At 45.3% G+C, this 57671-nt stretch carries 52 protein-coding genes (1 of these 52 running past the window's edge); 21 read left to right on the top strand and 31 right to left on the bottom strand.

Annotated features, from left to right (window positions below; translation table 11 throughout):
- Positions 1-585 (top strand): transposase (locus Q8W40_RS13885; protein ID WP_305397981.1); only part of this gene is annotated, 585 nt, incomplete at its 5' end.
- Positions 586-607: 22 nt separating this feature from the next.
- On the opposite strand, the gene Q8W40_RS13890 is transcribed toward Q8W40_RS13885, so the two are convergent.
- The 11 genes from Q8W40_RS13890 to Q8W40_RS13940 all read right to left on the bottom strand — a co-directional run bounded on the left by Q8W40_RS13890 (position 608) and on the right by Q8W40_RS13940 (position 14221).
- Positions 608-1672, bottom strand: coding sequence for a hypothetical protein (locus Q8W40_RS13890; RefSeq protein WP_305397982.1), 1065 nt, complete (start codon positions 1670-1672; stop codon positions 608-610).
- A gap of 149 nt (positions 1673-1821) precedes the next feature.
- Positions 1822-2208, bottom strand: coding sequence for an NUDIX hydrolase (locus tag Q8W40_RS13895; RefSeq protein ID WP_305397984.1), 387 nt, complete (start codon positions 2206-2208; stop codon positions 1822-1824).
- Between the two features lie 145 nt (positions 2209-2353).
- Positions 2354-3337, bottom strand: a complete 984-nt coding sequence (locus Q8W40_RS13900; protein ID WP_305397986.1) for a hypothetical protein — start codon at positions 3335-3337, stop codon at positions 2354-2356.
- A 395-nt stretch (positions 3338-3732) separates the two neighbouring features.
- Complete coding sequence (locus Q8W40_RS13905) at positions 3733-4491, bottom strand: maleate cis-trans isomerase family protein (RefSeq protein ID WP_305397988.1); 759 nt, start codon at positions 4489-4491, stop codon at positions 3733-3735.
- Positions 4488-5546, bottom strand: coding sequence for a carbon-nitrogen hydrolase family protein (locus Q8W40_RS13910; RefSeq protein ID WP_305397990.1), 1059 nt, complete (start codon positions 5544-5546; stop codon positions 4488-4490). Before Q8W40_RS13910 ends, Q8W40_RS13905 begins: the two co-directional genes overlap by 4 nt.
- Positions 5547-5555: 9 nt before the next feature.
- Complete coding sequence (locus Q8W40_RS13915) at positions 5556-6470, bottom strand: fumarylacetoacetate hydrolase family protein (protein WP_305397992.1); 915 nt, start codon at positions 6468-6470, stop codon at positions 5556-5558.
- Between the two features lie 75 nt (positions 6471-6545).
- Complete coding sequence (locus Q8W40_RS13920; protein WP_305397994.1) at positions 6546-7676, bottom strand: cupin domain-containing protein; 1131 nt, start codon at positions 7674-7676, stop codon at positions 6546-6548.
- Between the two features lie 27 nt (positions 7677-7703).
- On the bottom strand, positions 7704-10034 hold the full coding sequence (locus Q8W40_RS13925) for a bifunctional salicylyl-CoA 5-hydroxylase/oxidoreductase (protein ID WP_305397996.1): 2331 nt from the start codon (positions 10032-10034) through the stop codon (positions 7704-7706).
- The gene (locus Q8W40_RS13930) at positions 10031-10558 is read right to left on the bottom strand and encodes an acyl-CoA thioesterase (RefSeq protein ID WP_305397998.1); all 528 of its coding nucleotides are present in this window, start codon (positions 10556-10558) and stop codon (positions 10031-10033) included. The genes Q8W40_RS13925 and Q8W40_RS13930 overlap by 4 nt, the downstream gene beginning before the upstream one ends.
- Positions 10559-10570: 12 nt before the next feature.
- On the bottom strand, positions 10571-12034 hold the full coding sequence (locus tag Q8W40_RS13935; RefSeq protein WP_305398000.1) for an indolepyruvate oxidoreductase subunit beta family protein: 1464 nt from the start codon (positions 12032-12034) through the stop codon (positions 10571-10573).
- 9 nt (positions 12035-12043) lie between these two features.
- The gene (locus Q8W40_RS13940; RefSeq protein ID WP_305398002.1) at positions 12044-14221 is read right to left on the bottom strand and encodes an indolepyruvate ferredoxin oxidoreductase subunit alpha; all 2178 of its coding nucleotides are present in this window, start codon (positions 14219-14221) and stop codon (positions 12044-12046) included.
- On the opposite strand from Q8W40_RS13940, the gene Q8W40_RS13945 reads away from it, so the two are divergent.
- Positions 14220-14366, top strand: a complete 147-nt coding sequence (locus Q8W40_RS13945) for a hypothetical protein (RefSeq protein ID WP_305398004.1) — start codon at positions 14220-14222, stop codon at positions 14364-14366. The genes Q8W40_RS13940 and Q8W40_RS13945 overlap by 2 nt on opposite strands.
- Positions 14367-14600: 234 nt before the next feature.
- Here Q8W40_RS13945 and Q8W40_RS13950 read toward each other — a convergent pair whose 3' ends face one another.
- The gene (locus Q8W40_RS13950) at positions 14601-16250 is read right to left on the bottom strand and encodes a phytoene desaturase family protein (protein ID WP_305398005.1); all 1650 of its coding nucleotides are present in this window, start codon (positions 16248-16250) and stop codon (positions 14601-14603) included.
- A gap of 77 nt (positions 16251-16327) precedes the next feature.
- Entirely contained in the window at positions 16328-17113 is a 786-nt protein-coding gene (locus Q8W40_RS13955) for a cyclase family protein (protein ID WP_305398006.1), read from the bottom strand.
- A gap of 440 nt (positions 17114-17553) precedes the next feature.
- Between Q8W40_RS13955 and Q8W40_RS13960 the strand changes: the two genes are divergently transcribed.
- Both Q8W40_RS13960 and Q8W40_RS13965 read left to right on the top strand, forming a co-directional pair.
- Positions 17554-19062: a catalase gene (locus Q8W40_RS13960; protein WP_305398008.1), complete on the top strand. Its 1509-nt coding sequence runs from the start codon at positions 17554-17556 to the stop codon at positions 19060-19062.
- Positions 19063-19288: 226 nt separating this feature from the next.
- On the top strand, positions 19289-19756 hold the full coding sequence (locus tag Q8W40_RS13965; protein ID WP_305398010.1) for an ankyrin repeat domain-containing protein: 468 nt from the start codon (positions 19289-19291) through the stop codon (positions 19754-19756).
- A gap of 127 nt (positions 19757-19883) precedes the next feature.
- On the opposite strand, the gene Q8W40_RS13970 is transcribed toward Q8W40_RS13965, so the two are convergent.
- From Q8W40_RS13970 to Q8W40_RS13995, 6 genes are all read right to left on the bottom strand, one after another.
- Positions 19884-20990, bottom strand: a complete 1107-nt coding sequence (locus Q8W40_RS13970; RefSeq protein ID WP_305398011.1) for a GGDEF domain-containing protein — start codon at positions 20988-20990, stop codon at positions 19884-19886.
- Positions 20991-21177: 187 nt separating this feature from the next.
- Complete coding sequence (locus Q8W40_RS13975; RefSeq protein WP_305398012.1) at positions 21178-21975, bottom strand: FadR/GntR family transcriptional regulator; 798 nt, start codon at positions 21973-21975, stop codon at positions 21178-21180.
- A complete protein-coding gene (locus tag Q8W40_RS13980) occupies positions 21944-22894 on the bottom strand; it encodes an ABC transporter ATP-binding protein (protein WP_305398014.1) in 951 nt (316 codons plus the stop codon). The genes Q8W40_RS13975 and Q8W40_RS13980 overlap by 32 nt, the downstream gene beginning before the upstream one ends.
- Positions 22891-23700 carry an oligopeptide/dipeptide ABC transporter ATP-binding protein gene (locus tag Q8W40_RS13985; RefSeq protein WP_305398016.1) on the bottom strand — a complete coding sequence of 270 codons (810 nt, stop codon included), beginning with the start codon at positions 23698-23700 and terminating at the stop codon, positions 22891-22893. The genes Q8W40_RS13980 and Q8W40_RS13985 overlap by 4 nt, the downstream gene beginning before the upstream one ends.
- Positions 23697-24644 (bottom strand): ABC transporter permease, encoded by a 948-nt coding sequence (locus Q8W40_RS13990; RefSeq protein ID WP_305398018.1) that lies wholly within the window; start codon positions 24642-24644, stop codon positions 23697-23699. Before Q8W40_RS13990 ends, Q8W40_RS13985 begins: the two co-directional genes overlap by 4 nt.
- Before the next feature lie 152 nt (positions 24645-24796).
- A complete protein-coding gene (locus Q8W40_RS13995) occupies positions 24797-26362 on the bottom strand; it encodes an ABC transporter substrate-binding protein (RefSeq protein ID WP_305398020.1) in 1566 nt (521 codons plus the stop codon).
- A gap of 157 nt (positions 26363-26519) precedes the next feature.
- Between Q8W40_RS13995 and Q8W40_RS14000 the strand changes: the two genes are divergently transcribed.
- The 5 genes from Q8W40_RS14000 to Q8W40_RS14020 all read left to right on the top strand — a co-directional run bounded on the left by Q8W40_RS14000 (position 26520) and on the right by Q8W40_RS14020 (position 34153).
- Positions 26520-27179, top strand: coding sequence for a DUF1028 domain-containing protein (locus Q8W40_RS14000; protein WP_305398023.1), 660 nt, complete (start codon positions 26520-26522; stop codon positions 27177-27179).
- The gene (locus Q8W40_RS14005; protein WP_305398024.1) at positions 27176-28396 is read left to right on the top strand and encodes a M20 family metallo-hydrolase; all 1221 of its coding nucleotides are present in this window, start codon (positions 27176-27178) and stop codon (positions 28394-28396) included. Before Q8W40_RS14000 ends, Q8W40_RS14005 begins: the two co-directional genes overlap by 4 nt.
- A 298-nt stretch (positions 28397-28694) precedes the next feature.
- Positions 28695-30266 carry a hypothetical protein gene (locus tag Q8W40_RS14010; protein WP_305398025.1) on the top strand — a complete coding sequence of 524 codons (1572 nt, stop codon included), beginning with the start codon at positions 28695-28697 and terminating at the stop codon, positions 30264-30266.
- A 607-nt stretch (positions 30267-30873) separates the two neighbouring features.
- A complete protein-coding gene (locus Q8W40_RS14015) occupies positions 30874-32376 on the top strand; it encodes a DUF1800 domain-containing protein (protein ID WP_305398027.1) in 1503 nt (500 codons plus the stop codon).
- Positions 32377-32380: 4 nt separating this feature from the next.
- Positions 32381-34153 carry a DUF1501 domain-containing protein gene (locus Q8W40_RS14020; RefSeq protein WP_305398029.1) on the top strand — a complete coding sequence of 591 codons (1773 nt, stop codon included), beginning with the start codon at positions 32381-32383 and terminating at the stop codon, positions 34151-34153.
- 13 nt (positions 34154-34166) lie between these two features.
- Here Q8W40_RS14020 and Q8W40_RS14025 read toward each other — a convergent pair whose 3' ends face one another.
- The 4 genes from Q8W40_RS14025 to Q8W40_RS14040 form a co-directional block, all read right to left on the bottom strand.
- Positions 34167-34874, bottom strand: a complete 708-nt coding sequence (locus tag Q8W40_RS14025) for an SDR family oxidoreductase (RefSeq protein WP_305398030.1) — start codon at positions 34872-34874, stop codon at positions 34167-34169.
- Between the two features lies 1 nt (position 34875).
- A complete protein-coding gene (locus tag Q8W40_RS14030) occupies positions 34876-36426 on the bottom strand; it encodes a cryptochrome/photolyase family protein (RefSeq protein WP_305398032.1) in 1551 nt (516 codons plus the stop codon).
- Between the two features lie 212 nt (positions 36427-36638).
- Positions 36639-37319 carry a hypothetical protein gene (locus Q8W40_RS14035; RefSeq protein ID WP_305398033.1) on the bottom strand — a complete coding sequence of 227 codons (681 nt, stop codon included), beginning with the start codon at positions 37317-37319 and terminating at the stop codon, positions 36639-36641.
- Positions 37320-37415: 96 nt separating this feature from the next.
- Entirely contained in the window at positions 37416-37865 is a 450-nt protein-coding gene (locus Q8W40_RS14040) for a c-type cytochrome (protein ID WP_305398034.1), read from the bottom strand.
- A gap of 140 nt (positions 37866-38005) precedes the next feature.
- Between Q8W40_RS14040 and Q8W40_RS14045 the strand changes: the two genes are divergently transcribed.
- The 3 genes from Q8W40_RS14045 (at position 38006) to Q8W40_RS14055 (ending at position 39649) form a co-directional block, all read left to right on the top strand.
- Positions 38006-38629 (top strand): cytochrome b/b6 domain-containing protein, encoded by a 624-nt coding sequence (locus tag Q8W40_RS14045; protein ID WP_305398036.1) that lies wholly within the window; start codon positions 38006-38008, stop codon positions 38627-38629.
- A gap of 9 nt (positions 38630-38638) precedes the next feature.
- Positions 38639-39076 carry a MarR family winged helix-turn-helix transcriptional regulator gene (locus tag Q8W40_RS14050; RefSeq protein WP_305398037.1) on the top strand — a complete coding sequence of 146 codons (438 nt, stop codon included), beginning with the start codon at positions 38639-38641 and terminating at the stop codon, positions 39074-39076.
- A gap of 159 nt (positions 39077-39235) precedes the next feature.
- The gene (locus Q8W40_RS14055) at positions 39236-39649 is read left to right on the top strand and encodes a VF530 family DNA-binding protein (RefSeq protein ID WP_305398039.1); all 414 of its coding nucleotides are present in this window, start codon (positions 39236-39238) and stop codon (positions 39647-39649) included.
- Between the two features lie 82 nt (positions 39650-39731).
- Here the strand turns inward: Q8W40_RS14055 and Q8W40_RS14060 are convergent, their stop codons facing one another.
- Both Q8W40_RS14060 and Q8W40_RS14065 read right to left on the bottom strand, forming a co-directional pair.
- Entirely contained in the window at positions 39732-40181 is a 450-nt protein-coding gene (locus Q8W40_RS14060) for an acyl-CoA thioesterase (protein ID WP_305398041.1), read from the bottom strand.
- Between the two features lie 87 nt (positions 40182-40268).
- Positions 40269-40628, bottom strand: coding sequence for a RidA family protein (locus tag Q8W40_RS14065; RefSeq protein ID WP_305398043.1), 360 nt, complete (start codon positions 40626-40628; stop codon positions 40269-40271).
- 430 nt (positions 40629-41058) lie between these two features.
- Between Q8W40_RS14065 and Q8W40_RS14070 the strand changes: the two genes are divergently transcribed.
- The gene (locus Q8W40_RS14070) at positions 41059-42990 is read left to right on the top strand and encodes an acyltransferase family protein (RefSeq protein WP_305398045.1); all 1932 of its coding nucleotides are present in this window, start codon (positions 41059-41061) and stop codon (positions 42988-42990) included.
- Between the two features lie 155 nt (positions 42991-43145).
- Here the strand turns inward: Q8W40_RS14070 and Q8W40_RS14075 are convergent, their stop codons facing one another.
- The 4 genes from Q8W40_RS14075 to Q8W40_RS14090 form a co-directional block, all read right to left on the bottom strand.
- Positions 43146-44690: a glutamate synthase-related protein gene (locus Q8W40_RS14075; protein ID WP_305398047.1), complete on the bottom strand. Its 1545-nt coding sequence runs from the start codon at positions 44688-44690 to the stop codon at positions 43146-43148.
- Between the two features lie 276 nt (positions 44691-44966).
- Entirely contained in the window at positions 44967-45845 is an 879-nt protein-coding gene (locus tag Q8W40_RS14080; RefSeq protein WP_305398049.1) for a LysR family transcriptional regulator, read from the bottom strand.
- 348 nt (positions 45846-46193) lie between these two features.
- The gene (locus Q8W40_RS14085; protein ID WP_305398051.1) at positions 46194-47093 is read right to left on the bottom strand and encodes a zinc-dependent metalloprotease family protein; all 900 of its coding nucleotides are present in this window, start codon (positions 47091-47093) and stop codon (positions 46194-46196) included.
- Positions 47094-47171: 78 nt separating this feature from the next.
- Positions 47172-47855, bottom strand: a complete 684-nt coding sequence (locus Q8W40_RS14090; RefSeq protein WP_305398053.1) for a hypothetical protein — start codon at positions 47853-47855, stop codon at positions 47172-47174.
- Between the two features lie 364 nt (positions 47856-48219).
- Here Q8W40_RS14090 and Q8W40_RS14095 point away from each other — a divergent pair, with 364 nt between their 5' ends.
- Entirely contained in the window at positions 48220-49008 is a 789-nt protein-coding gene (locus Q8W40_RS14095; RefSeq protein ID WP_305398055.1) for a hypothetical protein, read from the top strand.
- Between the two features lie 82 nt (positions 49009-49090).
- Positions 49091-49564 carry a peroxiredoxin gene (locus tag Q8W40_RS14100; RefSeq protein WP_101113009.1) on the top strand — a complete coding sequence of 158 codons (474 nt, stop codon included), beginning with the start codon at positions 49091-49093 and terminating at the stop codon, positions 49562-49564.
- 52 nt (positions 49565-49616) lie between these two features.
- On the opposite strand, the gene Q8W40_RS14105 is transcribed toward Q8W40_RS14100, so the two are convergent.
- Positions 49617-50081, bottom strand: coding sequence for a GNAT family N-acetyltransferase (locus Q8W40_RS14105; RefSeq protein WP_305398058.1), 465 nt, complete (start codon positions 50079-50081; stop codon positions 49617-49619).
- Positions 50082-50086: 5 nt separating this feature from the next.
- Positions 50087-51292, bottom strand: coding sequence for an ROK family protein (locus Q8W40_RS14110; RefSeq protein WP_305398060.1), 1206 nt, complete (start codon positions 51290-51292; stop codon positions 50087-50089).
- A gap of 374 nt (positions 51293-51666) precedes the next feature.
- Here Q8W40_RS14110 and Q8W40_RS14115 point away from each other — a divergent pair, with 374 nt between their 5' ends.
- The 6 genes from Q8W40_RS14115 to Q8W40_RS14140 all read left to right on the top strand — a co-directional run.
- Positions 51667-52938, top strand: a complete 1272-nt coding sequence (locus Q8W40_RS14115) for an ABC transporter substrate-binding protein (protein ID WP_305398062.1) — start codon at positions 51667-51669, stop codon at positions 52936-52938.
- 109 nt (positions 52939-53047) lie between these two features.
- A complete protein-coding gene (locus Q8W40_RS14120) occupies positions 53048-54187 on the top strand; it encodes a Gfo/Idh/MocA family protein (RefSeq protein ID WP_305398064.1) in 1140 nt (379 codons plus the stop codon).
- Positions 54184-55071 (top strand): sugar phosphate isomerase/epimerase family protein, encoded by an 888-nt coding sequence (locus tag Q8W40_RS14125; RefSeq protein ID WP_305398066.1) that lies wholly within the window; start codon positions 54184-54186, stop codon positions 55069-55071. Before Q8W40_RS14120 ends, Q8W40_RS14125 begins: the two co-directional genes overlap by 4 nt.
- Positions 55068-56015, top strand: coding sequence for an ROK family protein (locus Q8W40_RS14130; protein WP_305398067.1), 948 nt, complete (start codon positions 55068-55070; stop codon positions 56013-56015). Before Q8W40_RS14125 ends, Q8W40_RS14130 begins: the two co-directional genes overlap by 4 nt.
- A gap of 114 nt (positions 56016-56129) precedes the next feature.
- Complete coding sequence (locus Q8W40_RS14135) at positions 56130-57281, top strand: ABC transporter ATP-binding protein (protein ID WP_305398069.1); 1152 nt, start codon at positions 56130-56132, stop codon at positions 57279-57281.
- An 11-nt stretch (positions 57282-57292) separates the two neighbouring features.
- Positions 57293-57671 carry the 5' end (the start) of a carbohydrate ABC transporter permease gene (locus Q8W40_RS14140; protein ID WP_305398071.1) on the top strand. Its footprint extends 542 nt past the window's final position, so 379 of the gene's 921 nt are visible here — the first part of the coding sequence; the start codon lies at positions 57293-57295; the stop codon falls past the right edge of the window.

Genomic DNA, 57671 nt, shown 5'->3' on the forward strand with positions numbered 1-57671 from the left:
AACATTCGCCTTATGAGCGACTTAGTTACACGACGTAACCAACTACTCACCATGCAGACCATGGAAAGAAACCGACTTCAAATATTACCAAAGAATATCGCATCCACGATTTCTCCCATTCTTACCGCACTAAAAAATCAGATAGAGAAAGTAGAAGAAAAAATAGAGAAACTGATTGATAGTTGCCCTGAGTATCAAACCAAAAACGCGGTTCTTCAAAGCATGCCAGGCGTTGGAAAAGTCCTGGCTGCCTCCTTAATTAGCAACGTACCTGAGTTAGGTCTTATCACTAATAAACAAGCTTCTTCTCTCATTGGTGTCGCTCCAATAACAAGAGAAAGTGGACGCTTTAAAGGTAAGCGGATGATACAAGGAGGTCGAGCTCAGGTTAGAACCGTTATGTACATGGCGATGATGTCGGCTATCCAATGCAACCCTGTTTTTAAAGCAACTTATAAACGATTACTTGCGGCAGGAAAGCCTAAGAAAGTCGCGATAGTTGCCTGTATGAGAAAGATGGTTGTGACACTTAATTCAATGCTAAGAGACGGTGTAATGTGGGATAAAGATAGCGTCAAAAATTAGCTATTGACTCCATAGTCTCTTGTTATGCGCCTGATGACCAATAAGTTGTGAATATGATGTTAGACACAATACCCGTGGCAATACCAACAACGATGGACAAGATAAAAGAATACAACTTCATCGAGTACTTACCATCGGCTTCTTCTTTAAACTGTTCAGATTTTTTGGTTAGCAGGATATAACTTGGCTTACTCGTATCTGCCGAGGTCTCCGCCCAAACCCCAATAATAACAGAAGCAATAAGAGAAAAGATTGTAAATATGAAAACTGAAAAGAAGAACTTACCCCAATAACCGCTGGTTGAAATTTCGAGCAATTTATCGACTTTCTCCTGTACCGCTACAGATGACCCAAGTAAGGGTTGAAGGTCACTTAAATTACTATTACTTATATGGTCAGCTGAATAGAAGCACGCAGCAATTGAGCATATAAATAGACTTAAGCTAAGTAAAACCGCAATTTTCCCAGAGTGATTTCTTATAAACTTACGAAAAGGGCTTTCTGGCAACAGTATATGTTTGATGTGAGAGCTCAATAAAGACTCAATATCAGCTCCCCAAGATCTAGCTGTATGCTCAATCCTAAACGACATTATGCCTGCAGAGCCAAAGACACGTGAAAGAGGTAAAATTGGAGAGTCGTCTGAACTAAAAATTGCTATATTTCCAGACATCTTCGTCCGAAAGCTTAGTTCTATATTCTGACGTTCAGGATGTTCCCTATCTTTAAATTGAACGATAAACGACCAGCTCAAGTTAACTTGCGTGACAACTAACGGCTTTACTTCTGTATAACTTTTAAAGTCCTCAAGACTGTCAAGCAAGACACTGGAATTGTCATCGAACTGTAGCTGTACGTTGAACTTAATTAATGATGAGTCATTTTGTTGATTTACACGTTGATTAACAAGGTGATAAACATTTTCAATATCATTATGTGCAATTGAAAAAGAGCCACTGTAGGCTTTTTCAATTGTCTGAGGTTTACCTAATAGCCCACCTAAAAATTTGCTAAAATTTTCTGGCTCACAAGGTAAAGCGATCATAAATTTATCGTCTTTAGCCACTTTTTGTAGAACTTCATTCATTTATTCATATTCCTTGAACTTACTTAAGGCGCATAACGCCAGCTTAAACCGCAGACAACGCACAAATCAAGCCGCTGCACTGCGCCTTAAACACTTAAATCACTGCAAACTAAAAGTGCCACGCGTTGTTTGTCGGTTTGAAGCTTTTGTTATGTGTAATTTGCCAAGTGCATCTCTATAAAATCAAGATCTGATTTGTAGAAATCAACTAAAGGAATTTCTTCTAAATCAAACCAATAAAATGTTTGTTGCCTTTCTTTATCAACAGCTATTGGGGTAGAACTCTCATCGGCCAAGAGTAATACGTAGTGAATGTCACCGCCAAACTCATTTCGAGCTTGATGACACCCCAAGATTTTTAGGTTCTTAAGACCCGTCTCTTCCCACAACTCTCGAATAGCAGCTTGCTCACCTGATTCGCCACTATCTACTGCGCCACCTGGAAACTCAAAAACCATTCCTTTATTGTGACGAAATCTTCGTTGAATAAGCACCTTACCGCGTTTTACTACTACAGCCATTGATAAATTTTTCATGCCTCACCCTCAAATTTCGTGACACACATAACGCCCAATTAAGGTGTGAGCCACGCTACCACGCCACTCAATTTGGACATCGTAAACACTGAACTAAACCCGAACTAAAAATGCCAAGCGTGGGGAATCACCCTTAAATTGTTTGTTAGGCATTTACAAGCTCTACGCTCATTTTCTTGATGTTATTCAGTTTTTTGCAATAAGAAACTGACTCTTCTGTGTGCTTACTAATAAGAAAACTTACAGATTCACCAATATACCCCGTTAATAATACCAGAGAGTTAATTATCGTTAGCAAGCGATAAAAATTAGCTTTATCATCAAAATCAGTAACAAATCCATGTACGATAGCGTTTCTATTTAAGTTAATATCATTGCTGTAGCTACCAGTACTTGAATAATAGTCATTTTCAACTACAAATTTAATACTTTCAATGAGTTGAACTACTTCATTAAATTGGTCATGAAATTTAACAGATTTAAAGTCTGATGGTATCCAATCGTAACCATGAAAAACAAATTCATTTATGACCCTCTTTTGCAACTTTTCTAATACATTTATTAAATCTTTAACCCCGACAGACTCGCTACAATTAACTTCAATTCTCATCCCAATATCACGAATCAAACCTTCAATACAAGGGATCAGCGATACTATCGAGACAGAATAGAGACCAAAGTGAAATGCTTCTATCGATTGTTTAATTATTCTTAAGTATTTTTCAGTTAAATTATTATTTTGATAATGACAACAATAAAGCCTAGCAATAAACTCTGTAGGGTACCATTTACCAAATTCATGGCTAATATTTTTACTGTCAGATTTAACAGCATTAGAAAATACATCTAATTCTTCAACGGTAATTAGTGGTGGAACTACAACTGTTACTGTATAAAAGGTTTCACGTAATTTGGCAACATAGCTTGAGTTTTCGGGAAAGCACTCTTTCTTAGGGAAGAAAGCGATTTCTCCTCCTGTTTCAATCCGAAATCCGTTGATCTGTATGTTAGAGTTTATCGTAACCTCACTAACAACAGCATCCAAACCAATAAAATCTTGTAAGTCTTCCTTCGAATGTAGCTTATGTTGCCTTTTGCATTTTCTATATAGCTCTTGAAAATTAGTCAATTTGACACCTCTGATGTAAGCCTGAATGCCTAACAACTTATTAGACCGATACAATCCACCTATCTCTGTAGCTCGTATCCACCTAACATGCTTGTGCTCTGTTCTTAAACTATTTTAAATTCATACGATTATGCCACGAAATTGATTTCATAGGGTTGTGAAGTCTGGAAAATGTCGAGCTAAAACGCGATTGTACAAAAAAGTATCAGCTTGGTTGTATATACAGTAAGAAATGATCGGGTATCACAGCCGTGAGATATACACTGACTAAGGCATAAAAAAGCTGCCTGCCTTGGGGGAGACAGGCAGAAATGTAGTGCTCGGTTAAGGGGATCCGCTTTTCTCGCTCGAGTAGCCTCCCATGTGGAAATCCAGTTTCTTTTAGTCCAAAGTTCTTAATATTTACCTGAAAGCAGTGAACCAAAATCAGGTACGTGGGTGTCAATGCCTAGCTCTTTCATCATTTTGTATGCCGTAGCAATAGATGAAGAAATAACAGGGATACCAATGCGATCTTCAATAGGCTGTATCGAAGGTAAGGAAGGCATCTGTACGCATGCAGAAGCCACCAGCACGTCCACCCCTGAAGTTTGCAGCTTCTTGGTTATCTCAATAGGGGCTCTCGGATTTTGTGTACCTACCTCTAAGTTATTCGATATTTCCAATGAAAGGCTATCAACCACTTCAATCCCCTCACTTTCAATATAGTCAATCACAAGGGCGGTGAGCGGTTTCATGTATGGTGCCAACAGCGATATTCTTTTAGCTCCTAAAGCATGAAGCCCTTCAACCAATGCGCCAGCGCTCGTCACTACAGGGCAGTTAGCCCCATTTTGTGTCGCTACATCATTCAATCGTTTTTCCGATTCGCGGTGGTACCCCCGCCCCATGCTCATTATCGCGACCAAGCAGGCATAGCCCATCACATCCACGTGCGCATCGGACAATTCCAACGCGCACCGCAAGCTGTCGCTGTCCATTTTTTCCAGTTCAGATTTTGTCACGTTCTTCATTCGCATTCGCGAAGAATGAAACGTAAATCGTTCAGGGTGAACACTTTCTCGCGCTCGGAAAATCGCGGGTACTTCCGTTTCCATTGTAATGTTGGAAGACGGAACAATTTGACCAATACGAAAACGTTGTTTTGTCGTCATAAGTCGCGCTCCTTAGCGGCATAGGTTTTATCTATGTTTGTCTCTGCCAAATTATCCAAGGCGACATTATCCGAGGCTTGTTCGTCACCATCGTGAAAATGGGCAGGCTGAATCGGATTGCGATTCACATGAAGTTGGAACACGTCGAATCGATTGTAGTGCCCCGTTATGTCATGCATCTGCCTTGGTTGAATACACTTGTTTAGATCAATCTCCGCATAAACAATACCTTCTTCATCAATGAGGGGTTCACCTAATACGCGTCCGTCGGGGCCAATAAACCCAGTGAACGCACTGCTTTTTCGCTTCAAGAGCACTTCAGATTCTGGGTGCGTCTTTTTAAATGTGTCGATGATTTCCTGTGAAACGATCGAGCAAGACACCGCCGTAAACACTTTACCTTCAAACGAGTGCGCAGAAGATCGGAGCTTTATGGCTTCTGCCATATTGTAATCTGGCGGTGCGACGGGCAATGAAATGTAGTTTGCGACATGCATCAGTTCTCCCTGAGCAAGCAAAGAAAAGCGAGCCAGAGTATTGGTATTCTCTCCACAAGCTAACGCACCAAGCGGGCCAACCGACGTTTTATGCACTTTCAGTTGCGAGCCGTCTCCCGGTGCCCAAGTAAGCTTTTCCGCCCACGTTGGCACGAGTTTTCGGTGCTTCCCTATTATCTCGCCCTCATCGCTGATGATCACAATCGTGTTATAAAGCGTCCCAACGCCCACCGAACTTCGCTCGTTCACACCAATCACCACATTCGCCTTAAAGCGAGCGGCTTGCTGGGCAATTTTCTCGATTTCCGGACCTGGGATCTCAATTGCACATTTGCATAGCTTTTCAAACCAAGGGCTACCTTCTGGCGGCGTCATGATCCAGTTCCAATAGGGGTAACCGGGAATGAAGACTTCAGGAAACGCAATCAATGTCGCGCCCTCTAGCGCCGCCTCTTCAATAAGATCGCATGCTTTATCAACGGTCGCGTCTGTATCGAGAAAAACAGGCGCAGCTTGAATGGCGGCAGCTTTAAATACATTCAGTTCTAATGCTGGCATAACGCCCCCTCACTTTGCCGCAACAACAGAATGTCTGAGGCTGCCTACGTGCTCAAGCTCAGCCTCAATCACATCACCGGGCCAAACCCACTCTTGAGGTTCGCGCCCAGCCCCCACACCTTCTGGCGTTCCCGTTGCAATAATGTCGCCGGGTTCGAGTGTAATCCCTTTGCTGATATCGTTGATGAGTTCATTCACTTTAAAAAGCATATGACGAGTATTCGAATCCTGTTTCGTCTCGCCATTCACCTTTAAACTCAAATTCAAATCCTGTGGATCAGGGATTTCATCTGCCGTCACAATGCACGGACCAAAAGGTGCGAACGTGTCTTGCCCTTTTGAATAAATCCATTGACCCGCACGGCGGCAATCTCTGGCACTCATATCGATAAGCAAGCTATAACCAAACACGTAATCCAGCGCAGACTCTTTAGACACCCCTTTGGCTTTGGTGCCAATAACAACCGCCAGTTCGACTTCCCAATCCAATTGTTGGGTGATTTCGGCATTGTGCTCAATCACATCATTCGGTCCTATCACCGTCGTGGGCGGTTTAGAGAAAATCACCGGCTCCTTTGGCAGTGCTTTATCGGTGTCCAAAGTACGGCTCGATTCAGCAACATGCTCAACGTAGTTCAAACCGATCCCGAAAATGTTTTTCTTAGGACGAGGGATCGGAGCCAGTAATAACGCATTAGCAAGTGGAGTACAGCAATCTGCTGGCCAGTTTTTATCGTGACTTTCGAGCAATTCCGTAGCAACGCGAACGACATTCGGTCCCAGCTCGATAAAAGACTGCATACAACTGGGCAGATCAATATTGTTATGGCTCGCGAGAATGGCAAGATCAATCACTTGGTTATCGACCAATGCCCCCAAGCGCGATTCCGATTGAATGTGTGGGCGAAAAGTAACAAGACGCATAATAAATTCCTTTTTCGAGTGAATATTAGTGTGAATATTCTTTTTGTTTGGACTTTTTAAACTAGCCGTTTGAAACTAACGGTTTGGCACTGCTTGATGCCCATCGTTTTCTGCTAGCGCTTCCTCTCGATACAAGCCCAGTGCTTCAATGGTGGGCAGATCACTGAAGCAAAACAGGCACGCATCTTCCGTATCAGAGGCGTTCACATGTTCATGAAATGCCCACGAAGGCACACAGAAGATGTCTCTTTCCTTCCAATCAAAACGTTTGCCGTTAATGATTGAATGCCCTTTTCCTTTTGCAACATGGTAGATAAAGCTGCCTGTGTGGCGGTGCGCTTTGCCCTTAAATCCGGGTCGTAGCATTTGCATACTCGCGCCCATGGTTTTCATCACATGCCCCCCTGTAACAGGGTTGGTGTAGTGCATTAAAATATCGTCGTAGGGGTTACCATCGGACACCGCCGCCATCTTCGTTAGCGCGTCGTAGGTGGGTTCCCATTGGTATTTAAATAGAGGGGAATAGGGCTTATCCCAACTCACGTTTTGAGGACGTAGTGCTCGCCCAGCCCAAAGCCCAATCGAGTTATCAACGGGCTGCGTGATCGCCTGATTTAAGTCTGGGTGAACCTCATAAAAGCCCGCTTCAAATGCGTTAACCAAAGGAATGTCGAGCCCATCTTGCCAAATGCACGGCGTACCACCTTCTTCAACCCCATGCTCGTGCCATGTACCGTTGGGGGTGAGTACAAAGTCGTTTGCACCAAGAGGCATTTTTTGCCCGTCCACAATGGTGTAAGCGCCGCTGCCTTCCATAATAAACCTGAGAGCAGAAGAAGAATGCGCATGAGCACTGGCTGCCTCGCCGGGGAACATCACTTGTAAGCCTGAATACAACCAACCCACCGCAGCGGCAACGTCTTGGCGACCCGGATTGTTCAAGTAAACAACGCGTCTGCCCGCTTGTTCTGGGGTGACCAACTCCGCCGATTTAAGCACTTTGCTGCGAAGGTCTTCGTAACGCCACAGCACAGGTTCAGACTCCGATTTAGGCTCCCAAGGTTCTATTTTGTTCGCCACCGTCCAAAGTGCCCCAGTATTAAGCGCTTTAAGATCTTTGTAATAAGAAACCAACTCCGGGGTATCGGCGACATTGGCTCGACCGATCACATCTTCAATATAATCATCGTAATTTTCAGTAGACATGGTGTATCTCCTTTAATTGGATAATGTTTACGCTCTCGTATTGAGTAGTTCTGGCTCTAGTACTCTTCGATTTTTCGGCAGAGCCGCTAGATATGGTCGAGGCAAAGGCAGTGGCCAATCCATGCGGTTGCATTCATCTATCAACCAATTGGGGCTGAGCATGAAAGGACGCGCTAACGCACACAAATCGGCCCGACCCGCTGCGATAATGCTGTTGACTTGGTCAGCGTCTGTAATATTGCCAACCGCAATGGTGGGTACGTCGCCTTCATTGCGGATGCGATCCGACATTGGGGTTTGATACATGCGTCCGTACACGGGTTTTTGTTCCGGTGTCACTTCACCGGTAGACACCACGATCATGTCGGCACCCGCTTGTTTAAAGAGACGGGATATTTCTATCGCTTCATCAACTGTTGTGCCGCTTTCCACCCAATCGGTTGCAGAGATACGAACGGAAATCGGTTTGTCTTCTGGCCATGCTTCGCGAACGGCAGCAAACACTTCGATAGGGAAACGAACTCGGTTCGTTAACGCGCCTCCGTAGCGGTCTGAACGGGTATTGCTGATAGGCGAAATAAAGCTCGACAGCAGGTATCCTTGGCTTGCTTGAAGCTCTAACCAATCAAACCCAGCTTGATCGGCTCTTTTGGTGGCGTCCACAAAGTCTTGAATCATGTTAACCATGTCTTCGCCCGTCATTTCTCTTGGCACCGGGCTAACGTTGGGTAAGTAAGGAATAGGAGAAGCAGACGCCGTCATCCAGTTGCCTTCTTTTAGCGGGTGATCCGGTTTTTCCCAGCCGAGTTGAGTGGAACCGCGACGCCCTGCGTGCCCTAATTGAATCCCAATGCATGCCGAGCTGTTTTCGTGAACATAAGCGGTAATGTCTGCCCACTTGCGCTGCTGTTCTTCATTCCAAATCCCAGCGCAGCCTTCTGTAACGCGTCCACTTTTCGACACCGACACCATCTCGGTCATAACAAGCCCAACACCGCCTAGAGCACGGGCACCTAAATGCACCGTATGCATGTCTGAGGGCATTCCATTGTTGGCGCTGTATAAAAGCGTTGGCGACACAACCACTCGGTTCGCTAGTGTAACGCCTCGCACCTTATAGGGAGAAAGTAACGGCACGGCGCTTCCATTGCTAGACACCTCACATTGAGCCTGTTGCAACCATTTTTCGTAGCGATTAATCCACGCAGGATCACGTAGACGGAGGTTTTCATGAGAGATCCGCTGAGAGCGCGTCAGCAAAGAATACGCAAACTGCTGTGGCTCCATGTCTTCATAACGTTCTACGTTTTCAAACCACTCTGTCGAGTTCCTAGCCGCGTTTTGAATCTTCATGACTTCTACGTTTCGGATTTTTTTGTAGTATTCCAAGCCCGATTTAATGTTCGATTTGGACTGCCTTAAACATTGAGTCAGCTCTATGGCATCTTCTAGAGCTAACTTGGTGCCAGAACCAATCGAGAAATGCGCGGTGTGCGCGGCATCCCCCATAAGAACCAGCGGTACGGTTTTCGGCGAGTTTTCATCCGGTTTAATCCAATGTACCCAGTTCTCGCAAATCACTCTAGGGAATTGGATCCAAATGGCAGAACCTCGTAAATGGGATGCATTGGATATCAGTTTGTGGCCGTCCAACCATGGGGAAAACAACTGTTCACAAAATTCGATGCCTTCTTCTTGGCTCATCTTATCGATGCCGGCTCTATGAAACGTTTCGTCGGTGGTTTCGACAATGAACGTCGATCGGTCTTCTTCAAACTGATAAGCATGAACTTGAAACCAACCGTACTTGGTGGGCATAAACAAAAAGGTAAACGCATCGAAGATCTTTTCGGTTCCTAGCCATACAAAGCGGCACTTTCTTACGTCGATGTCTGGCTTAAAATCCGATTCGTATTTAGTTCGAATCGCACTGTTAATGCCATCGGAAGCGATAACCAGATCCGCGTCGTATTCACGAGCGATGTCTTTTTCGTTCTCTACATTGGTTTCAAAAACCAACTCGACCCCGACTTCTTCACAACGGGCTTGCAGAATATTGAGTAATCTTTTCCGCCCAATACCAATAAATCCATGCCCAGAACTGCGAATGGCTTCGCCTTTAAAATGGATATCAATATCGCCCCATTTGCTGAATTCAGATTCAATGGTTTTTGCAGAAACCAAATCGGCTTTTTGTAAGTTCTCTAGCGTCGCATCGGAAAACACGACACCCCAGCCAAAGGTGTCATACGGTCGATTTCTCTCTATCACCACAATCCGATTTTCGGGGTTTTCCAGTTTCATTAGTAAGCCGAAATACAGCCCAGCTGGTCCTCCGCCAATGCAAACAATATTCATAGGGTACTCCTTTGTTTTTTCGTCCCTTCTTTGGAAGAAGAGAGTTCGTTAGTCGTAGAAAGCTCCTGATGAGAAAGCTCTTGAGGAGAAGACGGCTCAAGGGCAGAGGCATTTAGAAAGTATTGGATCGCGATATTCAGTTCTTCAGGAATAGGAATCGAGCAGTGCGTTTCTAAAGAAGTGGTCACTAAGGTTTGTTGAACCTTCATTCTCGGATCGCCGTTCTGCCCGATACAGCGGTATTCAAGGGTGAACGATTTCGTTCCGAGGCGTACCACTTCGAGCTCTAGGTAAACGTCGTCTCCCATCTGGCTCACTGCGGTAAAATCTGCCTCTAAGTGGACAATAGGCATTCCGAATTTGGCGCGCCCAATGTAGCCAGCAAAACCACCTTCGAGTATGGAATCAACCCAGGCTTCTAGCAGGTCATTGAACATGACGAAGTACTGCGGATAGAACACGATACCTGCCGGATCGCAGTCCGAAAATCGTATTTTATAAGGTAAAGAAAACGAACGTTTCATTGTTCCTCCTAATTAATCTAATGAGTACTGGGCTTTAAGGGTGTTCAGTTTGGCGCCATGTTCGTCGGCCAGTGCGGCTTCCCTTAACTCCCTTAAGAGATCTGGTGTTAATTGTTTCGGGTAGCGCTCGGCGACAGACATGACTTGCCGGTAGTTATTCATCCCGCGCTTGTGGGTGTCTCCGTAACCCTTCACCAACCGTTGGCACAAGGCGATTTCTTTGGCTATCGCAGGGTTGGTGAGCGCGGTGCGCTTGATCCGTTCAATCCAATCCAAAATGGCGGCTCGTTCGTTTTTGTAACGCAGGGTGATTCGGCGGCATTTACGCCAATTCGCCAATGAAAACAGCAATAAAAAACCCAATAGCGAGCTGGTTCTCACCACTCGCCCCTCTCGGGTCAGCTTTGTGACCAAGCCTGATAGCATCTTCGAATGCTTTAACCAACGCCCTAAGGAAGCAGGCAATGAATCGCAAATCTCATCCAAACCGGGGTGCATGAACTCTTCGATTTGCAGTAGCTGCGTTTGGGCTGCCCCCACTTCTTCTCTTACCCGTTGAAAACGCGATGCACGTACTTTTAAATCCGCCACTCTCATTACGTCTTCATAGCTAAGCCAAAGCGCCAAGTGTCTCGCAACAACTTCTAGAAGCTGTGGGTGCTCGGTCAAAGACATTTCCTTCAGCAAGTCGACGTATTCTTGCGCGTAGTTCAGATCTTGATAATCCAATAATCGCTCAATGCCACTACTGATCGTCGCTTGGCACTCTTGTGGGAAGGTGCGGCTTAAGGGGTGAAACGAAAGGCGTTGATATGTTGGCTCGGCGTCGGGCTGTTCTGTCGACCCAGTCGATGTTAAAAGACATGCGGCGTTAAACGCATCTAAGCTTTCTTTTACACCAATGCCACCTTGTTTGATGGTGTGTTCAAACGCTTCTCTAGAAAAAGGCAGTACACCCGATTCGCTCAACGCCCCAAACAACACAGAGCTGATCACGCTTTTGTTTTCTGCAGCCACTTTCGCCATATCAAATTTAATTAGGCGTTTAGAGGATTTTTCTGCATGCGCAATCAAAGAGTGGCTGTCGACACGCCCGTCGCCCATATCGGAACGTTCTTGATAGGAATACACGCGGTGTGTTGAAGAAATCAGAACCGTTTGCGCTCTTGTGACTAGCCCACGTTGTATTGCTCGCCCTGCCTCCATGAGTTCCGACGTCAGCACAATGTCGACGTCTTCGGGAATGGGCATTAAAGCCAGTACAGGTACAGCGTTATGCTTTTCCGCGATGTCTCTGGAAAACAGCTCCACGTAGTAAATGGTTGAGCCGGTTCGTTGGGCAACCCCAGGCACGGATGTCGTTTGGGCATAAAACCCATTCGCTTCGGCTAAATGTACGATCCAGTCGGCTAATACGCCTCCCCCTTCTCCGCCCATAGCAAGAATGGCAATTTTAATGGGTTTGTTCAGATTCATACGTCCTCCTTACCCTTCTACGCGGCTAATTTGGCGCTCATAGATATCTTGAAGCCAGTGAATGATTTTGCTTTGAATGCGCTGCCACATGGCTTCTAGTTTCTTAGGGTGGGTAATGATTCGTGCGCGATAAAATGACGGGCAAAGCACAGCAGCGTGGGAAACCTCGCCACATAAGCCGCACCCAACGCAGCTATTGAGCACCGTGGCAACGGGGTCTTGCCTCAATGGATCGGGGTTTGTTTTTATGGAAAGCGATGGGCAGCCAGAAAGGCGAATACACGAATGATCACCAGTACAGGTATCCGAATCTATCCCAAAGCGTTCGCGAGCGTTTCTCACGCCATTGGCAATGTCTTTTCGAACTTGTCGCTTCACCCTTCTCTGCTTATTGAGCATGCATTCACTTTGAGCAACGATGACTTTGGGGCCACCCTCTTTTGTTGTGAGCGCTTCGCGGAGGGTTTTCATCATCTTTTTCAGGTCATAAGTTCGCTCAACGGTTTTTATCCATTTCACGCCAACGCCTTTGGCCGCTTTTTCAATATCGTGCCCAGTACTGCGGCTTTCGTTTTTGGCGACGGACGACAAAATATCTTGCCCGCCAGTTGCCGCGGTATAGCGGTTATCGACCACCAGCGTCACGTGATCGCTTTTGTTAAAAACAGCATTCGCGATACCACTGGTTAATCCGTTGTGCCAAAAACCTCCGTCGCCCATCACGGCAATGGCGCGCTTTTGCGATTCGGTGTGAAAAGCGGAAACGCCGGCACCGCCCAATCCATAACCCATCGTGGTATTACCAAGATTGAAAGGCGGTAAAATGGAAAATAAATGGCAGCCAATGTCGGCGCTCACGTGATGAGTACCAATCTCTTTTTCCAACATTTTTAATGCCGTAAATACTGGCCGCTCTGGGCACCCCGTGCAAAAGCCAGGGGGACGAGGGTTAATCAGGGTATTAAGCGGCTCGGGCTCGACTTCCTTTACTGGGCTTGGCTCACTAATTTCGACGACCGAGATATTGGAGCCGATGTTGTTGCAGTCTGTGTTGTGTGAAATGTCATACTGCCCCAAAAACTGCGAAATGCCTTTGATCAGCGTTTTGGCGTTGTACTCACCCGCTAGGGGCAACACGTCTTTACCATGCAGCTCTGTGGTGATTTCTCTTTGCTTAAAGATACTGGCGATGTTCTGTTCAATAAAATTGGGTTGCCCCTGCTCGATAACCAGAACCGCATCCTTACTTTTGCAGAAGGATTCGAGCTCCTCGTCCACCAACGGGTAGGTCACGTTCAACACGTATAATGGGATGTCGGACTCGCCATAAATGTCGCTCACCCCCAGTTTTTCGAGGGCGCGAATCACATTGTTGTAGCAGCCACCTTGGAGAACTAGACCAATATTCTTCTCTTTGCCGGAAAAGAATTCGTTGAGTTGGTTTTGCTGAATGTATTCCACAGCCGCGGGCCAACGCTTCGTGATCTTTTCTTCTTCGTGTAAAAAGCTCGCTGGAGGTAAGACAATTCGGTCGATGTCTCGATAGGGGTTTTCGATGGCATCTTTAGGCGTGTATTTCGCACGAACGTTATCGGACGTTTCAAACTGGCCGTGTAAATGACAAGATCGAATGCCAATTTGCAACATAACGGGTGTGTTACTGGCTTCTGAAAGCTCGAACCCTGTTTTTACAGCGTTCACAATAGCCGGAATATTGGGGCGCGGATCCAACAACCAGATTTGCGATTTCATGGCAAAGGCATGGCTTCGTTCCTGCATGATGGAAGACCCTTCGCCGTAGTCTTCTCCCACAATGATCAACGCCCCACCTTTAACGCCACCCGAAGCCAAGTTGGCGAGCGCATCACTGGCAACGTTGGTACCCACTGTCGACTTAAATGTGATGGCACCGCGAAGGGGGTAATTAACCGACGCCGATAACGTTGCCGCAGCGGTGGCCTCACTTGCGCTGTTTTCAAATCTCACATCGTATTCCGACAGCACTTCTTGTGCATCGGCTAACACATCCAATAAATGCGATATGGGCGAGCCTTGATAACCCGCTACGTAATTCACACCGGATTCCAAAAGCGCTTTCGTCACGGCGAGTATCCCTTCGCCGCTAAACACTTCCCCTTCCCCTAAACGAAGTTTGCTCATTTCGTTTACAAAAGATCGTTCAGCCATGTCTTCCTCTCACTTCCTTGTTGACTGCATTTTTCAACAGTGTTTGCTGCGTAATGTGCGGTGCGATTTCGGCGTCATTGCCGCAATATTGGCGACAGCACTTTCTGCGCGCGTTGCTGTATTTCTGCTTGCTGTGTCTTATTAGTACAAAGCACCAGAGGCTCAACATCAATCGATAAGAAGGGGTGAAAATCGCTTTCTCGCGAGTAGTGGATAGAGGGTGCAGAGACTGGATAACTTCTTCGTGTATAAGAAGAAATTGAGTTTGGATGTACCGACAAAATCGCGCTGAAAACGAAAAAATCACGCTCTAACGAAACGATAGAAGCGTGATTTAATTGAGGGAAAAATCTCTATTTATGGAAGCAAGAAATCAAGACTAAGAAAAAAAGCGTTTCTTGAGCAGTTGCCGCGCGACCAAATAGCCCGACGTGGCACCTAAGCCGGGGCCTGGGTGGGTGCTCGCACCAATATGCAGCACATTTTTCACCGATGTTTGGTGGCATTTTGCCGAGCCAGTAGGGGCAAACGGTCGTAGCCAGAAAAACTGATCTGGGCTGCACACACCGGAATATGGGTCGCCCCCCACTAAGTTGCAGTTTAACGATTCCAAATCGGCAGGGCTGTAGGATTTACGCCCCACAATCAATGACGAGAATCCCGGCATCACGTTTTCTAGTCGATCTTGTACACGCTGTGCAACCGCTTCGCGAACCGCTTCTGTCCATTGCCCATCTTCGGGTATTGGAATTTGATTGAGTTCATCTCCTTTCAACTTAGACGGCAGTTCTTGCATCTGAACCCACAAGATCCAGCCACCTTCCGGCGCTCGGCTCGGGTCGACAGCAGTTGGCTGACCAATTCCCAGCGTCGGTTTTGCAGGAATGACGCCGTTATTTGCTTGCGTGACCGACAAACACACTTGCTCCATGCTTTCGGTTAAATGGACAAGAGGCACGTTCAACAATTCTGGCTCAGTCCATGGGGGCGGCGCGCTGAGTGCAAAATGCACCTGCATGCCTCCGCGACCGAATTGATAGCCTTTTGCTCGCCTTCTCACCTCTAAAGGAGCCTGTTTTTTGTTTTTCAAAAATCGTCCGTAGAGCTGATCAGGAGCAACGTTGCACACCACATGTTCCTTTGCGGAATAGAGGGTCTGGTTTGCAACAACGCCTTGAGCAACCTCTGTACTTCCTTGAGCCGAAAACGCATTCTTCTTTGTTTGGGTGACCATTTCGTCCACGTTTGCATCATGAATAATGGTTCCACCATACTCTTCGATGACCTGTGTTAAAGCGCGAACGAGGTTATTACTGCCCCCTTTCACTACCGGCATTCCACCTGCGACGACCGCTGCAAACGTGAGTTTTCCAATCAGAGCCGAACTCGCTTCATCTGGCCCTAAACCTGTGTGAAGAACCCAAGGTGCGATCAGCGCACGAGTTTTGTCATGTTGAAACGTTCTTAACGACCATCGACGGCAGCTTTCAAGGGAGTTCGACATAAAAGAAAGCAACCCGTTCGTTCCACGCTTTCGCCACTCGCTAACAATCAAACGAACAAGGTTCAAGCTGAACGGTTGGTTATTGAGTAAACCAAAGGTGAGAGACGCATCCTTCCCAAACAGCGTTTCTGCGCTTGTCCCGAACGCGCTGCCATCTCCCGGACAACAAGCCTCTAACCTTTTCACCGTGTCTTCAATATCACTTTTAAGAGCCAAACCAGTGCCATCAGGAAAAACGATACCAGTTGAATAGTCATTTTGAACAAACTCCACGCCTTTTCTATCGAGTGCCTCTTTAAGCTCACCGTATCCAGCCCCTCCCACAAATAAGGGATACCACATCGACATAATGTCGTGATGAAAACCAGGGAAGAGTTCTTCAGTGCGAATACACCCTCCAGACACCGAGTTGCGTTCTAAAATCAACACGGATTTGCCGTTCATTGCGAGGATCGCGGCACACACTAAGGTGTTTATGCCGCTGCCAATAAAAATCACATCTGCATCAATACTGCTTTTTTTCATGCTACTGCCTCTTTGCCTAATCCTTTATTCAATGAACAGCTAACCTATTAGCTCGATCCTAGTTCGTTAGACCTTGCTTAACCGCCGACCAAAGCAAGAACACGGAGCGGGCTGCCCGAGCCCCCTTCTATTTTCAGTGGCGCGGCGACAATCAAAGCACCAGTGGTAGGAAGCTGGTCCAAATTTTTGAGGCACTGCAACCCGTATTTATTGGCGCCATGCATTAGGGTATGGCAAGGCAGTGGCGTCGGCCACATAAAGGATTGTCCTGCGTCGGTATTAATGGTTTCGACGCCAAAACCCAGCACGTTTCTTTCGTTGATCATCCACTCCACCGCATCTTGAGTCGGCCCTGGGGTGTGAGTGCCATCTTCTTTCATGTTTAAGAACGCAGCAGGATCGTTCACTCGTTTCGACCAATCGGTTCGAAACAGAACCCACGCACCCTCTGGAATGGTGCCATGCTGGCTTTCCCACGATTCAAGAAAATCTACCGTAAGTAACCAATCGGGGTCGTCAGCGACCTCTTGGCTGGCATCCACCACTACAGCAGGGGCGACAAAGTTATGAACGGGAATGGTATCGACCGAGTTTTTCGGGTGGTCTTTTCCGCTGATCCAGTGAACAGGGGCATCGAAGTGGGTGCCTGTATGTTCCCCACAACGGAAGTTATTCCAGTACCAGCCCGGACCATTTTCATCGTATTGAGAAATCGTTTCTTTTTTAAATCCCCAAACCTGACCAAATTCTTCCGGTAGCTGTAGGGCTGGGAATTCTTCATTCAATGTTTGGGTAAGATCGATAACCTGAACTCCACCATTGCCCAAACTTTCTGATAGTGCATTTAGAATTGCGTCCGACATAGCTCTTTCCTTGTAATAGCAACCATGAGTTATGTTTATAGGAATTGAAAATGGGTTCTATCCGAATCAAGAAAACTGTATCCAATCGATGCACCAAACTGTTAAAACTGAACACAAGAGAAAGGGAGATAAAAATAACAGGATGAAGATAAGCAATATGAATAACTGCTCGCGAATGCTTCTTGAACGGCTCTAAATTCAGGATTTATATAGTGTTTCAAAACACCTTTTTGAGTTACTTGTCAATTGATTTAGATTTGCGCTATGCTATTCATTCTCTCCTTTCGCATCAATATCACATCAAGTTGCACAGAACTCGCATTAATAGAAATCACCAATTGATTTTATAGAAGAAACCTATTTCCAATCATAAATGTAAAGACCCTATACTGCTTGTTGGCAGAAAAGAGCTTTGAATCTTGTATATAAAGGAAGCAAATATGCAGGTCGTCAAAAGCTTACTTATCGTCTCAATTGGGGTTGCGTCTAGTGCACATAGTACAACAATGACACGTGACAACGGCGCACCAGTTGGCGATAACCAAAACTCGATTACCGCGGGTCCTACAGGTAGTGTCTTACTTCAGGATGTGCATTTAATTCAGAAACTTCAACGGTTTGCTCGTGAGCGCATACCGGAAAGAGTCGTCCACGCCCGAGGGACAGGTGTGCATGGTGAGTTCGTGTCTAGTGGGGACTATACCGATCTTACTTTGGCAGCACCATTCGCCCAAAAAGGGAAGAAAACGCCTGTTTTTGTACGTTTCTCTACCGTTGTTCACTCAAAGGGTTCACCGGAAACATTAAGAGATCCTCGTGGTTTCGCGACCAAGTTCTATACGGACCAAGGTAACTGGGATCTGGTTGGGAATAACCTTCCTGTGTTCTTTATTCGTGACGCCATTAAATTCCCGGATATGGTGCACTCTTTGAAACCATCACCTGTATCTAATGTGCAGGATCCGAATCGCTTTTTTGACTTTTTCAGCCATGAGCCAGGGTCTACCCATATGTTGTCTTGGGTTTATTCCAATATGGGTGTGCCAGCAAGCTACCGAAAAATGGACGGTTTTGGCGTTCACGCATTTAAGTGGATCAATGCCGAAGGCGACGTTAATTACGTGAAATTCCAGTGGAAAAGCCAGCAAGGCACACAGGGATTACGTCCGAAAGAAGTGGTTGAAATGCAAGGTAAAGATTTCAATCATTTAACCAATGATCTGTACAGTGAGATCAATAAGGGCAATTTCCCTAAATGGGATCTATACGTAAAAGTCCTAACGCCAGAAGCTTTGATGAAGCTAGATTACAACGGTTTGGATGCCACCAAAATGTGGCTCGATGTCGAAGATAAAAAAGTCGGCACCATGACGCTAAACCGAGTACCCGATAACTTCTTCCAAGAGACAGAACAGTCGGCGTTTGCGCCTTCTAATCTCATTCCGGGGATAGAACCTTCAGAAGATCGCTTATTGCAAGGTCGAGTTTTCTCGTATGCCGATACTCAGCTTTATCGCCTTGGAGCGAACCACTCGCAGTTTCATATAAACCGTGCCCGTGTGGATGTGCTTAACCACAATCAGGAAGGGGCATCAAACAACGGCAACACTAAGTCGGACATTAACTATCAGCCAAGTCGACAGTTAGCGCTGGCGGAAGATACTCAGTTCAGAGCCGTACAAACAGAGTTACAAGGGACGGTGCAACAAAAGGCCATCAGTAACCCACGTAACTTCTTCCAAGCTGGTGTGTTTTACCGAAATCTAACACCTCAGGAGCAAGAAGATTTGGTGACGAATCTAGCCGGCGACCTTGGTCGAGTGAGCGATGAGAAAACGAAGCACATCATGCTTAGCCACTTCTATCGAGCAGATGAAAACTTCGGCATGGCGATCACCAATGCCGTTAATGGCGACATCAATAAAGTGAAAAAGATCGCAAGTATGTAGCTGATTTAAAAATGAAATAAGTACATCTAAGCCCCGTGCGCCACTTCCCCTGCTCTTTTCTGCCAATTAGAGTGGTGGCGTACGGGCACCTTAAACTTGGCTTTTTCCTAACACTAAAAGTCAATAAAAACAGAAAGTCACTGAGAACTAATCGCTACTGAGAACTAATTGCTACTGAGAACTAATTGCTACTAAGGCAAATTGCTATTAAGAATAGGAGGTTGCTATGAAATCCCTACTTATCCGAATCTTGCTTGTTAGTACTATCTGGCTGCCATCACTTAGCTTTGCAACTCAAGCATCCCAACCCGATTCGCTGGAGAGTCAGCAAAAGTCGTTGATTCAATATTTCTTTGCCGCAGCTCGAACGGGCGAAGAAGAGGTCGTACGCACCTTTGTAAAATCGGGCTTCCCCATTAATCAAATAAACGCTCAAAGTTACACCGCACTTATGGTCGCTGCGTACCACGGGCAATCTGAAATCGTAAAAACATTGCTCCACTATGGCGCAGATACTTGCATCCAAGACAAGCGCGGTAATACCGCCATCATGGGGGCTTTGATTAAGGGAGAGTTTTCTATCGCCACAACCTTGTATGGCTATGATTGCGACCCTACGTTAAGAAACAAAGCGGGCATGACACTAGAAGAGTTTGCTGAGTTTTGGGGGCAAAAAGGCTTGTTAGTAAAGTAAGAAGCTGGATTGGTAAAGTAAAAACCTAGTTCGTAAAGTAAGAATCAGGTTGGAATTAAAAGGCAGGTCATTGAGGTAAAAGGCTAGCTCACCAGCGAGCAAACCGGCCTTTATCCTCATATGTGAATTAGCTAGAACTAGAGGCAAATATGCATTGCTGCTGATTGGCCAATTTCGCTTGATACATGGCGCTATCGGCAGCCTTTTTCACTTGCTCTAAATCCTGCCCATTTTCCGGTGCAATGGCAGCGCCAATACTGACACCAACGGTATAATAATGACCATCGTACATGATGGGCTCACTCATCAACGTTTGGATTTTACTGGTTATTGTTTCTATATCTTCTTTTTCACGAACCTGCTCCAGCACCACAATAAACTCATCGCCCCCCACTCGGCTCGCAAACCCTTCATGTTTCACGACGGCTTTTAGGCGCTCTGCCGTCACTTTCAAGCAGTGATCTCCCGCATCGTGTCCATAGGTATCATTCACCGCTTTAAACTTGTTTAAATCCAAAAACAGGAGACCAACGTGATACTGAGTATTTTTATTTCGCTTGAGTGCCTGATAAAAAAGGTCTCGCATTAGTTTAAACGTTGGTAACTGAGTGAGATCATCGTGATTCGCTTGCCACTGAATGTAGTCTCTTTGAAGCTGCAGTTCGTGCATTAAACGTCGAGTTGCGTCCCGATATTTATACAGTGAGTAACTGGTGATACTGAAAAACATCATCATGCAAATCACGTAACCCGCCCAATGTGCAGGGCTGTGTATCAGGTCGACGACCAATATTTTGGGCGTTAGGTAGTCCATTATAAAGGCCGTTCCCACCAGCACCGTAAAAATGGACACCGCCGCAATATAGCGGTTTGTCCATGTTTGGCTGAAACACATTGAGACCACAAAAATAGACAATGGAAAGAGTAAAATACTGCCGGCCATAGGCCCTATGGATATAAACCCTAATGCAAAATTAATGAATAGGATCACCACAATACAAATGGCTTTCTTATGCGTTCTGATTTTTTTGCGGCGAAACGTTATGAGCAATAAGCAACAAACCAAAAAAAAGTTAATGGCTAAAGTCAGGTTGAGCCCATAATTCCATGTACGTATCGCAAGAGCAGATAACCCAACGATACTGTACAAACTGCCTAACACGAGAATGAGATTAATCAGCTTCCTTCTCACCGACGCTTCTAAATGAGCGACTTTATTGTTTTTCAGGTACATCTTGATTCCCCACCAGATAAAGCAAAAAGCTTCTATAGTCTTAAGCAAAGTGTGGGTAATTTGGAATGGAGAACAGATTCAAAGTTGATATATTTTTCATAAATTCTCATTTATTAACCAAATAAGAAAGATTGCATAAGTTTGTGTTGTACTTATGGCTCTACAAAAAAGCTCTTTAGATTAAAAATCAGTCATGCCCTACGGGCGGTAAAAAGCGCTTAGATAATTCTAATTCTTGTTTTTCCATGCGCTCCTGAGCCATCGTCATATGCTCGACCATGATGTCTCTTGCCAACTCTGAATCCCCTCGTCTAAGCGCATCAATTAGCTTTAATTGATAGGCAGTACCTTTGGCCCACAGCTCTCTATTGGGTGGGTTATACAATTCGCGGGACACCGTCATATCCGTCAGCATTCTGCTCATAAATCGAATCATAAACCCAAGCATAGAGTTGTCTGCCAATTCCGCTAATACGATGTGAAATTGCAGCGAGTCGACATGATGATCTCGCTCTTCTTCTAAGTTCTTAGCAGGCTCAGTATATTTATTGATGATACTTTCTAACCGCTGTAAATCGGCTTCTTCCAGCTTCCCCGCTAAGGAAGCGGCAAGTTCCGGCTCCAGTGTACGGCGCAGTTGGTAAATGTCCGATACAGAAAGGTTTTGAAAGTAGAAGTAGTTACTCAACAGGTTACTGGCCAATGGCTCTGAAACCGCGTTAACGAATGCCCCACCTTTAGGACCAGTACGAGTGCGTATGAGCCCCTGAACTTCCAAGATACGCATGGTTTCTCGGATCGTACCCTTCGACATTTTAAACATCTCGATCAAGACATGCTCCTGAGGCAAAGGGTCACCCGGTTGAAGCCCGTGTTCCACAATCCACTGCTTTATAGCTTCAGCAGCACGATACGGCCGCCTCAATTTAGCGGTGTTTTCTTGGTTCAGACTGTTACTGGTGAACGGGGTGGTGGCACGCGACAAACTGATTTCCTTCTAGCTCGTTCAATTTCGGAACGCTTTCCATGCATTGGATACTGGCGTTTGGACAGCGGGAAGCAAAAGCACACCCTTTTGGCGGGTTAAGAGGATCTGGCAGTTCGGTTTCTTTGTCTGGTACTTGAATCGACCTGCCGACCACTGGGGCACTTTCCGCTAGCAACTTAGTGTAAGGGTGTTTGGGTGATTTGAAAATCTGTTCTGCACGACCCAGCTCGACTAATGACCCAAAATACATCACTGCCACGCGATCGCTCACGGCTTCAACCACCGCTAAGTCATGGCTAATAAACAGGTATGTCAGGTTATTTTTTTCTTTTATGTCGGCTAATAGATTAAGCACTTGTGCCTGCACAGAGACATCCAATGCTGAAACGGGCTCATCTAACACCAAGATTTCTGGTTTAGCGACCAGTGCTCTTGCTATCCCAATCCGTTGAGCCTGACCACCGGAAAATTCGTGGGGGTAGCGCTCTAGGAACTCTTCCCTAAGGCTGACTTGCTGAAAGGCATCTAGAATACGTTTCTCTCGCTCTGATTTGGCGAGTTGGTGAAGCGCCTTAAGTGGGGCTTCCATCGAGGCTTTTATCGTTCTTCTTGGATTAAGGGAACTGACGGGATCTTGAAAGACGTACTGTATGTGTTGCCCTAATTGCGAACTACCTTGCGAATCGTCTTGCGTGAATTCTAGGTCTCCGCTGCTCGGCTCCAATAAGCCCACCAGCATACGCGCCAATGTCGATTTACCGCACCCCGATTCCCCTACAATGCCTAACGTCTCTCCGTGCTCAACATTCAACGTTAAGTCGTTCAGTGCTTTTACCCCTTTTCTGTTTTGATTAAACCACCCTTTTGATACCCAGTAAGTTTTCGACAATGACTGTATGCTCAAAATAGTACTCATGCTTTCGCCTCCTCTGGGTAATGACAACGTACAAATCGCTCCCCTTCACGTTCTTGTGTAGGAGGCTGCTGATGGCACGATTCCGTCGCTTTGGTGCAACGCGCAGCAAAGTTACATCCAGTGGGTAGGTCGCTAGTGAGAGGCGGTAATCCTTCAATGGCGTGTAAATGTGTTTTCCCGCGTCCCAATTCAGGAACGCATTGAATGAGCCTGCGGGTATACGGGTGTTTTGCCGACGTTAGAACGTCGCCTGTTCTGCCCTCTTCCACGATTTCGCCAGCGTACATCACCGCTACGCGATCGCATAGCTGCGAGACCACACCAAAATCATGGGTGATAAACAATATAGCGACACCTCGCTCTCGACGTAATTCATCAAGAAGCGCGTTCATTAGACCGGGACCGAGCGCCGCCACAATGGCGAGAGCCAAAAGGATGTAAGGGAATGCCATCAGCATATCAATAGTGCGCATGAATACATTATCCACGCGGCCGCCAAAGTACCCTGCCACAATACCTATCGTGCTCCCAATAACAGCAGCCCCCACTGAGGCAGAAATACCCACCAGTAAACTGAGTTGCGTTCCCCACAATAGCCGAGAGAACAAGTCCCGACCTAAATGATCGGTGCCTAAAACATGGTTTGGAGAAAAGACGGGCAAAAATTTGTTGGCAGTATTAATGGCATTGGGATCTTGCAACCCTAGCCATGGCGTCAAGGCAATCGTCGCTATAAGCAAGCTAAAGACGACCAACGCGATCGCGGTTAGAGGGTTCCTCAGCAACAACGAAAAAAACAACTTCATGAACGGATCCTCGGGTCTAACCAGCTTTGCATCATATCCACGGCAATGTTGAACAGTACATAGCACATGGCGACAAACACCACGCCGCCTTGAACCAGTAAAATGTCTCGCTGCAAAATCCCGTTCACCAACATTCGACCTATACCCGGCCACTGGAAAACCATTTCGATATAAACCGCACCTGAAATCACAAACCCAGCCTGTATCCCAAGCACAGGAATGATCGATACCATGGCGCTTTTCAGGGCGTGCTTCCAAACCACCGAATGCTCACTTACGCCTTTTGCTCGAGCCGTACGGATGTAATCCAACCGCAGCACTTCCAACATGGCGGAGCGAGCCAAGCGAGCAATGACACCTGTTGCAACCGAAGCCAAAGCCAATGAAGGCATTACTAAGTGAGCGATGAGATCGGGCAGATCGCCTCCACCGTAAATGGCGTATATGCCAGAAACGGGGAACCAACGAAGTTGTATCGCAAACAGAAGAATCATCATCATTCCTAAGAAAAACGAAGGAATGGAGATGCCAAGTAAAACAACCAATGTCGTGAGTCTATCGGTCAATGAAAACTGTCGAGCGGCCGACACCACACCAACCACTACACCAAAAAAGGCACACAGAACAAAGCTGGTTCCTGCAAGAATCAAGGTGGCGTTGAAACGCTCCAAAACCTCGTCTAGTACTGGGCGATTAAGAGAGTATGAACGCCCCAAATCGCCTTGAAGCAGGTTCGATACCCAAATAAAGTATTGCTCTATCAGGCTTTTATCGAGCCCCAGTTCTTGGTTCAGTTTTTGGACATTTTCAGGCGTCGCGTACGATCCTAATATCGCCGTGGCAGGATCGCCGGGAATCAAAGACATGATTAAAAACACAATCACCGTAATGCCAAATAAAACAGGCACCGACGCTATCAGCCTTTGCAACAGGTATTGACCCATACCTTTACTCCATTGGTATTTGGGAAATAAGAACCGGAGCGAAAGCTCCGGCTGCTGTCTGCTCAATAATTCTAAGCTTAGTTAATGAAAATCTCAGTTAGTCAAAGCTTAGCTAATGAAAAGCGTATTAAGTGAAAAACGTGGTAAACACATTACTTACTCACGTTATTCAAAAGCAGGAAGAAAGAAGGCTGCAGAGCAAAATCATTGACCGCAGAACTGGTGACGGCATTTTGCTTCCAGTTAGCTACGAAGACCCAAGGTGCATCTTCTTGAACGATCTTTTGCATCTCTTTGTATAACTTCGCTCGCTCCGCTAGAACAGTGGATTCACGTGCGGCATTAAGCAGCTTATCTACTTCTGGGTTGGAGTAGTAACCCGAGTTGAAGCCTCCTTTATCTGGCCAAGCTTGTGTGCGCAGCGCAAGGTAAGGCAGCGTATCGGGATCGTTTGTCATCCACGCCATTTCTGCCATGTCAGCTTTCCCTTCTAGCCCTGGGTTAACTTTGCCAAGGAACGTATTCCATTCGTACGTTTCGATGCTCACATCTAACCCAACGGCTTTGAGATCCGCCTGAATGGCAGTACCCATAGGAATAGGATCCAACATGCCTGAACCGCCTTCCGTTACGTAAAACGTCAGTTTTGCTCCTTCAACACCCGCTTCTTTCAACAGTGCTTTGGCTTTTTCTGGGTTATAAGGGTACGGCTCTAAAGACTCATTGTATGCCCATGCAAACGCAGGTGGTGTGGGACCAGCCGCCACTTCCGCAGTGCCTTCGAGAACGTTTTCGACTAACGCTTTTTTGTTGATCGCATAGTTTGCTGCTTGACGCACACGCTTATCTGCAAATGGCCCTTCTTTCGCATTTAGGATTAAGAACCAAACGTGTGGACCCGCTTGCTGCTCAACCGAAAAGCGATCAGAGTTAAATTCAGCTAGAGCATTGGGCGGAACTTCGACCATGATGTCTAGGCTGCCTGCCAACATTTCCGCTACGCGAGTGTTGGCATCGGTAATTGGGCGGAAAACGACCGCTTCCAATTTGGCTTTCTCTCCCCAATAGTCTCCATTGTTCACGACAACCACTTTGGCGTTGGATTCCCATTCAGCAAATTTGAATGCGCCTGTACCAGAAGGGTGACGACCAAAATCCTTTTTGTGCTTTTTCACTGCGTCCGGTGACACGATAAGCCCCGTAGGGTAAGCAAGGTTGGACAAGAATGGGGCATAAGGGGCATAAGGGGCATTAAGCGTAAACTCGACCGTATTGCTGTTAACCACTTTTACGTTCTCAATGGCAGAGAAGAAAAAGGAGAGAGGAAACGGTCCTGTATTATGGTATGGGTGGTTTTCATCCAACATACGGTCAAAGTTAAACTTCACCGCCTCTGCATCAAAACGGCTTCCGTCGTGAAACTTCACGCCTTCGCGCAGAGAAAAGGTGTAAGTTTTTCCGTCTTCACTGATCGTCCAATCTGTGGCTAGTGCAGGCTCAACTTCCAGCGCGCCATTTTTGTAGCGAACTAAACCTTCATAGACATTCATCAAAATACGGAAATCGTTCACCGCCGTGACAGCCTGCGGATCTAAGCTTTTGGGCTCTGCGATCTGCCCAACAATCAATACATTTGGCGGCGTTTGCGCGTGTGTATTTGGGATCAATACCCCAATCAACATTACGCCTATTGTGAGTAGTCGGTGGAACACGTTCATTGTGCTTTCTCCTTCCTTAGTGTGTTTTTTACTCATCCTGACTATTGTTTAAACAGATTTATCATGATAAATATAATGTCGCAAGTATTTATTATGATAAATAGAAAGTGACCATAACAATTCGCTTAGTTTTTAAGCATAGGCAAGAGGACGGCAAATGACTTTTTCGTTGCTGATGAAAGATCCACAAAGCGACGCCATTGGAGGCGTAGCCGCAACAGGAAACCTATGCGTGGGTGGATGGGTGCTACGCGCGGATCCATTAAGCGGGGTTTCCGCTTCACAAGGCTCCGACCCCAGTACGCTATGGGGCAACGATGTGCTCTCATTGATGAAAGACGGGCTTTTGCCTCAATTAGCACTCGAAAAAGTCGTCATGTGCGATAAGGGAAAAGAGTATCGTCAGCTCTCAGCACTGAACATTCACGGGCAAAGTGCGGTATACACGGGCGCCAAAAACACTCGATACAGAGGGAGCATTCAGTTTGATCACGGTATTGCGGCAGGAAACTTATTAGCAAGCGAGGAAGTGTTGTCCCGAATGGCTGCATTCGCTCAAACATCGACTTTGCCTTTTGCCCAACGGTTGATTCAGGCGTTGGCATTGGGTGAACTCGCAGGTGGCGATATTCGAGGGCTCCAATCTGCCGCTCTTTTGATTGTTTCACCCTCTAATCCGCCCCTGTCGCTTCGAATTGATGACAGTACTGATCCCGTCAAAGCGCTACAGAATCTGTATGACAAAACTTGTGACCAGCAATATCAGCGCTGGCTTACATCCGTCCCCACCCACCATAAACCAGAGAATCATTCATGAAGAATTACGGCGCAATAGCTCAAGACTGGTTAAGCCAGCTTGCCCAGTTTTCAGAAACACAAGAAGGCGTAACACGCAGACCATTCACGATCGAACATAGAGAAACACTCAATCAGCTGACGATATGGATGGAGCAAGCTGGGCTCGAAATTAGGCTCGATAACGCTAGCACCTTGATTGGACGCTATAACAGCCCAGTTTCTTCCAAGACGTTACTTTTTGGCTCTCACCAAGATTCCATTCGCAAAGGTGGCAAATACGATGGCATCATGGGCATCGTACTGCCTATCATCGCCTTAAAAAACATACTCGAGCAAGGCGTTGAACTGCCCTTTTCGGTCGAAATTTTGGCGTTTGCCGATGAAGAAGGTGTGCGCTTCCCAACAGCATTGATAGGGCCAAGAGCACTGGCTGGTACACTGGATCCATCGGTTATGGCATTAAAAGATGCGGATGGTTTTAGCATTCAAGAAGCCATGGCTCAGTTTGGGTTATCAGGCGATGATTTGGGCTTGCTTGCCCGAGACCCGCAAGAACTGCTGGGTTATTTGGAAGTCCATATAGAACAAGGACCAATTTTAGAAGCGAATGATTTGGCACTTGGTGTGGTAAGTGCCATTTGTGGGATAGAGCGACACGAAGTCCAATTTGTTGGTGAATCGGCACACGCAGGAACTTGCCCAATGGAACTCAGAAAAGATGCATTGAGCGCTGCCGCCCTACTGATAGCCGAGGTAGAAACACATGCACGCTCTACCCCCGAATTAAAAGCCACCGTTGGCAGGCTCAATGTTGAACCGAATGTTGTCAACGCCATCCCTAGCCACGCAGCCTTCAGCATCGAAATTCGTTCCCCCGATGACGACATTCGCCTCGCTGCAGGAAAACACTTCCACCACTATGCGCAAAAACTGGCAGAAGAACGAGGGTTGGACGTCAGCGCTTCCAAAACTTACGAGCAAATCGCCCAACCATGTTCACCTGCGCTTCAATTCCAATTGCAAAGCGCCTTAAGCAATATAGGGCAGCCGGATTTCATCTTGCCTTCAGGGGCAACCCACGACGCCTCAGCCATGGCCGATCTTACCCCAATGGGCATGCTGTTTGTCCGGAGTGAAAATGGGTTAAGCCACAACCCCGCTGAATTTACCACTAGCGAAGACATGAATCTGGCCATTGAAGCGCTCATTGAGCTTCTGACCAACTGGAAAAACTAACGCTTTTATACCCAAGTGATCTCAAGATGGCAGGCTCATAGGTTTAACTCGCAAAGAATGGGGAGCCAATTTTTAGAGCCCCTGTTTCTGTACAAAAAATTTATGAACTGTCCATTTTTGATAAACAAAATAACAACTTTATATTTACATATAAAGCTCAAATATAAGATATCTTACAATCTGATTTTTATAGTTGAACAGCCATCATAGAAGCCCTAAACCCCCATTGATAACTGCATTTTATAAAATTAACATCCTTGGCTGATTATTTATTAATTAGACCATAAAGGATCTTTCTGTGACACTCTCTAAGCCCTTTTTCACCATTTTTGTGGTATCGACATCACTGCTTTCTGCGTTCAATTCCAGTGCTCAAATAGCACCTAAAGAGCCTAGTTTATTTGAACAATACAGCTGGGGTGCAATGCCTCCGAAGTACCAATCTTTTTTATCCGATCCGAACAACCAGCACATAACAAAAGCCGTAGTCACCGCTATTGGTGCAGAAGACTACCTCGTGAAAGAACCTGTACTAAAACGAATCCAACCTGTGGTAGATGATTGGATTCAAGGCAGAAGAATGTTTTTGACCACAAAAGTTGGCGATGCATTAGAGCTCCTAGAATCTGGACAAGGAAACCATATAGACTTTCAACCAGAGCCCAATATTCAGCGATGCGCGATTATTTCTGGCGAGACCTGTTCTGAAAAAACGAAACACCTACCCTATCAGGAGCGGCATAAAACAGAACTTGCCTGCAAAATTAACCATATTGAGCAAAACTGCCAAGATTGGCAGGAACACGCTACCCCTTTTTATAAAACGACTCAGATCATCGCAAGTCATATTGCCTTAGCACTCTGGATGGATGTAAATGACCGTGTTCCATGGAGCCTTACCAATAATACTTCTCAAGAGCTGCATTCGATGTGGAAAGAGAAAAACGTTCTGATGGCTTACACACCTTATGAAATGTTGAATACCAAGTCTCGTCGTTTTATCAACGCACACCCTTCACTCGATTCGGTGACAATTACTGATATTGCTTCGTTCTTCTCACCTAAATTTACCTATGTCTACAATTCAGCTCCCTATGAGAACTACCAATGGTTAATGAAAAGCTTAAGCTCGAAAATTTCATCTTCAAGTACTCAAGAAGACGTGCTAAGAGAACTGTTTACACTGACTCAGAAATTTGAACACGGATCCAGCACCGACATCTTCTACAAGAACAAAGCTGGACAATCCACCGCTATTGATGTGGAAAGCAGTATTGATGTACCCAGATACATGCCAGTTCCGTTTTCCTTCCTTCGATTGAGAACTCCGCACATGGCAATTAAGGGCTGCCACAGTGCAACTCGAATTATCCACTCGTTAGCAAAAACTCTGAATATTCCATCATCGATTATTTTGGGTGACAACAAGTTGCCTGCCGATGTATCGCCATTTTCTACGAGTCACTCCATGCTGTATTTTCCAACGATCGACCGTTGGCTTAGCCACGGTGATGATATCTATGGTGAAAGGGATCTTTTCCGATACATAGAAGATAAACTGGACATCACCATCCCGAAATCCCAGTTTACCCAAGCATCTGAGCTGGCTGCCTGTCGTGGGCAAGAAAGCGTTGGGTTGTGTATTTCTTCACGTTGGAAAATCAATAAAACACTCGACGGTTACCTCGCTGACCCAGCCAATCACAAGACCTGTCTGGAAGTCATTCGCGGTACTCTTCCAGGTAATCACGACGCGCTTATTTTCAGCGACAGTGAGCGAAGCACCATGCTCTCAAGGCTAGGTTTCTCGAACGATGCGTCATTCGAACAGGCATGCAAAAAAAAGTGGAGCGATATCTTTGGTAGTTAATGTCTGTTGATACTTAGATTTGCTAAAAATTAGCTCTGTTGATCTAAATCTTAGTTTTTGTTTCGGCACTGACCCTATCACCTCTTCCAACTTTGGACCTTGCGACGAACACGCAAACCGCATAAGGACAATGGCGATACTGTCGAAATCGCCTAACGGAACGAACAAGGAATAACCGAGCCATCGTAAGCCAATAACAACTCACTTTTCGATGGTTCGGTACTTTTGATTACTGTTAGTAGAGCATACATTCTTCATTGAAGCATTCATTGATCTTCTTACCAACTGGAGAAAGTGAGCCGATTAGAAAGGCATGCTCAACAAACATCAAAAGCTAAAACCCATAATCTCGTGCTACAAAAATAGTACAAAGCCTAGATATTTCCGACTATTTTCTCGAAGTGAAGAAATGGTCGAAACTCTCCCTTTTTCATAAACATTCAATCTCATAAAAAGTGAGGATATCATCAAACTATTTTTCATTTTTTGTTCAAAATAAATACTGATAGCACAATCATTTTCATAATTACTCTTAATTGAGCTCGCAAAACAAAATCAAACAGTGAGCCAATAAATAAAGCAATGTCAGCTTAGTTAGGAGAAAAATATGGAGAACTTGACCCACCAGCAAGCATCGCGTTTTCTGGACATGGCTACCATGGGCGTTAAACAGGATGAACTCGCAACATTTCAAACACTGGACGACCGAGATTCATGGATAAACCTACAAATCGAACTCCCCCATTTTAACCAATTAGAGCGTACTCTGTACCAACAAACACAACGCAATTTGGACGAGCCTACCCAAGAGTGTCGTGTCGGCGCTTGGTTCGATTCCGCGTTATGGGATCCGGCACAGCTAAGGCAGCGGGTCGCATTGGCACTCAGTGAAATCTTTGTCGTAAGCGATCGCGACGCTAATCTCACCGGGCATCCTGAAGCGCTAGCCCATTACTATGATCTACTGCTCGATGGGGCATTTGGTCGATACATCGATTTACTCAGAAGCGTAACGCTTTCCCCTGTTATGGGGACATTTCTGACCATGGCTGGTAATAAGCCCGAAAACATGACTGGGCAGCTACCGGATCAGAACTACGCTCGGGAAGTGATGCAGTTATTTTCAATTGGGCTATATACCCTCAACAATGATGGCACTGCCGTATCGGACGGCACAGGAACCCGGCTTGAAACCTATACCGACCAAGACATTGAAGCACTTTCTCGTGTATTTACGGGTTGGGAGATCGACGGCGAAAATCTGATCAGCCCCATGGTTGAGAATAATGAATGTCACGACATGAATGAGAAGTGGATTCTAGGTGAGCAATACGCTGCTGGGCAAACCGCTTTGCAAGATCTAGAACAATTTTTACTTCAAATCAGCCGACACCCAAACACTGCCCCATTTATCTGCACGCTATTGATTAAGCGCTTAGTCACTTCCAACCCCACCCAAGATTACGTTGCTCGCGTCGCGAGTGCATTTACTGTTTCAGATGGTGATTTGTCTTATGTAATTCGAGCAATACTCACCGACCCCGCAACTCTGGAGCCAGCTAGCCCTCAACTTGCCAAAGTACGAGAGCCCATATTAGCAATGACCTACCTGTACCGCGCAATGGATGCCTACCCCGGCAAAAATGGCGATATTGTTTATAACCCTATGGACTACAAAAACACGTTCAGACAATACCCTCTCGGCGCGCCGTCGGTGTTTAATTTTTTCCAACCCAGCGATACCCCATCCGGTGACTTGCTGGATCGGAATCTTACTTCTCCTGAGCTTTCAATCATCGACTGGCAATCACTCATTGATTTATCGAACCTCTTTTACCGCTCGCTATTGGATTTTGGTCAAAACCGCAGTACCTCGAATACGCAAACAGAGCTCTACATTGCCCCCGTTGACTTAGAAGAACTGGCGCAAGCAGGGAAACGAGATGAGTTAATCGAAGCCATTAATGCACGTTTTCTCAATGGGAGTGGATCACCTAATGTCCTTGAGCGTGTTGCTGCGATTTACGATGGACACAACAACAAGTATTACGCCGTGCCAAAAATGCTGTTTATGGCGCTGATTTCCCCAGAATTCATGGTACAGGAGTGACCTTATGTCTATTACACGCAGAGATTTTTTAAAAGGTTCATCTGCAACTGCCCTTTCTGGCATGGTGCCTCTATCTCTAACGATACCTACATCCAATGCACTGGCAAGTGAACACAACGATTACAAAGCGCTTGTCTGTCTATTTTTGCATGGCGGTAATGACTCTTTTAATTTGCTGATACCCGATGGTGGTGCCCACTATTCCGATTACGTTACCGCCCGACCCGATATTCACGTATTGCCAGAACATTCGTTACCCATTCCCAACACAGAGGCAAATCAAGCAGTCGCACTTAACGCAGCGATGCCGAACCTCGCCGCCATGATGAACGAAGGTACCGCCACCACATTGGTCAACATTGGTACCCTGATAGAGCCGACAGACAAAACCAATTGGAGTGATGTTAAAAAACCCAGCAATTTGGGCGCTCACAATAAACAACAAAAAGCGTGGCAGACCAGTTGGGGGGACGGCGAATACCACCCATATGGCTGGGCAGGCATGATGATGGATATTTTAAGTAACGACGCTGCCATTGTGTCGGATTCTATTTCCTTTACCGGAAATTCACTGCTCACCGGAAGCAGTTCAAACGATATTCAGGTGTCCTCCGGTGGTGTGAGAGCAATGTACCCAATCAGCCATTCGAACGGAGTAAACAATCAGTTTAAGAAATTAACCGCGACAACGTTTGACTCTCCCTTCCAACAAGAATATGTAAATCGGTTGCAGGGCATTCTCGATTTCCAAGTAGAAATTGACACCATTCTTAATACTTACCCAGCTGATACGCGTATCCCCAGTTCCTATTTAGGGAAGCAACTTCAAATGGTTCGCAGGATTATGCAAGCCGCGAGTTCGTTAGGGCACAGCCGGCAAGTATTTTTTGTTCATATGGGCGGGTTTGATAATCACAGCAATCAACGAAGCAAACATGATGGGCTGTTGGGTGCGATAGACCAAGCGGTGAGCGCCTTTCACATGACCCTAGATGAGCTCAATTTATCTGACCAAGTGGTGACATTTTCGATGTCGGACTTTGGTCGTACGATTCAAAATAATAGTAATAAAGGCACCGATCATGGTTGGGGCAGTAATCAAATTGTGGTGGGTAACGCCATTAATGGCGGCGTGAATTACGGTACTTTCCCTGAGTTTGTACGAGATGGAGAGAACGCCTACGGGAATAAGTTCATTCCTACTCAATCTTCCGAACAGATGGGCGCGACGCTCTGTCGATGGATGGGGTTAAGCGAAGAAGGGGTTGATGTGATTTTCCCATCACTCCACCCGCAAAATACGAACCCATTTGACAGTCGATATTTAGGGTTCTTGGGAGATTACCGCGCTTCCTCTCTAGAAAGTGAGTTATTGATAAAAAACGTAAACGCCTCTGTAACGCGCGTCAATCACACACCACAAATGGCAATCGGCGGAGACATCACCACGAAATGGACAGCAAAAGGAACAGGCATTCATTTCCTTGTTGAACTCTCGAGCACAAGCTACGTGACTCAACTGCTTATTGCACAGGCTAAAGGGAATGTTCGCCAATACTTCATTGATGTAGAAGTCGGTAATAATGGCATCGATTTTGAGCCGTTAAACAGCACAGTTACCCCCGGAAACACAACGGAGTTCATCCCTATATCCATTCAGAGATCTGGCATTAACTTTATTCGCCTTACCTGCAACGGAAACAATGATCCTATAAATATACACTTACAAGCGTGGAATAATATTCAAGAGCTAAAAGTGTTAGGTAAGGTGAATTGAACGGGAAAGCATTCTACCAAGGAATAACCGAGCCATCGTAAGCCAGCAGTTGCCCACTTTGCGATGGTTCGGCACTTTCAATGACGGCAATCAGATCGCGTGCAACTCGCTCTGGAGTAAACAACTTACCTTCAGGAACATTACGCTGAAAAGGCTCAGAGAGATGAGTGTCGGTAGTACCCGGATGCAAAGCGAGTACGGTTGCTTTGGGAAGTGTGCGACTCCACTCAATACTCATTGTTTTAATGATCATGTTCAGCGCCGCTTTGGATGCTCGGTAGCTATACCAACCACCTAAACGGTTATCGCTGATACTGCCGACTTTAGCTGAAATCGCGGTAAACATAGGGTGGTGACTTTTTCTGAGTAAGGGAAAGGTGTACTTGGCTAGCAAAAGCGAAGGCAGGGCATTAGAATTCATCGCTTCTATAAAATACGCACTGTCTATTTGCTGAATATTCTTTTCTGGTGAATGGTCGTGTGAATGCAAAAAGCCAGCAGCGTTGATGACCCAATCTAATGATTGAATTCGACCTAGGGCATTTTTTACGGAATCGTCGCTAGCAGCATCCATTTGTATCCAACGTAAATTCGGATCAGATAATTCTGGCAGCTTGCGTCGATACGTCGCGAAAACGCCATCTTCGAGGTATTCTTTTAGCAAGTGTTTCACCATTGCCAGACCAATACCTCCGTTTCCTGCCACCACCAATCTATTCAAGTTAGAGCTCCTCAATACGTTGTAAATTCATATCCGCGGTCTTTAAGATCGCCTCTTGCACTTCTAAATTCATGTTGTCCCAGCTTCTGTAGATCATTCCGATACGTGGATTCTTACTAAGCAATTCTCGGTGTTGGTTCATGAATCGCCAGTAAAACCCATTAAACGGACAGGCTGTATCACCGCTTCGCTGCTTAACGTCGTAGTGGCACCCTTTGCAGTAATCACTCATTTTATTGATGTAAGAGCCGCTGGCTGCATAAGGTTTGGTCGCAACCATTCCACCATCGGCAAACAGTGCCATCCCGCGAGTATTCGGCATTTCGACCCATTCAATCGCATCTACGTAGATACCCAAGTACCAAGCATCGACTTCATCAGGGTGACACCCTGTTACCAACGAGAAATTCCCCGTGATCATCAAACGTTGAATGTGATGGGCATAGGCGTAATCTAACGACTGATTAATCGCTTGTTTCATGCAGTGCATACGAGTTTCGCCCGTCCAAAAGTAACGAGGAAGCGGGCGCGTGGCATTCAAATGATTCTTCTGTGCGTATTCCGGCATGTTTGCCCAATAAACCCCACGAATGTATTCTCTCCAACCGATTATTTGACGTACGAATCCTTCGATTTGATCAAGTGATACCATGCTATTGGGTTGCTCATAGCAAGTGAGTGCAGCATCTACGACTTCCATTGGCGACAATATTTTTGCATTGAGCGCAAAAGACAGGCGGCTGTGATACAGACTCCATTTGGCTTTATGTTGCTTGGTCATCGCATCTTGAAAAGTGCCAAAAAGGGGTAAGCAAACCTGGCAAAAATGCGCCAACAAGTTCAGTGCTTGAGAACGATTTACCGGCCAGAGCAGGGAGCCATCGATATGCCCGATGGTTTTTACTTCGTGCCTTTCCAAACGCTGTAAGATGCCATCAACATCATTAGCGAACATAAGCGGCTCGGGAAGCTGTTCAATATCAGCGAGTTTGAGCTTCTTGCGATTATTAGCGTCGTAGTTCCACTTACCTCCAATTGGCTTATCGTTCGCATCCAGCAAAATGCCATATTGCTTACGCATACGCCGATAAAAGTGCTCCATTAATACATGCTTCCCTTTAGGAAACTGGGCAGGAATGAGCTCCGCATTCAACATGAAATGTTCTGTGTCTGCATTTCGAATTTCTACTCCCTCAATGCGTAAAGATTCTAATTGCTGAGCTAAGCGAAATTCATCTGGATTTTGGTATTCAAGATATGCAGCCCCAGTTTGTCGACACAACTGGGTCAGAAGTTCAGAGAGGTCTTTGTAGGCTTGTGTGTCATCCAACGTCATATACTTAACTTGATGACCCGAATCTAACAACCAACAAGAGAAGGCTTCCATTGCAGAGAAGAAAGCGCATACCTTTTGTATGTGGTGCTGCGCGTAATCCGTTTCTTGTTTTAGCTCCGCTACCAGATAAAGCGTCGATTCGTCCACTTGGCGAAACCAAGAATGCTGATAGTTCAGTTGATCGCCCAAAATTAAGCGGATTCTTTTTGTTTTCATAAAACCTCAAAAGTCGGTGCTTTGATTTCACCCTCCTTTCTTACGTCCTACGAATTCAACCGATCACCCATTTTTTCTATCTACTAATCATCCGCTTTTCTATTCTCACTTAAAGCACTTTTCCACTCTCACTAAAAGCGCTTTTCCACGCTCACTAAAAAGGCAGCCGAAGCTGCCCTATCTCTGGGCTTATAAAAGCGAGGAATACACGATCACTTTCCGAGTAGTGCGTCCAAATTGACTTTGTTACCCAAGGGCTGAACCCGAATATCGGCATAGTCCATACGAATAGCTTCAAATTGTTTTGCTAATTCGCGGACATGAGCTTCATCTTTGGCGATAAAGGCAACATGGTAAACGGGTCTTGTTACGCCGTCACTTACCTGTTGAGTATTCAAATATGCAGAGGTCAAAAAGCCCGCTTGATTTAAGCTAACCACACGCTGCAGATCAATCCCCAGTACTCGGTCTATTTCTATTGGATCAACGCCATCTTTCCAAGTCATGGTAATACCATAGTTGTACACCATAGGCGTTTTATCTAGCCACTTTTGCCCCAATGCTTGTATCGCGGCAATCTTCACTAGATCTTGTTTGTACAAAGGCAGATCTTTAAGTGTCGCTCTTACTTGCTGCTCATTGTCTCCACTGATCACAAAGCGAATCAAGCGAGTGGGCTTTCCGTCCAATTCGCTATCATAAATGTACATATCTTTGACATCACCCTTCTCAATCAATTGTCCGAATGCAGCCTTTTGCTCAGGCATCGCTTTCAGTACTTTGGAGTGGTCTTTCGTGTTCCATGCCAATTCAACACCAAAATCAACCGCATTGACCGACATTGTGAACAACATAGCGCCTACCAGAAAAACAGCTTTAGAAAATTTATTCATGGTTTACCTCAATTTATAATGATTTTCGATATCTTCGCTGGATACAGAGTTTGCGAAGAGACCGAGTGTTTGCCTTTCAGCAAATATATTTTGTGCCTACCAACGCGATCGATAGCTTCGGTGACAAGAGCGACACGTCTTTTCTGCCTGCTTTAACCCTTGTTCCGCTAACGATAAATCCTGCTCTTTACTCCCTTGCTGAAAAGAGACATACCCGTTGTGAAGTTCAACCAACAGGGCATCAAACTTTTCAGGCTTACTCCAAACTAATGCTTTTGCCTTACTCCCACTCTCGCTTCCGTGTGGAAACGCATTGAACAATAAGCCGCTGTTTTCAACCAGAACATCACTCGCTTTAAGTGCCGCGTTCCAATCTATTTCAGACTTCCCGATCAATTCGACGGCTTCATCGGTCTTGGTTTCAATAATCGAAAATGCTTCTTGTCTCGATTCAATGACATCGTCGTGCTTTGCCAATACACAGGCTGGCATAAACAACGCCATGTATGTCACTAGCTTGGTAAACCTTTTGTTAGACGCTCTCATCTTTTGGACACCTATAAGTTCGATTGACGCCGTTATGTGCGCCTTTTTGTTACGACCAAAATAATTTACAACACAACAGTTGCATTTGCAATAATTGCAAATTACATTATTGGAAAGGCAATCAACTAAAAGGCGACATTATGAAAATTTGGGATTTACCAACTCGTATTTACCACTGGCTACAAGCCGTATTATTTATTGCACTGTTAGGATCAGGTTTTTCAGGTAATGGACCACACATCCAAATAGGACTTGTACTTTTCACCTTGTTGATATGGCGGATATGCTGGGGGTTAGTGGGGAGCACAACCAGCCGTTTTCAGCAATTTTTGGCATCACCCTGTGCCGTCGTTCGGTACGTTAAGACCCGAAAATCAAACCAAATTGGGCACAACCCAGCAGGGGGGTGGATGGCGTTCTTGATGATATTCGCGTTGTTATTTCAATGCTTTTCTGGAATGGCAATCGCAGGGCAGTTTGATGGGTTAGCATTTGCAGAAAACGTCTTAACAGACGATGTATTTTTCGTTATTGAAAGCATGCATATGATCTGTGCTAGGCTCCTTCCCGCCCTCATTGCTTTGCATGTCGGAGCCATCGTTTTTTATAAATACAAAGGCATACCACTAACGTGGGCAATGGTGACAGGCATTCAAAAACACATAAACACTAACGTAACCGTCTATTTTGCTTCGAATATTCGTGCCTTAGTGGTGCTAGCAATGGCAATTTCCGTTACCATTGCAATAGTTGCACTTGCATAAGAGATGACTATGAGCGAAATATTTGAAAGAGAAAAAAGCTTTGGGTGGAAAGTGAACGTTGTCGCAGCGCATGTCGCAAAACTACTAGAACAAGAGCTGGCTAACCACGATTTTCCAAAAAGTTTTTGGCCCACCATGATGTGCCTTTGGGAACAAGAAGGTATGACTCAGCGAGAGCTTTCGGATAAATCTCGTATCGAAAACTCTACGACCACCAGAACCCTCGATAAACTGGAAGAGCGTGGCTGGGTTGAAAGACAAGCCGACCCGAATAGCCGCCGTTCTTACCGAATCTATCTAACAGAGGAAGGTCGAAAGCTAAAAGGGACGTTGCAGCCTTTGGCTAACCAAGTGAATCAAAATGCGTTATCTCACTTAGAAGAAAAGGAACAGCAAGAGTTACTTCGGCTACTTACAAAAGTCATGGACGGTGTCGCCGGAAAGTAAGCGGATTCGGCTAGAATATATTCAAGGTGCTAGGTTCAGCAGCTTCTTATCTATAGATTGAGTATTGCGGTAGGGTAACAGGCAAATTTCTGTTAGAGTCCTGCCTTTCTGAACTAGACCCAACCTGCTTCGGTAAGCGTAAGAATTTAGGAACTTGCTATGATGACAGATGAAGAAAGAATTGAACTGCAACAAAACAACCCATTACATGGGCTTAAGCTAGAAACCTTGCTGCAAGAATTGGTCGATTTTTACGGTTGGGATATTCTTGATACCGCAATGCGATTCAACTGCTTTAATACCAAGCCATCGATAGCAAGCAGCGTTAAGTATTTGAAAAAGACCGATTGGGCGAGAGAGAAGATCGAAAACTTCTACCTTTACCGCTTCAAACGTATGCCACGAGCTTCCGCTGAAGAATATGACTTGCCGCCCCGTGCTCGCACGTTTCCACATGGTCTTAAGCCGAAAGATCCAATGGTATTAACCGTTGATTCTATTTTAAAGTCACAAGCTAAAGCGGCTTCTGCTCACAAAGAGCGCTCCTCGAAAAATCGAAACTCCCGCCGCTAGGAATAACAAAGACTAAAGAATCAAAAAGCCAAACAGAGTTATTCTTGTTTGGCTTTTTTGATCAGGTATTCCAGAGCTGAGGTTATTTATCCAGTGCGTTTCCTACCTGCTTTTCTAACGCTAAAATCGAAGCTCTTACACTCTCTGGAATATCGGTTTTAACATTGTCTTTAAAATCAAACATCACTCCTGTCGCGGTGCCGATTGTCGCGACTTTTCCCCACTTCTTACTGAACGCTTGGTATTCCATCGTAATACGATCATCTTGGATGTCGATAACTCGGCTGCCAATAAAAAGGGTGTCTGGATAGGTGATCGGCAATTTGTACCGACACTGTGTATCTCGTAACACGGGACCTATGTGCGTTTTAGACATATCGACTAAAAGACCGATTTTATTGAAGTAATCGAGTCGAGCGGTTTCAAAATAGCGGAAATACACCACATTATTCACATGCTGAAGTGCATCCATTTCTCCCCAAGCAACTTGAATTTCAGTTACCACAGGAAAGTCTTTAAGCATTGAATCCATACTATCCATCCTTGATTTAGAGTTTTTATACTAGTTCCTAAATTCTGATATGTAATACAAATGATTGAAAATTGTGAAATAAGTAAATTAAAAAGCACTGGTCCGGATTGCGGTCACAGTGACTTCAATCAATACATCCCCTTCTAGCTCCACACCTAAGCACGCTCTTTGAGGCCAGTGATCGGGGTTGCTTCCCATCCAGTCGCACCAAACTTTGTCCATTGTAGGCTTATCGGACATGTTGGCGATGTAAACCTGAGCAGACAGGATTTTGGATTTGTCACTGTTCAATTCAATCAGGTTATTTTGGATGGTTTTCAACGTAAGTTCGGTTTGCCCAATAATATCGAGAGACGTATCCGACGACGTGGCTACCGTCCACACAAGATCTTTGTAAGCCGATGATTTGTTTCTTCCCTGGTAGATCCCGCGTTTCCTTTCAATCATGTTCATTGCCCTTTCTCATTTCTGAAGCACGCATTATTCCTTTTTCTCGTCAATATTGCTGCAAAAAGTCGAAGTTGAATGCATTTGAAAAAACACATCCAAAGACGATCAAGCAAATACCTCGACAACCATTTGATATAAAACAAATTTTATTAACATTGCTGTCAATTATGATTTATGCCGTTCTAGAGCTTGTTAAATATCGCTTCCATCCTTTACTACATTTAACTTACGGATGTTTTAAAAGACATCATGAGCCTTTCATTATGAAAGGATGACATAAAGCTAACCCGTCTCTAACACAAATGTTTGAAATAAGGACTAATCCTAATTCAACATCAAAACTCTGCTTATTTCTCTAATAATATAGAGCTCAATAAGCAAGGTGGAAATTTGGCAAAACCACAAATATGAGAATTAGAAAAGCGATATGAAATTTAGAAAAGACATAAATGGCCTTAGGGCTTTAGCCGTAATCGCAGTGGTGTTATTCCACTTTAACCCGAGTTGGGTACCTGGGGGGTTTGCTGGGGTTGATGTATTTTTCGTCATCTCTGGTTTCTTAATGACCAGTATCATCTTTAAGGGGTTAGCTTCTGGCGACTTTTCCATACTTCGATTTTATTTCGCCCGCGCTAACCGCATTATCCCTGCCTTAGCGGTGATGTGCCTTTTCCTACTTATCCTTGGGTGGTTTTACTTAACACCAGTCGACTATAAAGACCTCAGTAAACACACAATAGGAAGCATCGGGTTCTTCTCAAATTTGGTGTACTGGAAAGAATCGGGTTACTTCGACGCCGCCTCTCACGAGAAATGGCTACTTCATACTTGGTCACTGTCCGTTGAGTGGCAGTTTTACATTATCTACCCTGTTATTTTAGTCGCGCTCAAAAAGACCTTATCACTAGAAACATTAAAGAAAGCCGTATTAGCGGCTACTGTGATTGGCTTTTTAGGCAGTGTTCTTATGACTTATCGCTGGCCAGATGCGTCTTACTACATGTTGCAAACTCGTGCTTGGGAAATGCTTCTTGGCGGCGTTGCATTCTTGTACCCACTCTCTTTGAGTTCAAAACACAAGGCAATTACCGAATATACCGGTCTGGTGCTCATACTGGCGTCGTATTTTCTGATGTCCGAGCATTCTTTATGGCCTGGGTATTTGGCGCTATTTCCTGTTCTTGGTGCGTATCTCATTATCGCCGCGCAACGAGATAACAGTGCGATAACACACAACGTATTCATGCAAAAAATCGGGCTTTGGTCTTACTCCATCTACTTATGGCATTGGCCGTTAGTGGTAGCAGGGGTTTACTTTGAATTACCTTATTGGATGTGGATCGGCATTCCAGTTTCCGTGCTATTAGGATTTGTTAGCCACGCGCTGATTGAATCAAAACGTCGAGCCATTCCAGCATTTAGCGTTCGCCCATTGCTCACCTATCAGCCACTTTGGTTTGTAGCCATTGTAGGCATCATAGGCTCCGGTATCTTTATTACCAAAGGGGCTGAGTTCCACTATGATCCAAGCGTGCTGGTTGCCAGTAACGAAGCGAACAACAAAAACCCAAGAAGAGACGAATGTTTAGTTCGAAACAATCGAGATGAGTTTTGCCAGTATGGTGAAGGAAAAGTAGGCGCCATTGTGTTGGGTGACAGCCATGCCGCCAGTATTGTGCGAAGTGTCGAAAAGGTGTTGGATGGCGAAAGCTTAGCCGATTGGACGATGATGGGTTGCCGAACCATCAAGGGGATCTATAACACCAGAAACCACGGTATCCCTGATCATTCCTGCGGCGATTTTATCGAAGGTAAGCTTGCTAAACTTCCTCAATACCCTAACGTACCGGTGGTGATTCTTAATCGTTACGCCACATTGCTACAAGGCCCAAATGAACCTGAACTGGCTCATCGAAAAGATAAGGTAGAAGAGTTTTTCGAAGGTGAAAAGATCATTGATAAGCGGGGCGAGGCTTATTCAACACAGGCGCTCGGCAAGATGTTCGACACAATATGCGCGATTTCTGAATCGAATCCAGTATACCTATTGGAACCCATCCCTGAGTTAAAACGCAATGTCCCAAAAACCATGGCAAAAGAGTTACTCTGGGGGAATACCGAATTTAGGGTATCCATTTCAAGAAGCGAATACGACGAGAGAAACCAAGCCGTATTTCAAATGTTAAATACACTACAAGATCAGTGTAATGTGCAGATTTTGCAAGCATCCCAATACTTCTGTGATGACCAATCTTGCTATGGCGACATCGATGGTCGTCCAGCTTACTTCGATGATGATCATCTTAGCGAATACGGCAGCATCGCGCTTTTATCTGAATTTCGTAAAATTGTTAACTAACGGCAGTTTTAGGTAAGTTGTTTTCAATATAAACCGCGCCTACTAGACAATATACTCAAACCACCTCAAGGTGCAGGATTCAGAGCTCTAGCATCTTGAGGTGGTTTGAGTATAGAAGGCGCGAGATACATTCACGAGTCACTCAAAACCTCTATTTATTCAAAGCCAGAGTATCGAACCCCCGAAAGCTGTGCCATTTCTTTATGCCATGTGGCCAAGTCTTCTTTATTGAACTTCGAAAACGAATCGTGACCACAAGCGCGAGCCATTACCTGCATAAGCTCCGTAGACGCTTCAAAGAAATTCTTCAGCTGGTTCGATGCTTTAGCCACATTCAAACGCTGACGCAAATCGGCTTTTTGAGTGGCAATACCGGCCGGACAATTGTTGGTGTTGCACATACGCGCAGCGACACACCCGATAGATTGCATTGCACTGTTTGATATCGCGACACCATCTGCACCAAGCGCCATCGCTTTTACAAAATCCATAGGGACTCTTAGTCCACCCGTTACGATCAATGTCACCCTGCCGCTCGCACCTACCTCATCCAAGTAACGTCTTGCTCGCGCTAGGGCGGGAATAGTTGGAACGCTGATGTGATCTCGGAACATTTCTGGTGCCGCGCCTGTGCCGCCCCCTCGCCCATCTAAAATGATGTAATCGGCGCTGGCGTCCAAAGCAAACTGAATATCTTTTTCGATGTGGTTTGCACTGAGCTTAAATCCAATAGGAATACCACCGCTCACTTCCCTTACGCGATCAGCAAACCGCTTAAAGTCGGCAGCGGTACTCAAGTCTTTAAACGTAGGGGGGGAAATTGCGGATTCGCCTTCCGGAATCCCCCGTACTTGAGATATTTTCCCGATGTTTTTCGTCCCCGGTAAATGTCCACCAGTTCCTGTTTTAGCCCCTTGCCCACCTTTGAAGTGAAAAGCCTGTACTCGATGGAGTAACTCTTCTTTGTAGCCAAAGCCTGCACTCGCCAGTTCGTAAAAATAGCGCGAGTTTGCCGCCTGCTCTTCTGGTAACATACCTCCTTCACCGGAACAAATCCCTGTACCAGCGAGCTCTGCGCCAGTGGCGAGTGACACCTTCGCTTCTTCCGATAACGCACCAAAACTCATGTCAGACACAAACAACGGGATTTTGAGTGTCAGTGGTTTTTTCGCTTCTGGACCTATCACCAATTCTGTATTCACGGCCACGTCTTCTAACAAAGGTTTTGTTGCCATCTGAGCGACCATCACTTGAAGATCATCCCAGTGAGGCAACTGGTATCGCGGCACCCCCATTGACGTCATGGGTCCATGATGACCAAGCTTAGACAAGCCTTCTCGAGCCAGTTGATGAATAAACTCTACGGTGGGTTCTTCTTTTGTCGCTGTGGCGGCGGGTGCCGAAGCACTACCTGCCTGCTGAATTTGTACGCCCTGTCCTTCTTTGCCTACTTGTTCAGTGCTGAACTGTTTATGGCTACCATCACAAAAAGGGGTATTTGCCGAATGTTTACATTGGCATAGGTAAGATTCTCCATCTGTTTCTGCGGTAAATTTTTTCGGTTTGAAATCCGTTCCTGCATGGGAACCATCACAAAACGGCTGACTTTTGGAGCGTCCACACGCGCAGAAGTAGTAGTCGTCTCCTTTTTTAAGATCGACTTTAACGGGCTTGTTATCAGCCACTACAGGTTTGCTCATCAGGTATTCCTTATTGTTTCCAGTGTGTTCATTGGCATCACCTCATAGCAAAAAGTGCTGGGGCTGCCTTATTTTTTTATTGGCGCAACGCCTTTTTAAGCATAGGTTGATGAGCAAGAAATGAACATTTCAAGGTATGAGATTGACCGTTCTAAAAATTAGAATGTTTGAAGAAAATGCCAAAGTGCTCACTTCGGGAATTTAGATTCCAAGAGTTTGCACGTCTGACGTTTTAGAGAATGAGTTAGAGAAGGTAGCTAAGAGCTAAGCTTTCGTTTAGTAGCAATGCATTCGAAGTTCTTGTACAAAAGCTTTTGCTGCAAGACCAAGCCTGTCTTCGTCATCAAGAATCAAATACATTTGAGCCGTTCTTTTGTTGTTAAAGGCGAGTGGTAATGCTTTCAGTTTTCCGTGTTCTATTTCGTAAGCAATCGCGTGTTCTGGCAACCAAGCAAAGCCAAAGCCTTCCGTAATCATTTGAATTGACGTTTTAACATTGTCGACTGTCCACCGTTGGTCAGAAGATTGCCAACCATCGTCTTTCTTGTCTTTTGTTGCAGAATCGCGAACCACAATTTGCCTGTGACCTTTTAAGTCTTCAAGCGAGAGCTCTCTATCCAGTTGATGAAGGGGATGGGATGGATTGGCCACTGCCATAAACTCGACTCTGCACAATTCTTCATTAAACCGATCGTGCAAAGCAAAACCAGAAATTGCGAGGTCTACTTGAGCTTGCTCTATCACTTCACTTGATCCCCAAAGGGTGGTTTCACTGAGTTCTATTCTTAACAGAGGAAAAACCTGAGATACCTTCTCGAGCGCTTGATAAATCAAAATGGGAGGGAATGTTTGGTCGACAGCGATCTTAAGTTGTGTTTCTGCTCCCTCACTTAGCATTTCACTTAATGCCTCGACCTTGACGGCTTCATCAAGCAAATTACTGGTTCTTCTAAGTACCAATTCCCCTGCTCGGGTTAACTGTGCTTTACGACCGACTATTTTAAATAATTTGAGGTTAAGAGACGTTTCCAGCTTTTGAATGGCATGGTGAATACTCGAAGGGCTTTTGTGTATCGCCTCTGCCGCTTGATTGAATCCACCATATTCAGCCACCGCGCGAAACATTCGCCACTGTTCTAACGTTGTTTTTAGCATCCATGCTCTCCAAAAAATAAAGAGTGCAGGTGATCCCGCACTCTTTATTTTTAAGCGATGACTAGGGTCTGTTGACCTTTCGAGATGATTTTTGCAGCAATTTGTGGGTTATTTATACAAGGAAGAGCTCATTCGGTGTAGTCGCTCTACATCAATGAGTGATAACGCAGTAGAAATAAGCCACAAATGCTGCCCGAAGGGTTCGTTTCTATGCCTTTTACTCTTTGTTGCAAGGTATTTGCTTAGAATGACTAGGCTACACACCTTGCGCCGCGATTAAAAAGCATAGAAATCGAACAAAATTTAACCACAAAAGATCGACAGACCCTAAAGCCAATGCAAATTCTGCTATTGAGCGATATCTATTTCTTCAACCTGCGGCTGGGGTTTATTCATGACTTTTGCGATAAGCGGAGCAGTATATCGAATGGTTTTCACTGCGTTTGCCATGTCTTTTAATCCGCATGGTTGCTCATTACATTGGATATCCGGGTTTGAGAATGTATAAGTACGTTTACTTACTCCGAATTTATGTCCATAAGCCATGGTCGTCGCCAACAGACCGTCGACACCATAGCCATAGGCACCAGAATAAGATTTTCCATTGGTATGCGGCAGCTTGCCTGAGTACTGCTCACGTGCATGATACAGCCCCATATTGTGCCCTAGCTCATGAGCCAAAGTGTCGTCTTTACATTCGTTGGTATAAACGTGGCTATAAAGCTTTCGTTTGATGTATTTTGGGGAATTATCATGGAAATACTTGGTCAGTAAGTGAGCTCTACCACATTTTTTTGTTGCTCCGTAATCAGGCGAATTTTTGATGTCTAGAGTACGAAACAGCGTCACCATATCTGCGCCTAATTCTGCCCGTTTCCCTTCAACACCTTTGAACGCTTTGTTTGTATAGCCTTTAGTATCTGGCGTAATGTTGTTCAGTGCCACCTCTTGTGAGATTTTCTGCACTTCTTCGTCATACTTTACTTCCATAGTACCGACGAGGTTGATGCTAACATCCGTCTTGCTCATTTGATGGATCATATTGGCAACGTTCACTTTGTGTTGAATCGCGCTAATAGGGTCATCACTGTAATGCGCTTTTAGCCCTGGAGTGTAAACACCAAGCAAGTCAATTTCTGTTACCATCGCTTCAATAACCTCTGTTGGCTGTTTTTGCTCTGCTTGAGCGTATATGACAGGTGTGAAGAATCCTGCGGTCAAGACTGCCGCAATGCCTACTTTATTCATGTTCGTCCTTTATATATAACGAGTATTGAGGTGATGTATACCCAAATGACCTAAAGTACTTGGGTATAGTTTTAAATATTATTGGAGAGAGGGTTCTTCGAAGTACTCTTGCGGTACTTCATACAACCATGCTGTATTATTTAGCCCTGTAACTTTATATTCGACATCAGGGTGACCGATAAAACCAAATACATTTTTCTCACCAAAAGTAAATACAGCTGGGTAGTTGTAACCGTTAGATTTAAAAATTCCAGACCAAGCTTTTGTATTATTTACTTGCTTTTTATCTTGAGTAATTGAAATTAAAACCTCTTCACCATTGGGAAGCAATAAACGTACGCTATCTCCAGATGATAAACTCGAAAACTCGCCAATATTACGAAATTCGATGGCGGATAGACTTTCATCACCTACGCTAAGCGGTTTAATTTTATCTATTGGTAATGTATCCGTCACTTCCAACCAAGGCTCTTCAATTTCCAAATGATCACCCTCGTCCAAATCGGGGTGAAGGCTATTCGTATCTGTGACGGCTGTAGAGGAGTTGGCTGTGTTGTTATTTGACAATTGCTTAACGGCACCACTCTCGGTTTCCCTCTCTGCATGACGCCCAGTGTCGTTTTGGTGTGATGGATGAGAACCCGTATTATTTTCAGTTCCTTGTTTTACTTTCTGGTTTTGTTGCGAGGGATTTTTATCATCGAGAAATACCACAGCAGCAACACCCAAAATCAAAACGAAGTACAGTATAATTTTACTCATAGCAATCACCCTTATTTAGATGAGTGCATTATTAATTTAGTCTGCAAATTTATAAAAATAAAAACGTTATTAGTGAAGACACTATGGCTGAAAGTCACACTTTTAAAAAACTTATTTGTTTATCGTACAGCGAACACAGTTTCGCTCTTAAATATAAGACAAAAGCTAACGAGTTTCAGAAGATTTATTAATAAGGTTTATCGTGAATTTTCGTTAACTGCCCTTTTGAAAATCACTATATTCGTTGTATTACTTTTACTTTATGTCTCGATTATTGATCCCATTACACACGCTTACAGAACTCCATTGCTGAATTTGTATAATTCTTCGCTATAAATGGACTTTCACAAAGTGTAATACCTCAATGGTCATATTACTTCGATTGCTACGCGGCTCCCTCCAACACTTAACAACACAGATCAAGCGGTGGCATCTACCCACGCTGTTCATTCTATGTGCGTCAACCAGCCATTTAACGCTGGCGGAATCAATAGAAGTGAAGAACGAGGGCATCACTCTTGCATTAGAATTTTCTGAACAAGCCAAGCACTACGATAAAGATCGATACGTTCAAGCAGCCGAAGAATGGTTGCAATACGTTAAGTCTGTTGGGGACTCAACTCACCATACGCTTACCCTTCACATAAAGATAACCGACAGCATTCAACCTGATGGTGAAGCCATTATCGACGAATACGCCGATATAAATGGCGCAGCGTTTCCCGTAACGGCAACAATGTGGATTCATTCAAGAACCCATGCTGACGCATTTGATCCAACTGACTATCAAACCACTTTGCGACATGAGCTTGCGCACGTGTTTGGTATTGGCATTCTCACCGTCTCCTACACTGAAGCGCATACGTTAATGCAAGGTCCTGCCTATTGCTTACAAGAAAGCCAAGCCGTACGTTGGTATAACCACCTATACGATAACAACTACCCCTGCTTGCCTTTGTCTTTATCCGGCGATCATTTTTATGATCACTATCTAATCGAAGACCCTATCCGCTATGACCTTCATGGCAATGCTATTCCCCCTCTTACACCCGAGGTGGCGGCCAATGGTGAGAAAATAGGCATTATTACCATCGCTTTACTCGAGGATTTAGGCTACGGAGTGGAATATCCTGAAGTCTCTTTTTTGGAATAGCCCCATAGGTTTAGTGTTTTTCCACCGCTTAAATAGGCGTACACTCGTTTCACACCAGCCTATAACAAGAAGGATTTAAGCAATGATTGAACAAGGACAAACACTCCCAGAGGGTTCACTGAGCGAACTGACAGCCGATGGCATGGCAACCCATGAGGTTACCGAGCTGTTTGCTGGGAAGAAAGCGGTGTTGTTTGCCGTACCTGGGGCTTTTACGCCGACGTGTTCAGAAGCACACTTACCTGGCTATGTCGTACTTGCTGATCAGTTCAAAGAAAAAGGGGTAGATTTCATTGCCTGTGTATCGGTTAACGATGCATTTGTAATGCAAGCTTGGGGAGAGGCGCAAAACGCTAACGAAATCCTAATGCTGGCAGATGGCGATGCAAGCTTTACCAAAGCACTTGGATTGGTAAAAGAGACGGGATCATTTGGTGGCATTCGTTCTGAACGCTATGCGATGATCGTTGAAAACGGTGTAGTAACCACACTGAACGTAGAACCACCTAAAACGTTTGAAGGCAGTAAAGCAGAGGCGATTCTGGCGCTGCTTTAATCGTTCTGATTAGAACCGCTAAAGGCAGACGTGGTCTGCCTTTTTCTTGAGTTCATTCCACCCACTTTTTCATATCAAAAAACAAATCATCTTCAGAAATCAAATCAAAACCCAGCTTTCGATACAACTCTAACGCGGGCACATTATTTTTAAAGCAGCTAAGAGTAACGGGCAGCGCTTTGTCTTTCGCTTCTTGCTCAATCTTATTCATCGCTTTTTGCGCAAGCCCACGGTCTTGTGACTGTTTGAATACAATAAGTAAATGAACATGCACACTTTCGGATGTGGATTTGTGTACAACTAAGCCCGCTTTGTTCCCCTCAGACTCTAACCAATAGAACCATTCTGGCTTTAGCCTATGGGTGAAACCGTTGTATTGATAAGCTTCGTCCCAGCCCAATGCCTCATCAATGGTAGGCTTCATGTACTCTTTAAAAATCGGGTAGGCATTTACATATTCTTCCTCAGAAAGAGGCGTTAAATTTACGTTGCTATTCAATGTTGTCTTAGAATCCATTCTGGCTATACATCCAAATTCACTGCTTTAAACGTGGGTGGAAGTTGATGGGAACATTCAAACAAATCGTGCATATCAGGGTGACATAAGCCAAATAAAGGAAGTGATGCTGCCCCAATAGAAACGGTGTGAAGGCTGTCTTTAGCAAGAGTTATCCGCTGGCGAGTCCGCTCGTGGCGTTCACAAATAGAAGGGAAAAGCGGCAGTGTTGCATCCACCAGCCTTTCCATAACACGTTCGGATAGCTGACTTCCCAACACTATGCTTTCAGGCTCAAACAAGTTTTCAAGTATGTTAATGGCAAACCTTAAGCGTCGACCGGATTCATCAATCCAGCGTTGAACCACTTCATCATGCTCCCAGTGCTCGTCAATAAATGCAGGAAGCTGAAGATCTGAACCAGAATAATTAAGCATGGTTTTTAGTGCTTGCAGTGACAAGTGGGTCTCAATGTAATCTGTCGAACCTGAATTGTGCCAATGAATTCGACCAATTTCTCCGGCATTACTCCATGCCCCTTTATAAGGCTGGTTATTGGTAATAATACCTGCACCCAAACCGTTACCAATGTAGAGGTAGATAAAGTTGTCTAACCTGTCTCCACGGCAACTAAAACTGTGGCTGATAGCGGCAGAGGTTGCATCGTTTTCCAAATAAACCGGATAAGCCAGCTTTTCACTCAATTTGTGCGTTAAATCCAGCTTCCCCCACGCTTGCCAAGCATTGGCAACTGGGTGGTGCTCAGTGTCATCTTTAAGCAGGGTCGCTACGGCCACCCCCACTCCGATGAGCAACTGGCGAGAATTCGGCACTATATCGAGCAACCTGTTTACCACTCTATCAAGTTGGCTTATCACGTAATCAGGTTCTAGGCTTGTTAGCTCTGCTTGGTAATCTGCCAGCAAATTTAGGTTTAGGTCCACCAAACTTGCATTCACAAACCCCTGTTCAATCTGTAATCCAATAGACAAACACGAAGCAGGGTTCACTTCTAGTAACGTTTGGGGCTGCCCTCGCTTACCTTGCACCTTTCCTACTTCTAGGACATAGCCTGTTTGAATAAGCTCTCGAACCAAGTTGGTGATAGTTTGGTTTCTCAGCCCAGACTGCTGAGCCACGCTCACACGACTAACCCGAGGGTGCTGTCGAATAATTTCGAATACCACACTCAGATTTGAACGCTTGGTATGTTCGTGGTTCTTACCTTTCACCTTGACTTCCTTGTTGTACTCTTACTTTCGAAAGTTTGTCTGTACCTAAAATCAGCGATTCCTTAGGTTACCTCTGATAGGAGGAGAAACAAGTTAACAAAATCCCACAATTGGAAAGCCGTTCGGTTTAATGATGAAAATATCCCCAAGTGAGCCCAATCATCCTTCCACCCTAACTCATTGAATTCACAAAAACTACGAAATAAATTCAAATTCAGATCACAATTAACTGATCAAAAAATATACAACAATGACCTTTCTATCATTTAATTCCATTCAATGGATTTATTTACTCAACTCGAAAATTTGCGATTCCAACGTATCCGCAAATTCAGGTTGACTCGGGTCGGAAGACCCTAACACATGGAGGTGATATGAATAAGTTCTTACCACTTTTAGCGCTGAGTATATTGGCGGGTAGTTATACGCTTAATGCTCAAGCTGAAGAAGTCACAGTGTTTTGCAGCTCATCTGGCGTAGAGTTACAGCTCTGCAAAGATGGAACGAACGCATGGGCAAAAGAAACCGGCAACGAGGTGACTGTTGTTACCTTGCCAGCAAGTTGGGATGACGTATTGCCTCTTTATCAACAACTGCTGACGGCTAAATCTAAAGATATAGATGTACTTATCTTGGATACCATTTGGCCTGGGGCGTTGAAGTCTCACCTTCTCGATATGAATGAGTACGCCAAACCAGAGAGTATTTCTCAACATTTCAAAGCCGCGGTAGAAGGCACAACAGTTAACGGTAAAGTCCTTTCTATTCCTTGGTACATGGACACTGGCATGCTTTTCTATCGGAAAGATCTGCTCGAAAAATACGGCTACAACCCACCCCAAACCTATCAAGAACTCACAAAAATTGCGCAAGACGTTCAAGCGAAAGAGCGAAAATCAGGAAATCCAGACTTTTGGGGATACGCCTGGCAAGGTCGGTCATATGAAGGCTTAACGTGCAATGCGATTGAGTGGTTTGGCTCGACCGATGGCGGCACAATTATTGATGAAAATGGCGACATTACCGTCAATACTTCTGCCAACCGCGAAATTCTCAAAACAGCGTCAAGTTGGATAAATACAATCAGCCCACCGGGCACGCTAAACTATGACGAAGAGTCGTCTCGTGGTGTTTTCCAAAATGGGAACGCCCTTTTTCACCGTAACTGGTCGTATGTATGGAGCCTTGCCAATTCGGAAGATTCCGTCATCAAAGACAAAGTGGGTGTGGTTGCACTGCCGAAAGGCGCCCCTGATGGCATCCACGCTGGCTGTTACGGCACCGCACTGCTTGGAGTATCCAAGTATTCTCGCTCGCCTGAAACCGCAGTGAGCTTAGTGAACTACCTGACGGGCATGGGCGAGCAAAAACGCCGCGCCATTGAAGCCAGTTACAGCCCCACTCTACCTGCCCTGTACAACGATTCTGATGTTTTAAACGCAAATCCGTTTTTATCCGACATGCAGACATCGTTCGCCAATGTGGTTGCCCGCCCTTCACAGGTAACTGGCGATCAGTACAGCCGAGTGAGCAACACCATTTGGAAACAAGTTCATAAAGCGCTGTCTGGAGAGGTCAGTGCCGATAAAGCGCTTGAACAAATGGAGTCGGAGCTGAAAAGGCTGAAAAAACGCGGTAAGTGGTAAACCATGCCGTGCTTTGGCAGGCAGTAAAGCGAATTGGGTTGCTGCCTGCCATACTTTTACTGGATTCAGATGATTTCGTTTCGAACATAGATAAGGACGACAAGCTGTTATGTTGAACTCACCGATTAGACTTGGGCTGATTGGGCTAGGAGAAGCTGCGCAAAGCCTTCATTTGCCTACTTTGTTTCACCATCCCGACAAATTTTGCGTCACCGCAGTATTCGATATCAGCCCAACCTTGGTCAACGAAGTTTGCCAACGCTACCACGTGAAAAGCGGCTATCACACCGTTGAAGAAATCGTAAAGGATGACGCTGTTGATGCGGTCATAATCATGTCGCCTGATCCACTTCACTTCGAACATACCAAACTCGCCATCGCCCACAACAAATCCGTTCTGTTGGAAAAACCCAGCTGTTTGTTACCACGCCATGTTGAAGAGCTCATCAAACTGGAAAAACGGCATCAGGTTTCTGTCACCGTTGGTTACATGCGTGTCTATGCTAAAGCCTTTTCATTGGCTCAAGATAAACTGGATGAGTTGGGAGATATAAAAAGCGTGCGCGTTAGGGATCTACAACGTGAAGGTGACCACTTCCTCCCGCAAGTCTCTGATTTGTACTACCCAGACGATCACGATAAACGACAAATCGAATACGCTAAAGAAGCCGAACAAAAGCAAAGAGAGGAGTTACTCGGTAGTCGAGCACACTCCAACTTATTGTGGAAAGCTTATCGCGTGCTAACGGGCGCAGCCATACACAATTTGGCCGCGCTGCGGCATCTCATTGACTCGCCTAAAAGAGTGGTGAGTGCGTTTGCTAATTCCAACGGCGAACACATTTCCATGACAATGGATTACGGATCTTTTTTTGCCACTTATGAAATTTTAATCGATAACATTCCTCGCGTGGATGCCAGTATCGAACTGACCTCAGATACTAAGAGGCTCAAAATCAATTACCCGACGCCTTACATTCGAAACTTGCCCACCACTCTTGAGTTTCAAAGTGGAGAGGGGCACCACCCGAGCGAAACTCATGGTCCATTTTACCAAGATCAATTTAACCTTGAGCTTCTGTATTGGCACCAAACCCTTACTCAAAACGCGCCTGTTTTAACGGGTCTTAAAGCGTCTCAGAAAGATCTCAATTTAGTCATGCAAGCCATCGACTCCATCGCAATCAATCTTGGAATCGACGGCACCCCTAGCGATACAGCAACTAATATGGTGGGAGAACAAAAATGACTAGCCAGATAACGCTCGCCACTTGCCCTTGCTCTTGGGGAGTTTGGTACCCAAAAGATCACCAACAACCGAGTTGGCAAAAATTCTTGGATGAAGCCAATTTTTGTGGATACCGCACCATTGAGCTTGGCCCCTACGGTTACCTTCCGACGAATTTTCGAGAGCTCAAGTACGAACTGGAAGCCCACAACTTGAACGTTTGCGGCGCCGCACATATGTCGGATCTGATTGTCCCTAATGCTTTAAGCAACATTCGATTAGACATCAATAATATATGCTCAACCCTAGAAGCATTAAACGCCCGCTATTTCGTGTTTATGGATGGCGATAGCCTTTATAAACACCCAAGTGATCGCAACCTCAACCTTACGGATTGGAAGCACATCATTAAGGTGATTTCTGAATCAGCAAAAATTGTTAAGGAAGAGTATGGATTGGATTATGTGTTTCACCCGCATGTTTCAACCTGTATTGAAAACGAACATCAAATTATCCGGCTGCTGAACGATACCCACCCTGATTACGTGAATCTCTGTTTCGACACAGGGCATCATCTTTACACGGGTGGAGTACCAGAAGATTTCATTAAGGAATTCGGTTCGCGAATTCGCTACTACCACTTGAAAGACATGAATTCGACTATTCGAGAGAAAGTGAAGCAGAAAAACCTGAGCGACGATGACGCTTTTGAACTTGGGGTTATGGTGCCGCTGGGTGAAGGCAACGTTAACTTCGATGCCGTTAAAGCAGAACTGGACAGGCAAAACTTTCGCGGTTATGCGGTGATCGAACAAGACATCTACCCAGATATTCACAATATGGCACTCACGCATGCCAAAAGTAGCCTCGCTTACATCAAACAACTTGGAATGGGGGTGTCATGACCCCCAACGCTCTGAATACATCCAACGTCCAACCCGCCAATGCCTTTGTGGGTATCGACATTGGTGGCACAAAAATGGCGTCGGCACTGGTCGATATCAACACCGGTCACATCCTGTGTGAAACTCAAGTTGCCACGCAAAAACAACGCCCAACAAAAGACATCATTACTGATATTCACAAACTGCTGTCTTACCACCTTGAGTTTGCGAACATCAAAGATATTCCGGTAAAAGGGTGCGGCATTGCCTTTCCAGAATTGGTGAACAATTCAGGAGAAATCGTTAGTGATTGGAATTTCGATCTCCGTTCACTAAGCCACTCTGATTTTCCTATTAACAATGTGTTGTTTGAGAGTGACGTGCGAGTAGCTGGTCTAGCTGAAGCGAAATTGGGAGCGGGCAAACCATACCAGTCATTCGTCTATGTGTCTCTGGGGACTGGGCTGGCTTACACCTTATTTAATAATGGGGTGCCTTGGCGAGGGAAAAACGGCTACGCCATTCATTTTGCGAGTAGTGCCCTCACTGGGTGTACAGCGGATATGAAGCCGCTGAATTATCTACCTGAAGCGCTGGTTTCTGGCGCAGGGTTACTAGATTGCTGGAACATGAGCCACCCCGCGCAGCGCTATCACGATTTACCGGAACTGTTATTGCAAGCTGAAATGGGCGCATCGAAAGAGCGCCAATACATTAAACTCGCTGGGGAGGTTTTGGGCAGTTTACTAGCACAAATGGTCAATATGTTAGATCCAGAAGCCATCATTTTTGGTGGTGGATTAGGTTGTGCTCAAGGCTTATACCATCACTGTATTGAAGCTACTCTGCGCGACCGAATATGGGCGGAAGAATGCAAAACCATTCCTGTTCATAAAGCGCATTTTGCAAACAAAGCAGGGACGATTGGCGCGGCGCTTGCCGCGTCTAAAATGGCGAAAGGTTAGGTATTTAAATTCGCAGAAATAGGTGTGTTTTTAAGCTGCGAACAAGGAACGCTTAAACAAACACGATCTCAATAATATCTGGATATGTAGACTCTGGGAAAAGGAAGACACCCCATGGAAGTTTTGTCTTTACATCAGGTAAACAAAACATACAGCAAAACCCCCGTTTTGCGAGACATCAACCTATCGATTCATCAGGGCGAATTCATTGTGTTCGTTGGTCAATCGGGTTGTGGAAAGTCGACCCTTCTGCGCCTTATTGCGGGGCTTGATCTTCAAACATCTGGTGATGTTCGAATAGACGGTACAAACGTCAATGACGTTGCGCCCGGGCAGCGTGGGTTAGCCATGGTGTTTCAGTCCTATGCGTTGTACCCACACATGAACGTTTGGGACAACATGGCGTTTGCCTTAAAAACAGCTCGGCTTCCCAAACAAGACATTTCAGAACGTGTCACAAAAGCCGCCGATATCCTCAAACTGGGGTCGCTACTCGATAGAAAACCCGCTCAACTATCAGGTGGACAAAGACAGCGTGTCGCCATAGGCAGAGCGATAGTTCGTGAGCCTAAAATCTTCTTGTTTGATGAACCCCTAAGTAATCTAGACGCCGAACTTCGCGTAGACATGCGGGTCGAAATCGCCACACTTCATAAAAAACTCAACGCCACCACCATTTACGTCACACACGATCAAGTCGAAGCCATGACGTTAGCCGACAAGATCGTTGTGCTCAATAACGGTGTCATTGAACAATTTGGATCGCCGCTTGAGTTATACAACAAACCAATAAATCAATTTGTGGCGGGGTTTATTGGTTCACCCAAAATGAACTTTATTGAAGGAGAGATGAAGGCTGACGGCTTTCATTTCCATGGTTACCACCTTGATATGGTGGATTCCAAAATGATGGATAGAAAAATAACGCTTGGCATTCGTCCAAAAGACCTCTCTCTAACAAGCAACCCAAAGAAAGCCGATCTTAAAGCCAAAATTACTCACACCGAAATATTGGGTGATGAAAGTTACGTGTATTGCAACGTAGGGACACGCATCAAACTTGTCGTGACACTGGATGGGCAGCAGCATCTTGAAGCTAACCAAGAGGTGTATCTGGTTTTTAACTGGGATCATGTGCATTGCTTCGATACCCGTGGCATCAATATCGATTGCCAAAATATCGATTGCCAAAATATCGATTATCAAAATAGCGATCGCCCAAAAGGCGATAGCGAATCCACTCAGCCGCGAAACACAGATGAATAGGTTGAGCCCGTATGAATAAAGAAAGTAAACCATCAGTCGGGTTCCGGCTCAACCAACAAAAAGTCTACGAGGCATGGCTGTATATTCTCCCGATGGCGCTAGTGCTAGCAGTGGTCGCCCTTTATCCATTGCTCAAGAATTTCTACTTCTCATTTACGGATGCTTCGTTAATGGAGCCCGAACTTGCGAATTGGATAGGGTTAGAAAATTACACCTATTTGCTCACTGATTCATCTTGGTGGAATTCGGTTTGGAACACGCTTTATTTTGCGGTGGTGTCTGTGGCACTGGAAACCGTCATTGGGCTTGCTATCGCCCTTATTTTGAATGCGAACCTGCCTACCAAAGGCATTATGCGTGCAGTCGTATTGGTGCCTTGGGCTATCCCTA

The organism is Vibrio penaeicida, from assembly GCF_030689305.1.
In the GTDB taxonomy this organism is placed as follows: Bacteria; Pseudomonadota; Gammaproteobacteria; order Enterobacterales; family Vibrionaceae; genus Vibrio; species Vibrio penaeicida_B.

Bases quoted from the DNA above. Each gene is read 5' to 3' on its own strand.
- Q8W40_RS13890 (WP_305397982.1), bottom strand. From the start codon at position 1,672: ATGAATGAAGTTCTACAAAAAGTGGCTAAAGACGATAAATTTATGATC.
- Q8W40_RS13895 (WP_305397984.1), bottom strand. From the start codon at position 2,208: ATGAAAAATTTATCAATGGCTGTAGTAGTAAAACGCGGTAAGGTGCTT.
- Q8W40_RS13905 (WP_305397988.1), bottom strand. From the start codon at position 4,491: ATGACGACAAAACAACGTTTTCGTATTGGTCAAATTGTTCCGTCTTCC.
- Q8W40_RS13910 (WP_305397990.1), bottom strand. From the start codon at position 5,546: ATGCCAGCATTAGAACTGAATGTATTTAAAGCTGCCGCCATTCAAGCT.
- Q8W40_RS13915 (WP_305397992.1), bottom strand. From the start codon at position 6,470: ATGCGTCTTGTTACTTTTCGCCCACACATTCAATCGGAATCGCGCTTG.
- Q8W40_RS13920 (WP_305397994.1), bottom strand. From the start codon at position 7,676: ATGTCTACTGAAAATTACGATGATTATATTGAAGATGTGATCGGTCGA.
- Q8W40_RS13925 (WP_305397996.1), bottom strand. From the start codon at position 10,034: ATGAATATTGTTTGCATTGGCGGAGGACCAGCTGGGCTGTATTTCGGC.
- Q8W40_RS13930 (WP_305397998.1), bottom strand. From the start codon at position 10,558: ATGAAACGTTCGTTTTCTTTACCTTATAAAATACGATTTTCGGACTGC.
- Q8W40_RS13935 (WP_305398000.1), bottom strand. From the start codon at position 12,034: ATGAATCTGAACAAACCCATTAAAATTGCCATTCTTGCTATGGGCGGA.
- Q8W40_RS13945 (WP_305398004.1), top strand. From the start codon at position 14,220: ATGTCTTCCTCTCACTTCCTTGTTGACTGCATTTTTCAACAGTGTTTG.
- Q8W40_RS13940 (WP_305398002.1), bottom strand. From the start codon at position 14,221: ATGGCTGAACGATCTTTTGTAAACGAAATGAGCAAACTTCGTTTAGGG.
- Q8W40_RS13950 (WP_305398005.1), bottom strand. From the start codon at position 16,250: ATGAAAAAAAGCAGTATTGATGCAGATGTGATTTTTATTGGCAGCGGC.
- Q8W40_RS13955 (WP_305398006.1), bottom strand. From the start codon at position 17,113: ATGTCGGACGCAATTCTAAATGCACTATCAGAAAGTTTGGGCAATGGT.
- Q8W40_RS13960 (WP_305398008.1), top strand. From the start codon at position 17,554: ATGCAGGTCGTCAAAAGCTTACTTATCGTCTCAATTGGGGTTGCGTCT.
- Q8W40_RS13965 (WP_305398010.1), top strand. From the start codon at position 19,289: ATGAAATCCCTACTTATCCGAATCTTGCTTGTTAGTACTATCTGGCTG.
- Q8W40_RS13970 (WP_305398011.1), bottom strand. From the start codon at position 20,990: ATGTACCTGAAAAACAATAAAGTCGCTCATTTAGAAGCGTCGGTGAGA.
- Q8W40_RS13980 (WP_305398014.1), bottom strand. From the start codon at position 22,894: ATGAGTACTATTTTGAGCATACAGTCATTGTCGAAAACTTACTGGGTA.
- Q8W40_RS13985 (WP_305398016.1), bottom strand. From the start codon at position 23,700: ATGAAGTTGTTTTTTTCGTTGTTGCTGAGGAACCCTCTAACCGCGATC.
- Q8W40_RS13990 (WP_305398018.1), bottom strand. From the start codon at position 24,644: ATGGGTCAATACCTGTTGCAAAGGCTGATAGCGTCGGTGCCTGTTTTA.
- Q8W40_RS13995 (WP_305398020.1), bottom strand. From the start codon at position 26,362: ATGAACGTGTTCCACCGACTACTCACAATAGGCGTAATGTTGATTGGG.
- Q8W40_RS14000 (WP_305398023.1), top strand. From the start codon at position 26,520: ATGACTTTTTCGTTGCTGATGAAAGATCCACAAAGCGACGCCATTGGA.
- Q8W40_RS14005 (WP_305398024.1), top strand. From the start codon at position 27,176: ATGAAGAATTACGGCGCAATAGCTCAAGACTGGTTAAGCCAGCTTGCC.
- Q8W40_RS14015 (WP_305398027.1), top strand. From the start codon at position 30,874: ATGGAGAACTTGACCCACCAGCAAGCATCGCGTTTTCTGGACATGGCT.
- Q8W40_RS14020 (WP_305398029.1), top strand. From the start codon at position 32,381: ATGTCTATTACACGCAGAGATTTTTTAAAAGGTTCATCTGCAACTGCC.
- Q8W40_RS14030 (WP_305398032.1), bottom strand. From the start codon at position 36,426: ATGAAAACAAAAAGAATCCGCTTAATTTTGGGCGATCAACTGAACTAT.
- Q8W40_RS14035 (WP_305398033.1), bottom strand. From the start codon at position 37,319: ATGAATAAATTTTCTAAAGCTGTTTTTCTGGTAGGCGCTATGTTGTTC.
- Q8W40_RS14040 (WP_305398034.1), bottom strand. From the start codon at position 37,865: ATGAGAGCGTCTAACAAAAGGTTTACCAAGCTAGTGACATACATGGCG.
- Q8W40_RS14045 (WP_305398036.1), top strand. From the start codon at position 38,006: ATGAAAATTTGGGATTTACCAACTCGTATTTACCACTGGCTACAAGCC.
- Q8W40_RS14050 (WP_305398037.1), top strand. From the start codon at position 38,639: ATGAGCGAAATATTTGAAAGAGAAAAAAGCTTTGGGTGGAAAGTGAAC.
- Q8W40_RS14055 (WP_305398039.1), top strand. From the start codon at position 39,236: ATGATGACAGATGAAGAAAGAATTGAACTGCAACAAAACAACCCATTA.
- Q8W40_RS14060 (WP_305398041.1), bottom strand. From the start codon at position 40,181: ATGGATTCAATGCTTAAAGACTTTCCTGTGGTAACTGAAATTCAAGTT.
- Q8W40_RS14065 (WP_305398043.1), bottom strand. From the start codon at position 40,628: ATGATTGAAAGGAAACGCGGGATCTACCAGGGAAGAAACAAATCATCG.
- Q8W40_RS14070 (WP_305398045.1), top strand. From the start codon at position 41,059: ATGAAATTTAGAAAAGACATAAATGGCCTTAGGGCTTTAGCCGTAATC.
- Q8W40_RS14075 (WP_305398047.1), bottom strand. From the start codon at position 44,690: ATGAGCAAACCTGTAGTGGCTGATAACAAGCCCGTTAAAGTCGATCTT.
- Q8W40_RS14080 (WP_305398049.1), bottom strand. From the start codon at position 45,845: ATGCTAAAAACAACGTTAGAACAGTGGCGAATGTTTCGCGCGGTGGCT.
- Q8W40_RS14085 (WP_305398051.1), bottom strand. From the start codon at position 47,093: ATGAATAAAGTAGGCATTGCGGCAGTCTTGACCGCAGGATTCTTCACA.
- Q8W40_RS14090 (WP_305398053.1), bottom strand. From the start codon at position 47,855: ATGAGTAAAATTATACTGTACTTCGTTTTGATTTTGGGTGTTGCTGCT.
- Q8W40_RS14095 (WP_305398055.1), top strand. From the start codon at position 48,220: ATGGTCATATTACTTCGATTGCTACGCGGCTCCCTCCAACACTTAACA.
- Q8W40_RS14100 (WP_101113009.1), top strand. From the start codon at position 49,091: ATGATTGAACAAGGACAAACACTCCCAGAGGGTTCACTGAGCGAACTG.
- Q8W40_RS14105 (WP_305398058.1), bottom strand. From the start codon at position 50,081: ATGGATTCTAAGACAACATTGAATAGCAACGTAAATTTAACGCCTCTT.
- Q8W40_RS14115 (WP_305398062.1), top strand. From the start codon at position 51,667: ATGAATAAGTTCTTACCACTTTTAGCGCTGAGTATATTGGCGGGTAGT.
- Q8W40_RS14120 (WP_305398064.1), top strand. From the start codon at position 53,048: ATGTTGAACTCACCGATTAGACTTGGGCTGATTGGGCTAGGAGAAGCT.
- Q8W40_RS14125 (WP_305398066.1), top strand. From the start codon at position 54,184: ATGACTAGCCAGATAACGCTCGCCACTTGCCCTTGCTCTTGGGGAGTT.
- Q8W40_RS14130 (WP_305398067.1), top strand. From the start codon at position 55,068: ATGACCCCCAACGCTCTGAATACATCCAACGTCCAACCCGCCAATGCC.
- Q8W40_RS14135 (WP_305398069.1), top strand. From the start codon at position 56,130: ATGGAAGTTTTGTCTTTACATCAGGTAAACAAAACATACAGCAAAACC.